Origin of the sequence: Cryobacterium glucosi (assembly GCF_004402235.1) — a bacterium.
GTDB lineage: Bacteria > Actinomycetota > Actinomycetes > Actinomycetales > Microbacteriaceae > Cryobacterium > Cryobacterium glucosi.
In genome coordinates, this window is the sequence record NZ_SOFS01000016.1 from 1 (window position 1) to 57,671 (window position 57,671).

At 68.5% G+C, this 57,671-nt stretch carries 51 protein-coding genes; 39 read left to right on the top strand and 12 right to left on the bottom strand.

The window, feature by feature from the left end; genetic code table 11:
• From crtI to idi, 4 genes are all read right to left on the bottom strand, one after another.
• Positions 1 to 1,700: phytoene desaturase family protein (gene crtI, locus E3O46_RS06620; RefSeq protein ID WP_134561382.1), on the bottom strand; the 1,700-nt coding region annotated here is incomplete at its 3' end.
• Positions 1,697 to 2,605, bottom strand: a complete 909-nt coding sequence (locus tag E3O46_RS06625) for a phytoene/squalene synthase family protein (protein WP_134446123.1) — start codon at positions 2,603 to 2,605, stop codon at positions 1,697 to 1,699. The genes crtI and E3O46_RS06625, both read right to left, overlap by 4 nt.
• Positions 2,602 to 3,648, bottom strand: a complete 1,047-nt coding sequence (locus tag E3O46_RS06630; protein WP_134446122.1) for a polyprenyl synthetase family protein — start codon at positions 3,646 to 3,648, stop codon at positions 2,602 to 2,604. Before E3O46_RS06630 ends, E3O46_RS06625 begins: the two co-directional genes overlap by 4 nt.
• Positions 3,641 to 4,177 carry an isopentenyl-diphosphate Delta-isomerase gene (gene idi, locus E3O46_RS06635; RefSeq protein ID WP_134446121.1) on the bottom strand — a complete coding sequence of 179 codons (537 nt, stop codon included), beginning with the start codon at positions 4,175 to 4,177 and terminating at the stop codon, positions 3,641 to 3,643. Before idi ends, E3O46_RS06630 begins: the two co-directional genes overlap by 8 nt.
• Positions 4,178 to 4,255: 78 nt before the next feature.
• Here idi and E3O46_RS06640 point away from each other — a divergent pair, with 78 nt between their 5' ends.
• The 3 genes from E3O46_RS06640 (at position 4,256) to E3O46_RS06650 (ending at position 6,004) form a co-directional block, all read left to right on the top strand.
• A complete protein-coding gene (locus E3O46_RS06640) occupies positions 4,256 to 4,873 on the top strand; it encodes a MarR family winged helix-turn-helix transcriptional regulator (protein ID WP_134446120.1) in 618 nt (205 codons plus the stop codon).
• A 9-nt stretch (positions 4,874 to 4,882) separates the two neighbouring features.
• Positions 4,883 to 5,410: an adenine phosphoribosyltransferase gene (locus tag E3O46_RS06645; RefSeq protein ID WP_134446119.1), complete on the top strand. Its 528-nt coding sequence runs from the start codon at positions 4,883 to 4,885 to the stop codon at positions 5,408 to 5,410.
• A gap of 90 nt (positions 5,411 to 5,500) precedes the next feature.
• On the top strand, positions 5,501 to 6,004 hold the full coding sequence (locus tag E3O46_RS06650) for an NUDIX domain-containing protein (protein WP_134446118.1): 504 nt from the start codon (positions 5,501 to 5,503) through the stop codon (positions 6,002 to 6,004).
• A gap of 10 nt (positions 6,005 to 6,014) precedes the next feature.
• Here E3O46_RS06650 and E3O46_RS06655 read toward each other — a convergent pair whose 3' ends face one another.
• On the bottom strand, positions 6,015 to 6,482 hold the full coding sequence (locus tag E3O46_RS06655; protein ID WP_198413697.1) for a nitroreductase/quinone reductase family protein: 468 nt from the start codon (positions 6,480 to 6,482) through the stop codon (positions 6,015 to 6,017).
• 230 nt (positions 6,483 to 6,712) lie between these two features.
• On the opposite strand from E3O46_RS06655, the gene E3O46_RS06660 reads away from it, so the two are divergent.
• On the top strand, positions 6,713 to 7,267 hold the full coding sequence (locus E3O46_RS06660; RefSeq protein ID WP_241987351.1) for a hypothetical protein: 555 nt from the start codon (positions 6,713 to 6,715) through the stop codon (positions 7,265 to 7,267).
• Positions 7,268 to 7,319: 52 nt separating this feature from the next.
• Here E3O46_RS06660 and E3O46_RS06665 read toward each other — a convergent pair whose 3' ends face one another.
• Positions 7,320 to 9,962 carry an ATP-dependent DNA ligase gene (locus tag E3O46_RS06665; protein ID WP_134561383.1) on the bottom strand — a complete coding sequence of 881 codons (2,643 nt, stop codon included), beginning with the start codon at positions 9,960 to 9,962 and terminating at the stop codon, positions 7,320 to 7,322.
• A gap of 114 nt (positions 9,963 to 10,076) precedes the next feature.
• Here E3O46_RS06665 and ku point away from each other — a divergent pair, with 114 nt between their 5' ends.
• The 5 genes from ku to E3O46_RS06690 all read left to right on the top strand — a co-directional run bounded on the left by ku (position 10,077) and on the right by E3O46_RS06690 (position 13,526).
• Positions 10,077 to 10,940 carry a non-homologous end joining protein Ku gene (ku, locus tag E3O46_RS06670; protein ID WP_134446116.1) on the top strand — a complete coding sequence of 288 codons (864 nt, stop codon included), beginning with the start codon at positions 10,077 to 10,079 and terminating at the stop codon, positions 10,938 to 10,940.
• A gap of 28 nt (positions 10,941 to 10,968) precedes the next feature.
• Complete coding sequence (locus tag E3O46_RS06675) at positions 10,969 to 11,586, top strand: CDP-alcohol phosphatidyltransferase family protein (protein WP_134446115.1); 618 nt, start codon at positions 10,969 to 10,971, stop codon at positions 11,584 to 11,586.
• Between the two features lie 86 nt (positions 11,587 to 11,672).
• Entirely contained in the window at positions 11,673 to 12,086 is a 414-nt protein-coding gene (locus E3O46_RS06680; protein WP_134446136.1) for an FHA domain-containing protein, read from the top strand.
• Positions 12,086 to 12,784 carry a transcriptional regulator FtsR gene (ftsR, locus tag E3O46_RS06685; RefSeq protein WP_134561384.1) on the top strand — a complete coding sequence of 233 codons (699 nt, stop codon included), beginning with the start codon at positions 12,086 to 12,088 and terminating at the stop codon, positions 12,782 to 12,784. The genes E3O46_RS06680 and ftsR overlap by 1 nt, the downstream gene beginning before the upstream one ends.
• 190 nt (positions 12,785 to 12,974) lie before the next feature.
• Complete coding sequence (locus E3O46_RS06690) at positions 12,975 to 13,526, top strand: MerR family transcriptional regulator (RefSeq protein WP_134446113.1); 552 nt, start codon at positions 12,975 to 12,977, stop codon at positions 13,524 to 13,526.
• 218 nt (positions 13,527 to 13,744) lie between these two features.
• Here the strand turns inward: E3O46_RS06690 and E3O46_RS06695 are convergent, their stop codons facing one another.
• Complete coding sequence (locus E3O46_RS06695) at positions 13,745 to 14,551, bottom strand: ParA family protein (protein WP_134446112.1); 807 nt, start codon at positions 14,549 to 14,551, stop codon at positions 13,745 to 13,747.
• A 77-nt stretch (positions 14,552 to 14,628) separates the two neighbouring features.
• Between E3O46_RS06695 and E3O46_RS06700 the strand changes: the two genes are divergently transcribed.
• The 3 genes from E3O46_RS06700 to def all read left to right on the top strand — a co-directional run bounded on the left by E3O46_RS06700 (position 14,629) and on the right by def (position 20,024).
• A complete protein-coding gene (locus tag E3O46_RS06700) occupies positions 14,629 to 18,033 on the top strand; it encodes a pyruvate carboxylase (protein WP_134561385.1) in 3,405 nt (1,134 codons plus the stop codon).
• A gap of 89 nt (positions 18,034 to 18,122) precedes the next feature.
• Positions 18,123 to 19,481, top strand: coding sequence for a MinD/ParA family ATP-binding protein (locus E3O46_RS06705; protein WP_241987352.1), 1,359 nt, complete (start codon positions 18,123 to 18,125; stop codon positions 19,479 to 19,481).
• 51 nt (positions 19,482 to 19,532) lie between these two features.
• Positions 19,533 to 20,024, top strand: coding sequence for a peptide deformylase (gene def, locus E3O46_RS06710; protein WP_134446110.1), 492 nt, complete (start codon positions 19,533 to 19,535; stop codon positions 20,022 to 20,024).
• 7 nt (positions 20,025 to 20,031) lie between these two features.
• On the opposite strand, the gene E3O46_RS06715 is transcribed toward def, so the two are convergent.
• On the bottom strand, positions 20,032 to 21,867 hold the full coding sequence (locus E3O46_RS06715; RefSeq protein WP_134446109.1) for an AMP-dependent synthetase/ligase: 1,836 nt from the start codon (positions 21,865 to 21,867) through the stop codon (positions 20,032 to 20,034).
• A gap of 168 nt (positions 21,868 to 22,035) precedes the next feature.
• Between E3O46_RS06715 and E3O46_RS06720 the strand changes: the two genes are divergently transcribed.
• From E3O46_RS06720 to E3O46_RS06730, 3 genes are all read left to right on the top strand, one after another.
• Positions 22,036 to 22,983, top strand: coding sequence for an ROK family glucokinase (locus tag E3O46_RS06720; protein WP_134446108.1), 948 nt, complete (start codon positions 22,036 to 22,038; stop codon positions 22,981 to 22,983).
• Positions 22,984 to 23,013: 30 nt separating this feature from the next.
• The gene (locus E3O46_RS06725; RefSeq protein WP_134558345.1) at positions 23,014 to 23,703 is read left to right on the top strand and encodes a lysophospholipid acyltransferase family protein; all 690 of its coding nucleotides are present in this window, start codon (positions 23,014 to 23,016) and stop codon (positions 23,701 to 23,703) included.
• Positions 23,704 to 23,787: 84 nt separating this feature from the next.
• Entirely contained in the window at positions 23,788 to 25,158 is a 1,371-nt protein-coding gene (locus E3O46_RS06730; protein WP_370295004.1) for a class II 3-deoxy-7-phosphoheptulonate synthase, read from the top strand.
• Between the two features lie 229 nt (positions 25,159 to 25,387).
• Here the strand turns inward: E3O46_RS06730 and pknB are convergent, their stop codons facing one another.
• Together pknB and E3O46_RS06740 are read right to left on the bottom strand one after the other, a co-directional pair.
• Complete coding sequence (pknB, locus tag E3O46_RS06735; protein WP_478213398.1) at positions 25,388 to 27,310, bottom strand: Stk1 family PASTA domain-containing Ser/Thr kinase; 1,923 nt, start codon at positions 27,308 to 27,310, stop codon at positions 25,388 to 25,390.
• Positions 27,311 to 27,394: 84 nt separating this feature from the next.
• On the bottom strand, positions 27,395 to 28,711 hold the full coding sequence (locus E3O46_RS06740) for a muramidase family protein (protein ID WP_241987353.1): 1,317 nt from the start codon (positions 28,709 to 28,711) through the stop codon (positions 27,395 to 27,397).
• Positions 28,712 to 28,948: 237 nt separating this feature from the next.
• On the opposite strand from E3O46_RS06740, the gene E3O46_RS06745 reads away from it, so the two are divergent.
• Positions 28,949 to 29,290: an Rv2175c family DNA-binding protein gene (locus tag E3O46_RS06745; RefSeq protein ID WP_134446104.1), complete on the top strand. Its 342-nt coding sequence runs from the start codon at positions 28,949 to 28,951 to the stop codon at positions 29,288 to 29,290.
• A gap of 90 nt (positions 29,291 to 29,380) precedes the next feature.
• Here E3O46_RS06745 and E3O46_RS06750 read toward each other — a convergent pair whose 3' ends face one another.
• Positions 29,381 to 30,469 carry a polyprenyl synthetase family protein gene (locus E3O46_RS06750; protein WP_134561387.1) on the bottom strand — a complete coding sequence of 363 codons (1,089 nt, stop codon included), beginning with the start codon at positions 30,467 to 30,469 and terminating at the stop codon, positions 29,381 to 29,383.
• A 70-nt stretch (positions 30,470 to 30,539) separates the two neighbouring features.
• Here E3O46_RS06750 and E3O46_RS06755 point away from each other — a divergent pair, with 70 nt between their 5' ends.
• The 22 genes from E3O46_RS06755 to E3O46_RS06860 all read left to right on the top strand — a co-directional run bounded on the left by E3O46_RS06755 (position 30,540) and on the right by E3O46_RS06860 (position 55,567).
• Positions 30,540 to 30,950, top strand: coding sequence for a DUF3040 domain-containing protein (locus E3O46_RS06755; RefSeq protein WP_134446102.1), 411 nt, complete (start codon positions 30,540 to 30,542; stop codon positions 30,948 to 30,950).
• Positions 30,951 to 31,208: 258 nt separating this feature from the next.
• Positions 31,209 to 31,640, top strand: a complete 432-nt coding sequence (gene mraZ, locus E3O46_RS06760) for a division/cell wall cluster transcriptional repressor MraZ (protein WP_134446101.1) — start codon at positions 31,209 to 31,211, stop codon at positions 31,638 to 31,640.
• Positions 31,641 to 31,738: 98 nt separating this feature from the next.
• Positions 31,739 to 32,692 (top strand): 16S rRNA (cytosine(1402)-N(4))-methyltransferase RsmH, encoded by a 954-nt coding sequence (rsmH, locus tag E3O46_RS06765; protein WP_134446133.1) that lies wholly within the window; start codon positions 31,739 to 31,741, stop codon positions 32,690 to 32,692.
• Positions 32,689 to 33,342, top strand: a complete 654-nt coding sequence (ftsL, locus tag E3O46_RS06770; RefSeq protein WP_134446100.1) for a cell division protein FtsL — start codon at positions 32,689 to 32,691, stop codon at positions 33,340 to 33,342. Before rsmH ends, ftsL begins: the two co-directional genes overlap by 4 nt.
• A gap of 65 nt (positions 33,343 to 33,407) precedes the next feature.
• Positions 33,408 to 35,195 (top strand): peptidoglycan D,D-transpeptidase FtsI family protein, encoded by a 1,788-nt coding sequence (locus E3O46_RS06775; RefSeq protein WP_241975250.1) that lies wholly within the window; start codon positions 33,408 to 33,410, stop codon positions 35,193 to 35,195.
• A gap of 13 nt (positions 35,196 to 35,208) precedes the next feature.
• Positions 35,209 to 36,753: a Mur ligase family protein gene (locus E3O46_RS06780; protein ID WP_134446099.1), complete on the top strand. Its 1,545-nt coding sequence runs from the start codon at positions 35,209 to 35,211 to the stop codon at positions 36,751 to 36,753.
• The gene (locus E3O46_RS06785; protein WP_134558348.1) at positions 36,754 to 38,217 is read left to right on the top strand and encodes a UDP-N-acetylmuramoyl-tripeptide--D-alanyl-D-alanine ligase; all 1,464 of its coding nucleotides are present in this window, start codon (positions 36,754 to 36,756) and stop codon (positions 38,215 to 38,217) included.
• Positions 38,214 to 39,305 carry a phospho-N-acetylmuramoyl-pentapeptide-transferase gene (mraY, locus tag E3O46_RS06790; RefSeq protein WP_134446097.1) on the top strand — a complete coding sequence of 364 codons (1,092 nt, stop codon included), beginning with the start codon at positions 38,214 to 38,216 and terminating at the stop codon, positions 39,303 to 39,305. Before E3O46_RS06785 ends, mraY begins: the two co-directional genes overlap by 4 nt.
• A gap of 2 nt (positions 39,306 to 39,307) precedes the next feature.
• Positions 39,308 to 40,852 carry a UDP-N-acetylmuramoyl-L-alanine--D-glutamate ligase gene (gene murD, locus E3O46_RS06795; protein WP_134558367.1) on the top strand — a complete coding sequence of 515 codons (1,545 nt, stop codon included), beginning with the start codon at positions 39,308 to 39,310 and terminating at the stop codon, positions 40,850 to 40,852.
• Positions 40,821 to 42,104, top strand: a complete 1,284-nt coding sequence (gene ftsW / locus E3O46_RS06800) for a putative lipid II flippase FtsW (RefSeq protein ID WP_134561388.1) — start codon at positions 40,821 to 40,823, stop codon at positions 42,102 to 42,104. Before murD ends, ftsW begins: the two co-directional genes overlap by 32 nt.
• Positions 42,101 to 43,216, top strand: a complete 1,116-nt coding sequence (locus E3O46_RS06805; RefSeq protein WP_134561389.1) for a UDP-N-acetylglucosamine--N-acetylmuramyl-(pentapeptide) pyrophosphoryl-undecaprenol N-acetylglucosamine transferase — start codon at positions 42,101 to 42,103, stop codon at positions 43,214 to 43,216. Before ftsW ends, E3O46_RS06805 begins: the two co-directional genes overlap by 4 nt.
• A 63-nt stretch (positions 43,217 to 43,279) precedes the next feature.
• The gene (murC, locus tag E3O46_RS06810; protein WP_134446094.1) at positions 43,280 to 44,686 is read left to right on the top strand and encodes a UDP-N-acetylmuramate--L-alanine ligase; all 1,407 of its coding nucleotides are present in this window, start codon (positions 43,280 to 43,282) and stop codon (positions 44,684 to 44,686) included.
• Positions 44,687 to 44,695: 9 nt separating this feature from the next.
• Positions 44,696 to 45,847: a cell division protein FtsQ/DivIB gene (locus E3O46_RS06815; RefSeq protein ID WP_134561390.1), complete on the top strand. Its 1,152-nt coding sequence runs from the start codon at positions 44,696 to 44,698 to the stop codon at positions 45,845 to 45,847.
• 202 nt (positions 45,848 to 46,049) lie between these two features.
• Entirely contained in the window at positions 46,050 to 47,231 is a 1,182-nt protein-coding gene (gene ftsZ, locus E3O46_RS06820; RefSeq protein WP_134446092.1) for a cell division protein FtsZ, read from the top strand.
• A gap of 7 nt (positions 47,232 to 47,238) precedes the next feature.
• Complete coding sequence (locus E3O46_RS06825) at positions 47,239 to 47,931, top strand: YggS family pyridoxal phosphate-dependent enzyme (protein ID WP_241987355.1); 693 nt, start codon at positions 47,239 to 47,241, stop codon at positions 47,929 to 47,931.
• Between the two features lie 35 nt (positions 47,932 to 47,966).
• Positions 47,967 to 48,503, top strand: a complete 537-nt coding sequence (locus tag E3O46_RS06830; RefSeq protein WP_134446091.1) for a cell division protein SepF — start codon at positions 47,967 to 47,969, stop codon at positions 48,501 to 48,503.
• A gap of 8 nt (positions 48,504 to 48,511) precedes the next feature.
• Positions 48,512 to 48,808, top strand: a complete 297-nt coding sequence (locus tag E3O46_RS06835) for a YggT family protein (protein ID WP_134561391.1) — start codon at positions 48,512 to 48,514, stop codon at positions 48,806 to 48,808.
• A 138-nt stretch (positions 48,809 to 48,946) separates the two neighbouring features.
• Positions 48,947 to 49,573: a DivIVA domain-containing protein gene (locus E3O46_RS06840; RefSeq protein WP_134446089.1), complete on the top strand. Its 627-nt coding sequence runs from the start codon at positions 48,947 to 48,949 to the stop codon at positions 49,571 to 49,573.
• Positions 49,563 to 50,189, top strand: coding sequence for a signal peptidase II (gene lspA, locus E3O46_RS06845; RefSeq protein WP_134561392.1), 627 nt, complete (start codon positions 49,563 to 49,565; stop codon positions 50,187 to 50,189). Before E3O46_RS06840 ends, lspA begins: the two co-directional genes overlap by 11 nt.
• An 8-nt stretch (positions 50,190 to 50,197) precedes the next feature.
• Positions 50,198 to 51,118 (top strand): RluA family pseudouridine synthase, encoded by a 921-nt coding sequence (locus tag E3O46_RS06850; RefSeq protein ID WP_134446087.1) that lies wholly within the window; start codon positions 50,198 to 50,200, stop codon positions 51,116 to 51,118.
• 107 nt (positions 51,119 to 51,225) lie between these two features.
• The gene (gene dnaE / locus E3O46_RS06855) at positions 51,226 to 54,693 is read left to right on the top strand and encodes a DNA polymerase III subunit alpha (protein WP_134558368.1); all 3,468 of its coding nucleotides are present in this window, start codon (positions 51,226 to 51,228) and stop codon (positions 54,691 to 54,693) included.
• A gap of 85 nt (positions 54,694 to 54,778) precedes the next feature.
• Complete coding sequence (locus tag E3O46_RS06860) at positions 54,779 to 55,567, top strand: lysophospholipid acyltransferase family protein (RefSeq protein WP_134446085.1); 789 nt, start codon at positions 54,779 to 54,781, stop codon at positions 55,565 to 55,567.
• 27 nt (positions 55,568 to 55,594) lie between these two features.
• Here E3O46_RS06860 and E3O46_RS06865 read toward each other — a convergent pair whose 3' ends face one another.
• The gene (locus E3O46_RS06865) at positions 55,595 to 56,149 is read right to left on the bottom strand and encodes a flavin reductase family protein (protein ID WP_134446084.1); all 555 of its coding nucleotides are present in this window, start codon (positions 56,147 to 56,149) and stop codon (positions 55,595 to 55,597) included.
• Positions 56,150 to 56,222: 73 nt separating this feature from the next.
• On the opposite strand from E3O46_RS06865, the gene hisD reads away from it, so the two are divergent.
• Positions 56,223 to 57,527 (top strand): histidinol dehydrogenase, encoded by a 1,305-nt coding sequence (hisD, locus tag E3O46_RS06870; RefSeq protein ID WP_134446083.1) that lies wholly within the window; start codon positions 56,223 to 56,225, stop codon positions 57,525 to 57,527.
• Positions 57,528 to 57,671: the final 144 nt, after the last annotated feature.

Sequence of the window (57,671 nt, forward strand, 5' to 3'; positions counted from 1 at the left end):
GCGGCGGCTTCCGCGGCGCCGGCGCCGGCGGTGCCGCCCGCTGCGCCGGGCTCCGGGCGCAACGGCACCGTGACCCGGACCGCCGCCGGAACCGGCACGCGCCGGGGCAGGGGCTCCGCGAGCGGTCCCGTACTCGTGTCCGAGCGCATCCTCTTTAGCAGGATTTCGGCGCTGATCAGGCACATCGGAAGCCCGATGCCCGGGATCGTCGTACCGCCCGCGTAGTAGAGGCCGTCGATCTTCGAGGAGGCGTTCGACCCGCGGAAGAACGCGCTCTGCTTGAGCGTGTGTGCGGGGCCGAGTGCCCCGCCGCGCCAGGAGTTGAGGTCGTCGGCGAAGTCGCCCGGCCCGATCGTGCGGCGTACGACGATCCGGTCGGCGAGGTCGGGGATGCCTGCCCAGTCGGCGAGCTGCCCGATGGCGTCGTCGGCGATCGCCTCGATGGCGGGGGAGCCCGCGCCGTCGATTCCGCCGTGGCCGAGGCCGGGGTCTGCCGGGATCGGCACGAGCAGGAACAGGTTCGAGGAGCCGTCCGGTGCGACGCCGGGGTCTGTCGCGCTCGGCATGCAGACGTAGAACGACGCCGGTGAGGCGACGCTCGGCGTCTTCCCGAAGATGCGGCCGAAGTTCTCACCCCAGTCCCGGGTGAACAGGAGGGTGTGATGCTGCAGTTTCGGCAGCTGGCCGCTCACGCCGAGCAGAACGAGCACGGCGCCGGGCCCGGATACCCGGCGCTGCCACCAGGACTCCGGGTAGCTTTGCAACGGCTCGGGAAGAAGCTCGGTCTCGGTGTGGTGCAGGTCGGCGGCCGAGACCACCCGGTCGGCGGCGAGCCGAACGGTGGTCCCTGCCCTGTCGACGTAGCTGACCCCGGTGACGGATGCCCGAAGTCGCTTCGACACGCCAGGCCGCGTTCCCGGTGTGGTGGTGATGGCGGTGACTCTCGCGCCCGTGATCACTTCGACGCCCTCTGCCCTGGCGAGGTCGGCGATGCTGTCGATCAGGCGGGTGAAGCCGCCCTGCGGGTAGAGCACGCCGTCGGCAAGGTCGAGATGACTCATCAGGTGGTACATCGACGGGGTCTGGTCGGGGGAGGAACCGAGGAAGACGGCCGGATAGCCGAGGACCTGGCGCAGTCGCGGGTCGCGGACGTAGCCGGCGACGAACGTGTCGAGCGGCTGCAGGAGCAGCCGGGCGAGCCGGGGGAGGCGGGTCAGGACGTCCCGAACGAGCAGCGGCCGGAACGACTGGAAGCTCGTGTAGAGGAACCTGGACACGGCCATCCGGTAGGTGTCCTCCGCTGAGTCCAGATAGCGGTCGAGCGCGGCACCCGCTCCTGGCTCGAGGCTGTCGAACAGGGCTATATTGTCGGCGCGTTCGGCGCGGATGTCGATCGGGTCCGGGTCGTCCTCGAAGAAGACCCGGTAGCCGGGGTCGAGACGGCGCAGCTCGAGCTGCTCGGCAGAGCTCGTGCCGAACAGGCGGAAGAAGTGGTCGAAGACGCCGGGCATCAGGTACCAGGACGGTCCGGTCTCGAACCGGAACCCCTGTTCCGTCCACGATCCTGCGCGGCCACCGAGGGTGTCGTTGGTTTCGAGCAGGGTCACCCGGTGCCCGTCACGGGCGAGCAGGGCCGCACTGGCGAGGCCGGCGATCCCGCCGCCGATCACGATCGTGCGGTTTCCATTCGAAGGGGTCATTTCTTCCACGCTCCAGGGCCGAGGGCTGCGCCGAGGGCGATCATCAGTTTTTCCGGGTCGGGTACCCGCACCCGGGTGTTCAGCAGGGATCGGGCGGGCGTTCCGCGGAGTTTGACCGCGAGGCTCGCGAAGAGGCCGTGCGCTGCGGCAACCGCACGCCGACTCCCGCGGGGGAGCAGGGGCAGCGCGCGCGCCGCGGCGTCGAGGTCCGCGTCCATGTCGTCGAGGAGGAAGTCCTTCTCCTCGTCGGTCATGGTGAGCAGGTTCACTCCCGGGAAGTAGTTGCGTCCGAGATCGTCCCGGTCGGCGGCGATGTCCCGCAGGAAGTTGACCTTCTGGAAGGCTGCTCCGAGGCTGCGGGCGCCGGCCGTGAGCGTCGCCAGTTCGGTCTCCGTGCGTTCGGACTCGTGCAGGAACGAGCGCAGGCACATCAGCCCGACGACCTCCGCCGAGCCGTAGATGTAGTCGGCGATGCCGGCGGCGTCGAAGGGGGCCGGGTCGAGGTCGCGTCGCATCGACGCGAAGAACGGCGCCGTGAGCCGGGCGTCGATGCCGGTCGCCCGCGCGGTGTCCGCGAAGGCGTGCACGATGAGGTTGGTGCTGAAGCCGGTCTCGATCGCCCTCAGGGTCTCGTCCTCGAGCCCGTCGAGAGCCGCACGCTGGGCCGCGTCCGGGAGACCGGCCTGGCTGGCCGCGCCGTCGACGATTTCGTCCGCGATCCGCACGAGGGCGTAGATCGAGCCGACCTGGCGGCGTTCCCGCGCGGCGAGGAGGCGGCAGGCCAGCCCGAACGATGTCGAGTAGACGCCGATGACCTGGGCTGAGCTCGCATGAGCAGCCCGGGTGTACGTCGCGATCTGGGTGGCCGTGCCGGTCGTGGGCGTCGGGCGTCGGGTGTCGGTCATCGGCTGCGATTCACTGAGGTGTCGGCGAGCTGGGTGAGGGTCGTGCGGAGGACCGCGGGGATCGCGGCGGTGTCGAGCGCGGCGACCGCCCTGCGGGCGTGGTCGATCGCGAGCTCGTCGGTGGACTGCAGTGCCCCGCAGCTGCGCAGGAGTACCCTGGCCTCCTCTGCCTCGTCCTGGGTGAGGTCGGCCTTGCCGACGAACGGTGCGATCGCCGGCCAGTCGCCCGTCGTACCGGCGTAGGCAACGAGCGCGGTCTGCTTGCCCTCGCGCAGGTCGGTCAGTGCGCTCTTCCCCGTGCGCGCGGGGTCTCCGAAGACGCCGAGGATATCGTCGGTGAGCTGGAAGGCGACGCCGACGAGCCTGCCGAACCGTCCGAGGGCGACGATCGCCTCCTCGCTCGCCCCCGCGAGCACGGCCCCGGCCATCAGGGGAGCCTCGAAGGAGTAGACGGCGGTCTTCTGCTCGAGGGTCACGGTCACTTCCTCGACAGAGAGGGGAGTCTTCGAAGCGGTGTTCGTGACGTCCGCGAGTTCACCGGCCGCCGACACGAAGACGGCCCGGTCCAGAAGGTCGAGGAGCCGGCCGCGCTGCTCGGCGCCGATCGGCAGCAGGGCGAGTGCGCGGTGCGCCTCGCTCAGGGCGAGGTCGCCGGCGAGGATCGCCGCCGTGGTCGCCCAGGCGCCGGTCTGCGTCCCGACGGCGCCATGGGCGAGGGCGCGCTCCGTGAACCTGCCGGCGACGTTCGCGACGCCGCGACGGTGCAGGTCGCGGTCGATCACGTCGTCGTGGATTACGAACGCGGTGTGCAGGAGTTCGAAGCTCACGGCGACCGGGATCGCCAGGCTCATCTCTGTTCCTCCGAGTCCGGCGAACGCGGCGAGCACGAGCGCGGGACGCACCCGCTTGCCGCCACTGCTGGCCTGCTCGAGCGAGTCCCAGAGAGCGACGTAGTGCGTTCCGTAGTCGCTCGCTCGCAGCCTGGCCGCCGCGAAGTATCGCTGGAGTTCGGTCTCTACTTCGATGTGGGCGATCTCAGGCATCGAATCTCAACTCCTTCAGTTGGAGCACCATCCATGGGCTGAAGGCCCACGGGCTGGAGAGCGCGCTCGCGCGCAGGGTTTCGGGGTCGGTCCACACGTATTCGGAAACCTCATCGGGATTCGGCACGGGGTCGGTGTGCACCGTCGCGCGGTACACCGGGCAGATCTCGTTTTCCACGATGCCGCTCGCATCCGTCGCCCGGTAGCGGAACAGGGGAAGCGCCACGGTCAGTTCGTCGAGGTCGAGGCCGAGCTCAAACCGGCCGCGCCGTGCGATGGCCCGCCGCTGCGACTCGTCCGGGAGGGGATGCCCGCAGAAGGAGTTCGTCCAGACTCCCGGCCAGGTCCGCTTGCCGAGGGCGCGCCGGGTGACGAGAACCTCCCCGCGTTCGTTGAAGACATAGACCGAGAAGGCGAGATGAAGGGCGGTATCGGCGTCGTGCATCGTGCTCTTGGGCGCCGAGCCGATCGGGCGCCCTGATTCGTCGAGCAGTACGACGAGTTCGACCGTCTGGTCCACAGCCTGCATGTGATTCCTCCCCTTCCCGCCACCATACCCGTAGATATTGCTAACCAAGTTAGCTAATCGTGAGGCTAGCATGGTGGAATGTCCGAACGAGCCACTTTCCCGCCCCGGTCTCCGTCGCCGGAGCCGAGCTTCTGGACCGGCCAGGGGAACAACGGGACGACCGGGACCACCGGTGCTCGCGACGTTCTCGCCGCGCTCCGGGCATTCCGGGCCGCGGATGCCGCGATGCGCGAGCGCGCCAGGGCCGAGCTCGCGGTGAACGAGACCGACCTCGTGGCCATCAGGCACCTGATCCAGCGCGAGGCCCGCCGGACCCCGGTCAGCCCGAAGGATCTCACCTCCCACCTCGGGATCTCCTCTGCCGCGACGTCGAAGCTGCTCGCGCGCCTGACCCGCACCGGGCACATCCGCCGCGAGGCGCACGCCGTGGACGGACGGGTCCAGCTCATCTTCGCGACGCCGGCGGCGCATCAGGAGGTGCGCCGGGCGCTCGGGGGCGTGCACGAGCGGATGTTCGCGGCCGCAGAGGACCTCGAACCGTCCGAACGAAACGCCGTTATCCGCTTCCTCACGGCCATCGCCGACGCCATGTCCGCAACGACGACGGACACCGCGTCGCACCACGGCGGCACTCCGACCGGGGTCACAGCCCCGAGCGGGGGGACCGAAGCGGTTCAGGGGCACTCGACCACCTAGGCTTGACCGGTGCCAACACCAGCAGCAGACCATGTGACCGCCCTCCTCGCGTCCTACCAGGACTTCCCGGAGACGGGCATCCTCTTCCGGGACCTCAACCCCGTTTTCGCGGACGCCGTGGCCTTCCGGGCGCTCATCGACGAACTCGCCGGGCGGTTCGCCGGGCAGTTCGACGCGGTCGCAGGAATCGAAGCGCGGGGTTTCCTGCTCGCGGCGGCCGTGGGATACGCGGCGGGGGCATCCGTGCTCGCCGTGCGCAAGGGCGGCAAGCTGCCCGGCTCCGTGCTGTCGGAGAACTACGACCTCGAATACGGTTCGGCGTGCCTCGAACTCGAGATCGGCCAGCTGCCGGAGGGATCCCGGGTGCTCGTCCTCGACGACGTGCTCGCGACGGGCGGAACGATCGCGGCCACCTCCCGGCTCGTCCGGCGTGCCGGCTATCGGCTGACGGGCGTCGGCGTCGTGCTCGAGCTCACCGAACTCCTCGGCCGCGACCGCCTCGGCACCACCCCGCTGCACACCATCGTCGCCCTGTAGAACCACCCCGCAGCGGGCAGGCACCGACCGCACTGTGCGAAAACCGCACGCTCTGGGCCGAATGGCGGCCGGATGCCGCATGCTTGGTTCATGACGGGAAACGGCGACGAGTGGGTCTTCGCGCCAGACGGCCGCAGGTTCTGGGGACGCTTCGGGGCCGCCGGGCTGCTTGTGCACCACGCCGACCTCGGGGTGCTGATGCAGCATCGCGCCGCGTGGAGCCACAACGGCGACACCTGGGGGCTTCCCGGCGGCGCCCGGCATGAACACGAGACTGCCCTCGAAGCCGCGCTCCGCGAGGCGAACGAGGAGGCCGGCGTGCCCGCCGAACTCGTGAGCGTGCAGTTCAGCTCGGTACTCGATCTCGGCTTCTGGTCGTATACGACGGTCGTCGTACGCGCCCTCGAACCCTTCGAGCCCGTGATCAGCGACCGTGAGAGCATCGCACTGCGCTGGGTGCCCGCCGAGCTCGTCGACGCACTGCCGTTGCACCCCGGCTTCGCCCTGAGCTGGCCGGCCCTGCGCGCCCGCCTGGACGGGGCGGATGCCGGCGGCCCGGCCACCGACGTCCGCTCGCCGGAGTCGCGCGCCTGACCCGGTGCAGTCAGACGGCGGTCAGCACCCGGAAGACGGGATGGTCCGCGGCGATCGCCTCGAATGCCGAAACGGGTTCGTGCCGTTCCACGGGAATGTGCGGGCGCCCGCCCGGGGCCTTCTCGACGAAGCGTTTCAGGATCGGCGCGCGGTCCTCCGCCGGCACCTCGACGAGCCAGACCGGGCGCGCCGTGCGCCTGCGGAGCGTCGCCCGGCCGCCAGCAGCGCGCACGTTCCGCACCCAGTTGCATTCGCCGAGCATCGAGACGAGGTGCCACTGGCCGTCAACGTCGGCCATCCCGATCGGGAACCGGGTCACCTGTCCGCTGCGTCGCCCGATGACCTCGAGGGAGACCCAGCGTCTCGGCAGCACTCCGAGGCGCAGCGCCCGGTTCCACAACCGTGCATAGCGCTTCGCCGTGGCGTTCCCCTGCCCGCCGGAATACATCGCGCGAAGCCGGTCTGCCTGGGCGCCCATTACCGCGCCCTCCTCACCGGACGGGACGCCGGCCGGGGGACCGCGTGCGCATCGCCCCGGGGAAGCCACGGCACGGTCGGGCTCGTCACGCGCTGGTATGCGGGATAGTCCGTGTCCATGCCCGAAGCGTACGCCGGGTTCGGCCGTCCGGCACCGTGCTTCCGGCACGCTCCACCCGATCCGTGACACCGGCCCCGTGCGACCCGCTACCGTTGACACCCGGAGGAATCATGAAACTGGAACCGTTGTTCCTCAGGCTCGACCGGGTCGCCGGTGGTCGGTCCGTCGAATACACCATCGCGCCCGAGATGCGCCGGCACCCCAGGACCAGGCGCACGTTCGTCGCGATCCTGTGGCTCCTCGCCGCGGAACTGGTCCTCGGCGCGGCCGCGGTCGTCATCGCTGTCGTCCTGTTCCTCGGCGGCACCGAGATCCCGACCTCGGTCTGGATGCGCACCTTCGTCGTGCTCGCGATGACGCTCACCCTGCTCTACTTCGCCTGGCGGGCGCAGAAGGGCTTCTACTGGGCCTACCTCCGGCTGCGCCTGTTCAGCAAGATCTTTCCGGTGATCACGCTCGTCCTCGCCGCCATCCCGGGCCTGTACCCGTTGTGGATGGTCAGCGAGCAGATCCTGTTCAGCCTCATCATGATCGGCGTCGGAGACTACCTCTCCTCCGACCACATGCGCGAGGCGTTCCCCAGGCCGCCGCGCACACCGAAGCCGCCGCGCACACCGAGGCCGCCGCGCACCCCGAAGCCGCCGCGCACCGCACCGCCGCGCTAGCCTGGCGCGTTACGGACCCCACCCGAATGTCGCAGGGCGCCGCGACGCAGGCTCAGGCCTCCCGCACGACCTCCTCCGCGGCCTTGTCCGGGCGCCAGCCCCGCCACGACGGATGCCGCAACCGGCCATCCGAGGTCCACTCGAGATAGTCGACCTCCCCGACCAGGACAGGCCGCACCCAGTGCGCGTCCCTCACATCGGCCGCCGGCACCGCAGCGAACGGGCTCTCCGCCTGCGCGAGCCGGTCGAGCCGGCCACGCAGCACGACCAGGTCCCTGTCGCGGAAACCGGTGCCGACCCTCCCGACGTACTCGAGCCCCGCCTCGGACGGAATCCCGAGGAGCAGCGAACCGAGCGACCGCGACCGGTTGCCGTTCCCGGTGCGCCAGCCGCCGATCACGACCTCCTGAGCCCGGTGGTGCTTGATCTTGATCCAGGACCGCGACCGCCGCCCGCCCTCGTATCCGCCGTCGGCGTCCTTCGCGACGATGCCCTCGAGGCCGAGCTCGCGACTCACCCGCACGGCATCCTGCGCGTCGCCGGGCAGGTCAGGCGACAGCTGCACCGCCCCGTCGCCCGTGACGAGCGACTCGAGGATCGCCCGTCGCTCCGAGTACGGCGTGCGGCTGAGGTCGACCCCGTCGCGTTCGAGCACGTCGAACACGAGGTACTGCACCGGGGTGGCGGCGGCCGCGGCGGCCACCGTGCGGCGGGTCAGGTGCATCCGGCTCTGCAGCAGGCCGAAGTTCGGCCTGCCGGAACGGTCGAGTGCGACGATCTCCCCGTCGAGCACCGCGCTGGCCGTGTCGACAGCGGTCGGAACCGCCGCGAGGAGCTCGGGGTAGGCATCCGTCACCTCGTTGCCCGCCCGGGTGAAGAGCCGCACCGGCCGTTCGGCGCCCACCGTCGACAGGTAGGCGAGCGCGCGAATGCCGTCCCACTTCGGTTCGAAGGCCCACCGGATGTCCGTGACCAGGTCCGCGGCCGATCCGAGCGTCGCAAGCATGGGCGTGTACCGCCCCCGCGGGCTCGCATCCGGCCGCCCGCCCGGCGCGACTCCGCCGGTCTCTGCGCCGGGGGCCGTTCCGGGAGTCCGTCCGGAGTCCGCACCGGTCTCGGGGCTCGGGTGACCCGATGTCGTCGCGGTGTCCGGTTCGGCAGCGGCTGATTCAGCAGCGGATGCGGCGGCCGGTGCCACCGCCCGCCGGACCCTGGCGCCGGCCTTCGGCTTCATCAGGTGGATGAGCCAGTTCTGGGCAGAGCGGTCGTGAGAACCCTGACCCTGCGCGTTCGTGCGGATGAGTGCGAACCTCCGCGTGCCCTCGAGGCCCCCGCCCGGCTCCCCGTGCAGGGTCGCGATGACCTCGTCCTCCCGCCATTTCTCGAGGTCGTAGCGGCCGCGATCCCAGATCGACACCGTGCCCGCCCCGTATTCCCCTGCCGGAATCTCACCCTCGAACCCGCCGTACTCGAGGGGATGGTCTTCGGTGCGCACGGCGAGGTGATTCTTCGCCGGATCCGTCGGCACCCCGCGCGGGAGCGCCCAGGAGGCGAGGACACCCTCGTGCTCGAGACGGAAGTCGTAGTGCAGGTTCCTGGCGTGGTGTTCCTGGATCACGAAGCCCTGCCGGTCGGGGCTCGCAGTCACGGCCGCGGTGCCTGCTTCCGGCACAGGCTCCGGGGTGCGCGCCGCCGAGCGTTTGCTGCGATACACGGCGAGCCGGTCCCCGGGGTCCGGCGCGGGGGCATCCGCCCCCGCATCGCGCGCGCCGTCGCGTGCCGGTTCGCGCGCCTCCGAACCGTGCGCTCCGAGCAGCGCGGCGAGCGGATCGCCGCCGTGTTCGACCCGGCTCAGCGCCTGCTTGTAGTCGAGCTGGGCGAGTCCGGGCTCGGCGAGCTCCCGCCAGGTGCGCGGCATCGCGACCATCGGCCGGAACGTGCCGCGCAGGGAATACGGGGTGATCGTGGTCTTCGCAGCGTTGTTCTGGCTCCAGTCCACGAGCACCTTGCCGCCCCTGATCGACTTCTTCATGTCGCTCACCACGAGGTCGGGGTGGTCGGCTTCGAGCGCCCGCGCGAGTTCGTGCGCAACCTGCGAGATCTCGTCGGAGGTATGGGTCAGGTCGAGCGCGGCATACAGGTGGATGCCCTTGCTCCCGCTGGTGACCGGGAGCGGGTCGAGTCCCATATCGCGCAGGATGGCGCGTGCGAGCCTGGCCACCTCTGCGCACTCCGGGAGGGTGACGCCCTCACCGGGGTCGAGGTCGAGCACGAGCCGGTCGGGGTTGCGCCGGCTGCCGTCCCGCCCGAACTGCCACTGCGGAACGTGGAGCTCGAGCGCCGACATCTGCCCGAGCCAGGTCAGGGTCGCGACGTCGTTCACGAGCGGGTACACGTTCGTGTGGTCGGTGTGCTCGATCGAGTGGCGCTGCACCCAGCTCGGCGCTGAGTCCTCGAGGTTCTTCTGGAAGAACATCTTCTCCGGCTTCTCCACCGTGCCGACCCCGTGCACCCAGCGCTTGCGGGTCGCCGCACGGTTCGCGGCGTGCGGCACGAGCACCTCGGCGATCGCGGCGTAGTACCCGAGGACATCCGCCTTTGTGGTGCCGGTCTCGGGGTAGAGCACCTTGTCGAGGTGCGTGAGAGTGATCCGGTGACCGTCGACGGACACGACCTGGCTCGTCGCCTCGTTCATCCGGCCTCCGTTCCGATCGATTCGCCCGGGTTCTCCCGATGCCGTTCCACCAGCATGCCCGCGCACTCCCCGTCCGGCTAGTACGGGCGGCGGATGCGGTGTCTACTGGTTCGCATGAGATCGATCTGGAAAGGCTCCATCACCTTCGGCCTCGTCAACGTGCCCGTCAAGGTCTACAGCGCGACAGAAGACCACGACACCGCGCTGCACCAGGTCCACGACGCCGACGGCGGGCGCATCCGCTACCAGCGGCGGTGCTCCCGCTGCGGCCGGATCGTCGACTACGCCCACATCGACAAGGCGTACGACGACGGCGAGAACACGGTCGTGCTCACGGAGGAGGAGCTCCGCAGGCTGCCGGCGGAGAAGAGCAGGGAGATCGACGTCGTCGAGTTCGTGCCGAGCGAGCAGCTCGACCCGATGCTGTTCGAGAAGAGCTACTTCCTGGAACCGGACGGCGCATCGCCCAAGGCGTATGTCCTGCTCCGGCGCGCGCTCGAGGCGAGCGATCGCACCGCGATCGTGCGTTTCGCACTCCGCCAGAAGACCCGGCTCGGCGCGCTCCGGGTGCGCGGTGACGTGCTGCTCCTGCAGGCGCTGCTCTGGAGTGACGAGGTGCGGGAGGCCGACTTCCCCGCCCTGGCCGAATCCACGAAGATCTCGCGGCAGGAGCTCGAACTCTCGGCGGCGCTCGTCGAGTCCTTCGCCTCCGACTTCACCCCCCAGGACTACCGCGACGACTACCAGGACCAGCTCAGGGAGCTGATCGAAGCCAAACTCGCGGCCGGAGAGACCGTCGAGGCGGCCGAGGCAGGGGAGGCGGGGGAGGCCACAGGAGAGGAGTCCGGCGGCGGCGAGGTCCTCGACCTGATGGAGGCGCTCCGGCGCAGCGTCGAGCGCAGCCGGGGAGGAGGGAAGGGCGGCACCGCAGCGGAGGGCGACGACACGGCGCGGCCCGCGAAACGGCGCATTCCGTAGAGCGTCGGCGCATCGGTAGACTCGCACAATGGCAGGGGCGGAAGTACCCATCATCAGTTCCAGGGTTCTGACCCTGCCCAACCTGCTGAGCGCCCTCCGGCTTACCCTCGTCCCGGTCTTCCTCGTCCTGCTCGTCCGCGGCGCGGATGCCTGGGCCCTCCTCGTGCTCCTCGTCGCGAGCCTCACCGACTACCTCGACGGCGTGATCGCGCGGCGCTTCAACCAGATCACCCGGCTCGGCCAGCTCCTCGACCCCGCGGCCGACCGCCTCTACATCTTCGCGGCGCTCCTCGGCCTGGCCTGGCGCGACCTCGTGCCCTGGTGGATCGTCCTCATCGTGATCGGCAGGGACGTCTTCCTGCTCGGCCTCGGGATCGTCCTTGCGAACCACGGCTACGGTCCGCTCCCGGTCAACCTGCTCGGCAAGGCCGCGACCTTCTGCCTCTTTTATGCGCTGCCGCTGATCATGCTCGGCCAGGCTTTCCCGATGCTCGGCTGGTGGTCCCTTCCGATCGGCTGGGCCTTCGGAATCTGGGGGGCATTCCTGTATTGGTGGGCCGGAATCATCTACGCTTTCGAGACGGCCAGGGTGATTCGGATTCCGCGGGCCATACCGCCCATTCGATCGGATACGATTGGGGGGTAGGAGGTGTACCGGTGATTGATTCCAAAAAGCCAGATGAGAGCCAGCGTAAGGCCGCGCCCGAAGAATATTCCGGCACCGACACGACGATGACGTTCAGCCAGGGCTTCGCAGCCCAGCTCGCGGCCGTCGACAACGACGTGACGGCAGAAGAACAGGAAGCGATCTCGGCCCTTCCCTCCGGGTCGGCTCTCCTCGTCGTTCGCCGCGGTCCGAACTCGGGCGCCCGGTTCCTGCTCGATGCCGATGTGACGACCGTCGGTCGGCACCCGCACGCGGACATCTTCCTCGACGACGTGACCGTGTCCCGTCGGCACGCCGAGTTCCTCCGCCACGGAACTTCGTTCGAGGTCAAGGACCTCGTCTCCCTGAACGGCACCTATTTCGAGGGAGTGCGCATCGAAACCGCAGCGCTCCACGACAGGGATGAAGTCCAGGTCGGCAAGTTCCGGCTCACGTTCTACGCCTCGCGACTCGATCTGGCGCCACAGGCGAGCGAGTAGTGGCAGCGTCCTCCGCCCAGGCCAGGCAGCCGGGTGCGACGTCGCTGTTGAGCATCGGACAGGTGCTCGCTCGCCTGACCCCGGATTTTCCAGACCTCACCCCGTCGAAGCTGCGCTTCCTCGAGGAGCAGCGCCTCGTCTCTCCCGCGCGCACCGAATCCGGCTACCGCAAGTTCTGCGCGAGCGACCTCGACCGGCTCCGCCTGATCCTGTCGATGCAGCGCGACCTGTACCTTCCGCTCAAGGTCATCCGGGGCTACCTCAACGACCTCGACGCCGGTAACTCGCCGACGCTGCCCGGGGGAGTGACTCCGGGGCCGTCGATGCTGTCGACCGAACGGCGCCTCAGCCGGGACGAGCTCATCCGCGAGGCCGGGGCATCCGCCGCCCTGCTGCACGACGCCGTGTCCGCCTCGATCATCCTTCCGGCGGAAGTGTACGGTGACGACGCTCTCGGAGTCCTGCGTGCCCTTGTCGAGCTCCAGCACAGCGGGATCGAACCGAGGCACCTGCGCGGCTTCCGCGGCGCGGCAGAACGGGAACTGGGGCTGATCGAGAGCGCCCTGGTGCCGCTGTCCCGACGCAGGGATGCGTCGAGCCGGGCGAAGGCCGCGGAAATGGCCGTCGAAATCGCCGGCAATTTCGAAGTCATCCGCGGCAGCCTGATCCGTTCGGCGCTCGGTCGCCTCACCAGTTAAGCTCGGCCGGATCGCCAGGAAGTCGTAGACTGCTGGAAGCGCCGCCGGACCGAATCCGATCCGGACGAACCCCACCGACGGCAGTCGCACGACACGCCGACGCGTTCGGGCGGATGTCCGGGCCTGGGTCCAGTACCTCGGTAGCGTTGCATCTGCGGCCGCGCCGCACCCCATTCCGAGAGGCCATCGTATGAGCGAGCTCAGCAAGCGTGACGACGCCTCCCGCTACGGTGACGGACTCCTGTTCACAGACGGCATGCCGGACCTCGATGAGAATTCCGGGTACCGGGGCGCCGTCGCGGCCCGTGCCGCCGGCATCACCTACCGCCAGCTGGACTACTGGGCCCGTACCGAACTCGTCGAACCGACGGTGCGCGGTGCGACCGGCTCCGGCACGCAGCGGCTCTACGGCTTCCGCGACATTCTCGTCCTCAAGCTCGTCAAACGCCTCCTCGACACCGGCATCTCACTCCAGCAGATCCGCACGGCCGTCAACCAGCTCCGCGAGTCCGGGGTCAGCGACCTCGCCCAGACGACGCTCATGAGCGACGGCGCGAGCGTCTATCTCTGCACGTCCAACGACGAGGTCATCGATCTCGTCAGCCGCGGCCAGGGCGTCTTCGGAATCGCCGTCGGCAAGGTCCTGCGCGAGGTCGAGACGACCCTCGTCGAGCTCGACTCCCAGCCGTCCGACCCTTCCGACGAACTCGCCGTCCGCCGCCTCGCCCGCAAGGTCTCCTAACCCACCAGCAGGTCGAGCTCGCCATCAGGACTGGCTCGGTGGCAGGACTCGCTCGGTGGCAAGACGCGCTCGCTGGCAGGACTCGCTCGCCGCAAGGACACCCGCTTTCTCGCGGCCCCCGCGATCGAGGTGCGGAAAAGGCACCTTCGTCCCGCCTGGGAAGGTCTTTCGTCCGCAACCCAGCGCGGGAATGTGACCCGGTTTGGGGGCGGATCCGCCTAGCGCTGCTCCGCGTATTCGCCGATGCGTGCGGTGCGGAGGATACGGTCGAGCAGCTGGTCGAAGTAGCGGGCCATCTCCTGCGCGCTGTCGCCGGGCCAGGTGTGCAGCGGCTTCGCGGCGCCCTGCGCCTGCTGCAGCGACGTGCGCTCCGGCAGCTGGGGGCTGAGCACGAGCGGGCCGAACATGTCCCGCAGTTCCTTGATCCGGAACTGGTGTTCGAGGGACGCGATCCTGGCACGATTCACGATGATGCCGAGCGGCTGCAGCCGCGGGCTGAGTCCGCGGCGGATCTCCTCGATCGCGCGCAGTGCGCGGTCGGCGGCGGCGACGGAGAACAGCCCGGGCTCTGTCACGACGGCGACGCGGTCGCTCGCCGCCCACGCGGTCCGGGTCAGGGCGTTGAGGGAGGGCGCGCAGTCGATCAGCACCAGGTCGTAGTCCTTCTCGACCGTGGAGAGGGCTTCTTCGAGCTTCCAGATGTCGCGGATGCTCGGGTGCGGCCCGTCGAAGTTGATGGCGGACGGGCTGCCGATCATGACGTCGATCGTGCCCTGCTGGCCGCGGGTCCAGCCGCTCGGCACGATGGCGGCACGGACGATCTTTTCCTTGGGGGAGGCAAGGACGTCGGCGATGTTCAGGTGGCCGGCGACCTCGATGTCCATGCCGGTCGACACGTCCGATTGCGGGTCGATGTCGACGACCAGGGTCCGTACGCCGCGGGCGAAGGCAGCAGACGCCAGACCCAGGGTCACTGTGGTCTTGCCTACTCCTCCCTTGAGGGAGCTAACGCTTAGTACGTGCACAAGTAGATACGTTACCTTCACTAGTCTTAGAGAACCTAACCGCCAGCTGTGTGCCCGTCGCCTCCTGAAAGGTCTGTATGTTCACGAAGATTCTTGTTGCCAACCGCGGAGAAATCGCGATTCGCGCGTTTCGTGCAGCGTATGAACTCGGCGCGAAAACCGTCGCCGTTTATCCGTTCGAAGACCGGAATTCCCTCCATCGCCTGAAGGCGGACGAGGCGTACCAGATCGGCGAACCCGGGCACCCGGTCAGGGCATACCTGACCGTGAGCGAGATCATCCGGGTGGCCGTCGAGAGCGGCGCCGACGCCATTTACCCCGGCTACGGCTTCCTTTCCGAGAACCCCGAGCTCGCACTCGCCGCCCGCGAGGCCGGCATCACCTTCATCGGCCCCGGCGAGCACGTGCTCGAAATGGCCGGAAACAAGGTCACCGCCAAGGAGCACGCGATCGCTGCTGGCGTTCCCGTGCTCAAGTCGAGCGCGCCATCGAAGGACCTCGACGAGCTCATCGCCGCAGCTGCTGACATCGGCTTCCCGATCTTCGCCAAGGCCGTCGCCGGCGGCGGCGGCCGCGGCATGCGCCGCGTCGCGAGCATGGAGGACCTGCGCGGTTCCCTCGAGGAGGCCATGCGCGAGGCCAACAGCGCCTTCGGCGACTCGACCATGTTCCTCGAGCAGGCCGTGCTCCGCCCCCGGCACATCGAAGTGCAGATCCTCGCGGACTCGACCGGCGAAACCGTGCACCTCTTCGAGCGGGACTGCTCCGTGCAGCGCCGCCACCAGAAGGTCATCGAGATCGCGCCGGCCCCGAACCTCAGCGACGAGATCCGTACCCGTCTCTACGCGGATGCCGTGGCTTTCGCCCGCTCCATCGGTTACGTCAACGCGGGCACCGTCGAGTTCCTGCTCGACACCGTCGGGGAGCGCGCAGGCCAGCACGTCTTCATCGAGATGAACCCGCGGATCCAGGTCGAGCACACCGTGACGGAAGAGGTCACAGACGTCGACCTCGTCGTCGCCCAGATCCGCATCGCCGCGGGGGAGACCCTCGCCGAACTCGGGCTCCTCCAGGACCAGATCCACCTGCGCGGCGCCGCGCTCCAGTGCCGCATCACCACCGAGGACCCCACGATGGGGTTCCGGCCGGACACCGGGAAGATCACGACGTATCGCTCACCCGGCGGGGCAGGCATCCGCCTCGACGGTGGAACCATCAACCCGGGCGCGCAGATCAGCCCGCACTTCGACTCGATGCTCGCGAAGCTCACCTGCCGCGGTCGCGACTTCACCGCAGCCGTCACGCGCTCCAAGCGGGCACTCGCCGAGTTCCGCATCCGCGGCGTCTCCACGAACGTCGCCTTCCTCCAGGCCGTCCTGGAAGACCCGGGCTTCGCGGCCGGCGACCTCAGCACCTCCTTCATCGACGAACGGCCAGACCTGCTCCGCGCCCGCGTCTCGAAGGACCGTGGAACGAAGATCCTGAACTGGCTCGCCGACGTCACCGTCAACAAGCCGAACGGGGTCCCGATCACCCTGCTGAACCCGGCAGAGAAGCTTCCGAAGCTCGACCTCAGCGTCCCGGCCCCCGCGGGCTCCCGCCAGCGGCTGCAGCTGCTCGGCCCGGCCGGTTTCGCCGCGGAACTCCGCGCCCAGACCGCACTCGCCGTGACGGACACCACGTTCCGCGACGCCCACCAGTCGCTCCTGGCGACCCGCGTGCGCACGAGGGACCTCGTCGCCGTCGCGCCGTACGTCGCCCGGATGACGCCGGAGCTCCTCTCGATCGAGGCCTGGGGCGGCGCGACCTACGACGTCGCGCTCCGCTTCCTCGGCGAGGACCCGTGGGAACGGCTCGCCGCCCTGCGGGCCGCGCTCCCGAACATCAACGTGCAGATGCTGCTCCGCGGCCGGAACACGGTCGGATACACGCCGTACCCGACGGAGGTCACCGACGCCTTCGTGCGGGAAGCGTCCGACACGGGCGTCGACATCTTCCGGATCTTCGACGCCCTCAACGACGTCTCGCAGATGCGCCCGGCGATCGAGGCCGTCCTCGGCACCGGAACGAGCATCGCCGAGGTCGCACTCTGCTACACGGGCGACCTGCTCGACCCCGCGGAGGACCTCTACACGCTCGACTACTACCTGCGCCTCGCGGAGCAGATCGTCGACACCGGCGCGCACATCATTGCGATCAAGGACATGGCCGGGCTGCTTCGCCCGGCGGCCGCGGAGAAGCTCGTCGGAGCGCTTCGCGAACGCTTCGCGCTCCCGGTGCACGTCCACACCCACGACACTCCCGGCGGCCAGCTCGCGACCCTGCTCGCCGCCGCGCGCGCGGGCGCCGACGCTGTCGACGTCGCGAGCGCACCGATGGCCGGCACCACGAGCCAGCCTTCTGCGTCCTCGCTCGTCGCCGCGCTCGCGCACACCGAACGCGACACCGGCATCTCGCTCAAGGCCGTCTGCGACCTCGAACCATACTGGGAAGACGTGCGCCGCGTCTACCACCCCTTCGAATCGGGACTCCGGGCCCCGACCGGGCGGGTCTACAGCCACGAGATCCCCGGTGGCCAGCTCTCCAACCTCCGCACCCAGGCCGTCGCACTCGGCCTCGCCGACGACTTCGAGCTCATCGAGGACATGTACGCCGCCGCGAACCAGATCCTCGGCCGCGTTCCCAAGGTCACGCCCTCGTCCAAGGTCGTCGGCGACCTCGCCCTCTACCTCGCCGCCGTCCGCGCCGATCCGGAGGACTTCGCCGCGAACCCGGGCAACTACGACGTGCCAGACTCGGTGATCGGCTTCATGGCCGGCGAACTGGGCGACCTGCCCGGCGGCTGGCCGGAGCCCTTCCGCAGCAAGGTGCTCGCCGGTCGCAGCATCCACATCGGCGTCACCGAGCTGACAGCACCCGAGCGCGAGGCGCTCGACGGCGACAGCCTGACCCGTCGCTCGATGCTCAACCAGCTGCTCTTCCCCGGACCGACCCGCCAGTTCGAGCAGATCCGCGAGCTGTTCGGCGACCTCTCCGTCGTCGACACCGTCGACTACCTCAACGGGCTGCAGCAGGGTATCGAACACTCGGTCGAGATCGACAAGGGCGTTCGCCTCTACGTCGGACTCGAGGCGATCGGCGAGGCGGACGACAAGGGCATGCGCACCGTCATGACCACGCTCAACGGCCAGCTGCGCCCCGTGTTCGTGCGCGACCGCGGCATCACCGTGAGCACCAAGGCCGCCGAGAAAGCGGATGCGAACCGGCCGGGCCAGGTCGCGGCTCCCTTCTCCGGGGTGGTCACCCTGCAGGTCGAGGAAGGCGCGATCGTCGAGGCCGGCCAGACCGTCGCATCCATCGAAGCCATGAAAATGGAGGCGGCCATCACCTCCCCGATCGCCGGTGTCGTCGAGCGGGTGGCGATCCCGAAGACGCAGCAGGTGGACGCCGGCGACCTCCTCGTGGTGGTGCGCCCGCGCTAGGCTGAAGGTCGATCGGCCGTCGCCCACCGTGGCGCCGGCCGGCCGGGGGCCCAGGCCGGGCCGATATTTTCACGACGAAGGGACGGACTGTGGTGCCGGAAAAGCGCACGGATACCGGAATCTCTTCGACGGGCGGCGGAGACGCGCAGCCCGGTGACGAGTACAACAGCGAGCTGCCGCCGCACACGATCGACAACCTCGCCGCTGCGCTGCCGGCAGGGCTCGCAGCCGCACCCCTCGCGTCGCCGGCGCTCGGGAGTACCGGGCCCGGGGGCGATGCTGGCCGCCCCGCGACGCACACCATCGAGATCAACACCGGGCCGGGCATCCGCGTCCCGGCCGGCGACCGCGTGACCCGGAACGACCGCGCCGACCGGGGTGAGCGCCTCGGCGCCGCCGCAGCAGGGGCCGTGCAGTCCCTCTCCGGCCCTGCGCAGACCGGTCCGGCGGATGCCGGGGCGCAGTCCCGCAGGGAGCGCCTGCGGCCCGATGGCGGCACCGTCCCGGAATCGGCGGCCATGCTCACGTCGGAACGCCTGCTCGCGGTCAATCGCCGCACCCAGCCGCCGCCCCACGGAGGCTGGAACGCCTTCGTCTACGCCGCGACGCTGCACCTCGTGAACCTCGGCGACTCGGCGAAGGTCCGCGCCCACAAGGACATGGACGCCCTGATCCGCAAGGAGTTCGATGGCGGCACCCGGTTCGTGCCGATCCTCACCCGCAAGGGCGGTGTCGGCAAGACCACGGTCACGGCCCTGCTCGGCATGGCCCTCGCCGACGCACGCGAAGACCGCATCATCGCCGTCGACGCCAACCCCGACCGCGGCACCCTCTCCGAACGGGTCAGCAAGCAGACGAGGTCGACCGTGCGCGACGTCGTCACGAAGGCCGCGTCCATCGGTGGCTTCACCGACTTCTCCACCCTCGTGTCCCGCGACGCGACCCGGCTCGACATCCTCGCCTCCGACACAGACCCGCTCCTGTCCGAAGCCTTCGACGAGGACGACTACAACGTGGTGGCCGACCTCGCGGCCCGGTACTACTCGATCATGCTCACCGATTGCGGCACCGGGATCGTGCACTCCGTGATGCGGGCGACCCTGCAGCGTGCTGACTCGATCGTGGTCGTCTCCGGAGGCAGCGTCGACGAAGCCAGGCTCGCCTCTGAGACCCTGACCTGGCTCGACGCCAACGGCTACGGCGACCTCGTCCGCAACTCGATCGTCGCGCTCAACACCGCGACCCAGGGCACCAACCTCGTGAAACTCGAGGAGATCGAGTCGCACTTCCGGTCGAGGGTCCGCGAGATCGTGCGTATCCCCTACGACCCGCAACTGGCGGCGGGGAGCGTGATCTCGTGGGAGAACCTGAAACCGATCACCCGGCTTGCCGCCCGCACCCTTGCTGCTCTCGTGGTCGAGGGCCTTCCCGCCCACCGCGGCGCGTGAAGCGCACCCGGTCAACCGACGTGCCCGTATCAACTGACTTGGAGTATTCCTGTGCCTGAGCGCCAGATCCGTCTCTTCGGAGATCCCGTTTTGAAGACCGTGTCCGCGCCGATCGAGATCATCGACGACCGGGTCACCCGGCTCGTCGTCGATCTCCTCGACAGCGTGCGCCTGCCCGGCCGCGCCGGCGTCGCCGCTGCCCAGATCGGCGTCAACCTGCGCGCGTTCAGTTACAACGTCGATGGCGTGATCGGGTACATCCTGAACCCCGTCGTCGTCGAGGTATCCGGCGAGCCCGCCCTCGTCGAAGAGGGCTGCCTGTCCGTTCCCGGCCTGTGGTACCCCACCAAGCGGTACCCGTTCGCGAGGGTCACCGGAACCGACCTCGCCGGCGAGCCCGTCGAACTCGCCGGCGACGGGCTGATGGCCCAGGCCCTGCAGCACGAGACCGACCACCTCGACGGTTTCCTCTACATCGACAAGCTCGACAAGGAGAACCGCCGGGCGGCCATGAAGGAGATCCGCGAGTCGGACTGGTTCTGACCGACGGTCAGCGCACGACCGGGTTCTGCTCGGTGACGACGGGCACGCCCTGGTACATGCCCTCGATGGTCGCGGAGAAGTCCCGCATGATCACGTCGCGCTTGATGCTGAGCTTCGGCGTGAGATAGCCGTTGTCCTCGGTGAGCTCGACGGTGAGGATCACGAACTTGCGGATCGACTCCGCACGCGACACGTGGGAGTTGGCGTGGTCGATGGCACGCTGCACCTCGGCGAGCACCGCAGGATTGACGGCCGCCTCGGCAAGTGACATCGAGGCATCCTCGCCGTTGTTGTGCAGCCAGACCGCGAGCATGTCGGGGTCGAGTGTGACGAGCGCAGCGATGAAGGGCTTGCGGTCCCCGACGACGATGACCTGGCCGACGAGGGGGTTGGAGCGGATCGGGTCCTCGAGCGCGGCAGGGGCGACGTTCTTGCCGCCCGCCGTGACGATGATCTCCTTCTTGCGTGCCGTGATGGTGACGAAGCCGTCCGCGTCGAAGTCGCCGATGTCGCCCGTGCGGAACCAGCCGTCGTCGAAGGCGGCCTGGGTCGCCTCCGGGTTGTGCCAGTACTCCTTGAAGACGTTGACGCCCTTCACCTCGATCTCGCCGTCGTCCATGATGCGGATCGAGACGCCGGGGATGGGAGGGCCGACGGTACCGACCTTGAACTGGTCTGTGCGGCCGACCGTCGCAGGGGCCGTGGTCTCGGTGAGCCCGTAGCCCTCGAGGATCTTGATGCCGAGGCTGTGGTAGAAGTGGCCGAGGAACTCGCCGAGGGGAGCGGAGCCGGAGACGGCGTAGCGCACCTTCCCGCCCATGGCCGTGCGGAGCTTGCTGTAGACGAGACGGTCGAAGATCGCGAACCGGATCTTCATCGAGAGGCTCACCGGGGTTCCCTCGGCGAGTGCCTTGGAGTGCTTGACGGCGAGGTGCGCGGCCGCCTCGAAGATCTTGCCGCGACCGGCGGCCTCTGCCTTCTGCTCCGCCGAGTTGTAGACCTTCTCGAACACCCGCGGAACCGCGAGAAGGAACGTCGGCTTGAAGGTCGCGAGCGCAGGCAGCAACTGCCGGGTGTCCGGCTGGTGGCCGACCCGCACGTTCCCGTGCACGCACAGCACGGCGATGAACCGGGCGAAGACGTGCGCGGTCGTGATGAACAGCAGGGTGGATGCGCCGTCCTCGTGGGTGAGGACGTCCGAGAGGGCGACGCCCGCGTTCCGGGAGGTCTCGACGAAGTTGGAGTGCGTGAGCACGCACCCCTTCGGCCGTCCGGTGGTTCCTGCGGTGTAGATCAGGGTCGCGATGTCTGCGCCGGTCGCGAGGTGGCGGCGGCGCTCGATCTCGGCATCCGGAACGTTGACGCCTCCGGCGACGATCTTCGCGAGGTCGCCGAGGTCGATCTGCCAGACGGTTCCGATGTTCGGAAGGTCGGGGTGCACCTCGTCGAACTTGGCGAAGTGGTCGGCGGTCTCGAGGATCACGGCGGCGGCGCCGGAGTCGCCGAGGATCCACTGCATCTGGGTGGGAGAGCTGGTCTCGTAGACCGGGACCAGGACGGCGCCGGCGTACCAGGTCGCGAAGTCGATCAGGGTCCACTCGTAGCGCGTCTTGCACATCAGGCCGATTTTGTCGCCGGGTTCGATGCCTGCTGCGACGAGCCCCTTGGCGAGGCCAACGACCTGACGGTGGAATTCGGATGTGGTCACGGGAGCCCAGCCGGCACCGCGGGGAACCGAGAAAAGCACGGAATCCGGGGTCGCGGCGAGGCGATCTGCGAGGAGGTCGGTGATGTTCGCCCCTGGATCGGCAGGGACGACTGCGGGCATATCGAACTGTTTCACGGCAACTCCTCTGGTACCGGGCGGATGTGCACACTCTAGCCGGGCGGAATGCGGAGCAGTCGTTTCGACTCGCAGCGCCGCGGCTCAGTACACTCTAGAGGGACGCCTCAGCATAAGTGTGTGCTGAGCTGGGCGGATGCCCGAGACTATCTACGAAAGAGGCCGGCTGTGCACGCCATTGGAATCGACATCGGCGGCACGAAGATAGCTGGAGCCCTGGTCGACGAGTTCGGCACCATTCTCCGTTCCGAGCGCACGCCCACAACGGCGGGGGACCCGCGCGCCATCGAAGACGCCGTCGTCGAGATGATCCAGAAACTCGCCGTCGGAGAGGACGTCATCGCGGCCGGCGTGGCAGCTGCCGGCTTCATCGACTCCGCGCAGTCCACGGTGTACTACGCCCCCAACATCAACTGGCGCAACGAACCGCTCCGGGCGACCCTCGAGGAGCGGCTCAACCTCCCGATCCTGATCGAGAACGACGCGAACGCGGCCGGTTGGGCCGAATTCTGTTTCGGTGCCGGCCAGGTCTACAGCGACATGGTCACGCTGACCATCGGCACCGGTGTCGGCGGCGCGATCGTTTCCAACGACCGCCTGTTCCGCGGCGGCTTCGGCTGCGGCGCAGAGCTCGGCCACGTGCGCATCGTCCCGGACGGCCTGCCGTGCGGCTGCGGTGCCCAGGGCTGCATCGAGCAGTACGGCTCTGGCAGGGCCCTGCTCCGCATCGCCAACTCCCTTGCGGATGCCGGCGGTATCGGCCTCGGCCTCGCATCCGCCCGTGACCGCAAGGGCAAGCTCAGCGGCAAGGACGTCGGCCGCCTGATCCAGGACGGCGACCCGGGGGCACTCGCGGCCCTCCGCCAGCTCGGCGACGCGCTCGGCCAGGCCTGCGCCTCGCTCGCGGCCGTGCTCGACCCGCAGATCTTCGTCTTCGGCGGGGGAGTCGCCGACGCCGGCGAGCTGCTCCTCGAACCGATTCGCACCGCGTACCTCGAAAACCTTCCGGCACGGGGCTACCATCCCGAAGCGGAATTCGCGATTGCCCAACTCGTCAACGATGCCGGAGTTGTCGGCGCTGCAGACCTGGCGCGGAAGCACGTCTTCCCGATCTAGGCTGTGCCCGACCCAAGAAGAGAGCGACCGATGTTCTACTGGATCATGAAAAACATTGTCGTCGGACCCCTCCTACTTGGGCTCTTCCGGCCGTGGGTGGTGGGCCTCGAGAACATTCCCAGGACAGGGGGAGTCATCCTCGCGAGCAATCACCTCTCGTTCATCGACTCGGTGTTCCTGCCGCTCGTGGTGCCGCGCCGGGTGATCTTCCTCGCCAAGAGCGAATACTTCACCGGAACCGGGCTCAAGGGCTGGGCGACGAAGCAGTTCTTCAAGGCGACCGGTCAGCTCCCCATCGACCGCTCGGGCGGCAAGGCCTCCGAGGACTCGCTCAACACGGGCCTGCGGGTCCTCTCCGGCGGCGGCGTGCTCGGCATCTACCCGGAGGGCACCCGCAGCCCCGACGCGAAGATGTACCGCGGCCGCACCGGGGTGGCCCGGATGCTCCTCGAGGCCGGGGTGCCCGTCGTTCCCGTCGCGATGATCGACACCGAGAAGGCCATGCCGACCGGCACGAGGATCCCGAAGATCCGCCGGATCGGGATCGTGATCGGAAAACCCCTCGACTTCAGCCGCTTCGAGGGGCTGGAGGGGGACAGGTTCGTGCTCCGCAGCGTGACCGACGAGCTGATGTACGAGCTCCAGGCCCTCAGCAAGCAGGAGTACGTCGACGTGTACGCCACGAGCGTGAAAGAAAAGCGCGCCAGTCTTTCGCGATAAGATCGCGTATCCCTTCCCGGCTCTTCCAGCCAGTCCCCTGGCGCGCACTCCGCGCGCCAACCAAGAGAAAACAGAGATAGTCCTGTGGTAGACACTACCGAACCCGTCGTTGTGGCCGATGAAGCTGTGATCGCCGGTCTGGACTATTGGCGCACTCTTCCCATCAAGCAGCAGCCGACGTGGCCGGACGCAGGCGCCGTCGCAGCGGCATCCGCCGAACTGTCGACGCAGCCGCCCCTGGTCTTCGCCGGCGAGGTCGACATCCTGCGCGACCGGCTCGCCCAGGCCGCCGCAGGGCACGCGTTCCTGCTCCAGGGCGGCGACTGCGCGGAGACCTTCAGCGGTGCGACCGCCGAGCAGATCCGGAACCGGGTCAAGACCGTGCTGCAGATGGCCGTCGTGCTCACCTACGGCGCCTCGATGCCCGTGATCAAGATGGGCCGGATGGCCGGCCAGTTCGCGAAGCCGCGCTCGAGCGACTTCGAGACCCGCGGCGGCGTCACCCTGCCTGCCTACCGCGGCGACATCGTCAACGGCTACGACTTCACCCCCGAATCCCGCGAGGCAGACCCTGCCCGACTGGTCAAGGGGTACCACACGGCCGCGTCGACGCTCAACCTGATCCGTGCGTTCACCCAGGGCGGTTTCGCCGACCTGCGCCAGGTGCACAGCTGGAACCAGGGCTTCGCCGCGAACCCCGCGAACCAGCGCTACGAGAAGGTGGCCAAGGAGATCGACCGGGCCATCAAGTTCATGATCGCGTGCGGTGCTGACTTCGAGGCGATGCGTCGCACCGAGTTCTACACGAGCCACGAGGGCCTGCTAATGGACTACGAGCGCCCGATGACGCGGATCGACTCCCGCACCGGAACCCCGTACAACACCTCAGCGCACTTCATCTGGATCGGTGAGCGCACCCGCGACCTCGACGGCGCCCACGTCGACTTCCTGTCCCGGGTGCGGAACCCGATCGGGGTCAAGCTCGGCCCGAGCACCTCGGCAGACGACATGCTGCGCCTCGTCGACAAGCTCGACCCGAACCGCGAGCCCGGCCGCCTCACCTTCATCACCCGGATGGGAGCAGGCAAGGTGCGCGACGCGCTCCCGCCGCTCCTCGAGGCGATCAAGGCGAGCGAGGCCAAGCCGCTCTGGATCACGGACCCGATGCACGGCAACGGCGTGACCACGCCGACCGGGTACAAGACGCGTCGTTTCGACGACGTCGTCGACGAGGTCCGCGGCTTCTTCGAGGCCCACCGCGCGGTCGGAACCCACCCGGGCGGCGTGCACGTCGAGCTCACCGGCGACGACGTCACCGAGTGCCTCGGCGGCTCGGAGCACATCGACGAGGCCGACCTCGCGACCCGCTACGAATCGCTCTGCGACCCGCGGCTCAACCACATGCAGTCCCTCGAGCTCGCCTTCCTCGTCGCCGAGGAGCTCGCAGCCCGCTGACCCGCAGGCATCCCGCCAGAGTGCCGCCGTACCCGCCGAGATCACCCGGCAGGGCGGCGGCACTCGGCGCATCCGGCGCCTCTCGAGGTCTGAGCGGATGCCGCGCACCCGGAACAGGGACGCGCGCCCGCCGCGCCGCTGCGCGCCAGGCATGCCGGCAGCGGAACAGCGCATCTGGCGCGACGGTTGCATCGAGCGGACGCATGGTGATGGACACACGGCGCGCGAATCAGGCGGAGAAGCTGATCTTGACCTTTGACTTTGGCGGAACGAGCGTTCCCGCAGCTGGGTCCGTCTTCGTCACGATGAAGAAGGAGCCGGCCCCCGGCGTATCCGCAAAGAGGTTGTAGTCGAGCGTGAGGCCCGCTGCCTCGAGTATCTTCTTGGCGTCGGTCCAGTTCTTGCCGACGACATCCGGAATCGGGATCGGCGCGGGGCCCTTCGACGTCGTGAGCACGTAGGTGTCTCCGGCGCGGACCGGGCCGTCCTTCTGGGGAGCGGCGCTGACCACGTCTCCCTCGTCGATCGTGTCGCTGTAGACGGAGTCGCCGGTGGTGGCGAGCAGGCCCTTGTCCTTCAACAGCGACGTCGCCGTGTTCACCGACTTGCCGGAGACGTTCGGCACCGAGCCGAGCGAGGCGACGAGGTTGACCTTCATGCCTTCGAAGTACGGGCCGCCCTGGGAGACCTCGGTGCCATCGCTCTCCCGGGTCGCCGACATGACGATGCCGGCGGCGACCTCGCCGGAGAAGACCTGGTCCACCGTGCCGATCGCGGCGTTCAGCCCCGTGACAGCGGAGGACGCGGCATCCGTGGTGAGGCCGGCGAGCGGGGGAAGCGTGATCGGCTGCGGCCCCTGCGATACGTAGAGCGTGACCGCGTTGCCCTTCTTCACGTGGCCGCCTTCGCCGGGGTCGGTGCTCGCGACCAGTCCTGCCGCAATGGTTCCGCTGTATTGCTGCGCGAGAGCGGACTGGAGTCCGAGTTCGGCGAGCTGGGCGGCGGCGGCGTCCGGGGCGACGGAGACGAGTGACGGCACCTCGACCTGTGACCCGGGGCCGCTGCCGAAGTACCAGCCGGTGCCCGTGCCGAGGCCGGCGAGCAGGAGAACGAGCGCGAAGAGCCAGTACCCGCGTACCTTGCGGCGTCGGGTCTTCGTGCTGAGGAGTTCCGCGTCCTTCGGCGGCTTCACGACGGGCGCGGGCAGCACGGTCGTCGCACCGGGGGCCTGCGCCGCGGCGCCGAAGATCATGGTGTCGGCATCGGCCTGGGCGGCCGCCGCACCGCTCGGCATCAGCAGGGTCTGCTGCACTCCGGTTTCGCCGTCGAAGGGGCGCATCTGCTTCTCGACGTCGAGGAGCTGGTCGAGCATGACCTTCGCGTCCCGGGGGCGCTGCTCGGGGTCCCTGGCGGTCGCCCAGCTCACGAGCTCGTCGAGTTCGTGCGGGACGGTCGTGACGCGCAGGCTCGGCATCGGCACCGTGTCATTGGCGTGCTGGTAGGCGATCTGCATCGGAGCCTCGCCGACGTACGGCTGTTCGCCGGTGAGCATCTCGTAGGTCATGATCCCGAGGGCGTAGATGTCGCTGCGCGCATCGGCGATACCGCGCGTGACGAGCTCGGGGGAGAGGTAGGCGATCGTGCCGAGCAGCGCCTGCCCGGTTGCGGTGTTGTTGTTGGCGGCGCGGGCGAGCCCGAAGTCGCCGATCTTGATCCGCCCGTCATCGGCGAGCAGCACGTTCTCGGGTTTCAGGTCGCGGTGCACGATGCCGGCCTTGTGCGCTGCGGCGAGGCCGGACAGCACCGCCTCGAGGATGTCGATGGTCTGTTCGCTCGTGAGGCGCCCGTAGTCCTTGAGCAGGTCGCGCAGCGTGATGCCCGGCAGGTACTCCATCACGAGGTACGCCATGTCGGCGTCCTGGCCCTGGTCGTAGACGTTGACGACGTTCGGGTGGGCGAGGCGCGCAGCCGAACGGGCCTCCTGGACGAACCGCGCCTTGAAGGCATTGTCGTCGGCAAGGTGGCCGTGCATCACCTTGAGCGCCACCCGGCGCTCGAGGCGCAGGTCGGTGGCGAGGTAAACGGTCGCCATTCCGCCCCGGGCGATGCGAGAGCGCACCTGATATCGGCCGTCTATCAGACGGCCGATCATCGGATCGGCAGGACTATCGCTCACCAGTCGAGTCTAGGGAGAAGCGGGCAGATCCGCTGCTGGACACTCGCACGGCACGGCTGATCAGCCGAGTTCGGAGAGCCAAAAACGGGCAGAGGTCTCCCACTTCGCGTAGTAGTCGGGGAAGGCGGAGAGTTGTACGGCCTGCGCCGCCTGGGTGACGGAGAGTCCGTCCCAGCCGGGAATGTCGAGCAGCCCCCTGGTGACCCCGGGGTTCGGGTTTCCGGCGCCGCCGAAGAACGCCTGGCTCGCCCGGACCGGGTCCATCACCTGGTCCGGCGACCCCCACCCCTTGCCTGGGCGCTGCTGGAAGAGTCCGAGTGAGTCCCGGTCGCCGTAGTGGACGTTCCGCAGTCCCGATTCCTGGGCGGCGGCGACGAGGGCGATGACGAGGCCCTGGTCGTTCACGCCGGCCGCACGGCCGGTCGCCACGATGATCCGGGCGTTGGCGCGCATTTCGTCGGAGAGCGGCGTGACCTGGCCGAGGACGGCAGTGGGAGCCGGCCCGGGTTCGGGCGCCGGCAACGGGGTGACGGACGCCGTGGCGACCGATTCCGCCGCGGGCGCGGGGATCGAGAGCTGCTGGCCGGGGTAGATGATGCTCGACCAGCCGAGGTTGTTCGCCTGCAGGATCGCGCGGATGGACACTCCGGCGGCTGCCGCGATCGTCGAGACGGTTTCTCCCGTTGCGATCGTGTGACTCGCGCCGGGCGCGGCGGTCGTCGCGCTGACGAGCGCAACAGCCGGGGCCGCTGCTGCCGGGGCCGAACCGGTGGGAATGACGAGGGCCTGGCCCGGAAAGATGATACTCGCCCTGTCGAGGCCGTTGGCGCTCAGCACGGCCGCGACCGCGATGCCGTGCGCGGCCGCTATCCCGCTGATGGTGTCGCCCGTCACGATCGTGTAGCGCGTGAGTTCACTGGCAACCGGCGTGGGGGCAGGGGCCGCTGCCGGGGCGGCACCCTCGGCGAGGGTGAGTTGCTGGCCGGGGAAGATCTTCGTCGACCAGCTCAGCCCGTTGCTCGCGAGGACGGCAGCGGTCGAGAGCCCGAACCTGCTCGCGATGCCGCTCACGGTGTCGCCGGCGACGACCGTGTACTGGTTCGGTGCAGCCTCGGCCTGCACGCGTTGCGCAGGGGCGCTGGTCCCAGCGGATGCCGGCAGCTGCGCCGGGTTCTTGAGCGGCTTCCGGCTCAGGGAGGCTGCCTCGGCGGGCGACGCAAGATTGAGACCGATGGCGACCGTGCACGCCACGGCGAGCGGCAGGGCCGCGAACATGCCGAGCGCGCGGGAACGGATGGCCGAGGACTTGCGGGGCCTGGCGGGGACGAGCTCGCCACTGGCCGGCGGTCGAACGATCCTGTTGGACTGTGCTGACATGACGCTCCATTCAGATTGGTCTGACACTCAGATGCTGTCGAGCCGAAAACCGCCGCCCGAGCTTGAGACTGGCTACAACCTTCACCGTGTCCACGAGCGTTAACTTGTCCACGACCTTCAACGTTTTCACACATGACTGCCGGAGTCAATCGGTATGACCCCCATCCGGGCCGCACGGAGCGCGCACCGGGGCATCCGGTGTTTGAAGTGGCCCGGGAATCATGGGAGGCTTGGAGGGTGACCGATTCGTTTTCAGATCAACCCTGGCTGACCATCCCCGACCTCGTTTCCCTGCTCGGGACCAGTCAAAGCCGGGTTCGCCAACTCATCGATGACAAGCAGCTCCTCGCGATCCGCCGGAACGGTGTGATCTCGGTGCCGGCCGCATTCGTCAAGGACGGTTCCCCGCTCCCTGAACTCCGCGGCACCCTGATCGTGCTCGCCGATGACGGCTTCACCGACGAGCAGGCCATGCAGTGGCTGCTCGAGGTCGACGACAGCCTCGGTGTCCCGCCGATCCAGGCACTTCTCGCCGGTCGTAAGGCCGAGGTCCGCCGCGTCGCCCAGGCGCTCGCCTAGCCACAGGTTCGACCCCGGGCCCAGTTCACACGGCGAGCCCCTTCACACGGCGAGCCCCTCGGCTCGCCCCGCTCCCGGCTCGCCCCGGTCTCAGAACGACCGGCGTGTCACGGTTTCGGCGAGCCTCTCGAGCTGGTCCCGCATGTCGGGGGCGATCGGAGAGGCGTGGAGCGCGCCGCGCGCATCCGCGACCTGGTCCGTGATGAGCGTCTCGACGCTCTCGACGGCTCCGCTGGCCCTGATGAGTTCCTGCAGCGACAGGATCTGGGCCGCGTCGAGCCCCGGGTCTCCGAGGAGTCCGTCGAGGTACTCCCGCGCGGCCGGTTCGAGCGCGCGCCTGGCGAGTGCGATGAGCACGGTGCGCTTGCCCTCCCGCAGGTCGTCACCGCTCGGTTTGCCCGTCACGGCCGCGTCGCCGAACACTCCGAGCAGGTCGTCGCGGAGCTGGTATGCGATGCCGAGCGGAAGCCCGAAGGCGCGCAACGCGTCGAGGTGGTCCGTGTCGGCGCCCGCGAGTGCCGCCCCGATGACGAGGGGAGCCTGGACGCTGTACTTCGCGGACTTGAAGACGATGACCCGCATGGCGCGTTCGAGCAACTCTTCCTCCTGCTGCACGAGCCAGGCCCTTTCCTCGAGGATGTCGAGGTACTGACCGGCTGTCACCTCCGTGCGCATCTGGTTGAATTCGTGGCGACCGAGCCTGGCCGCCACAGGATCTGCGGAGGCCTGGAGGCCCTCGTCGAGGAGCTCGTCGCTCCACCCGAGGAGCAGGTCCCCGAGAAGGATGGCGGAGGCCCGACCGAACTCGACAGGAGCGCCGGCCCAGCCGCCCGTGGCATGCAGGGATTCGAAGAGTTTATGGGCGGATGCCGAACCCCTGCGGGTGTCCGAATTGTCGATGATGTCGTCGTGGACGAGGGCGGCGGCATGGAAGATTTCGAGGGCGGCGGCCGCCGCGATGACCGGCGCGGAATCGAGTGCGTCCGAACCGGGGACGCTCTGCCAGCCCTGGTGGCAGAACTGGGCCCGGAAGCGCTTACCACCGCTGAGAAACTGCCGTGAGAAGTTCACCAGCGCGCTAAGATCCGGGCTGACAGTAGTCACAATTAGTTGACGGGTTTTCAGGAATTTGTCGATGCGAGTTTGAACCAGATCGACCAGTTGATTGCTTTCAGCCACCCGCCTAGCCTAGCTATCGCGGCGGGGCTAGAATTGGGATTCACCGGTGATCCTACAGAGGAGGAATAAGATGCCGCTTTCGGAACAAGAGCAGCGACTCCTTGAAGAGATGGAGCGCGGGCTCTACCACAACGACTCCGACTTCGTCGCGACCGTTGGCGGTTCATCGCTTCGCCCGAACTACCGCTCGATCGCCCTCGGCGTTCTCGCGGTCGTCGCCGGTATCGGGGGACTGATCGCCGGAGTCGCAGTGCAGCAGCTGTGGCTCGGAATCCTCGGCTTCGTCGTCATGTTCGCAGGGGTATTGCTCGCCACGTCACCGGGCAAGGCCGCCCGCAGGCTGTCGTCCTCCGGCTTCTCATCCTCCGGCACGTCACCGTCCGGGACGAGCGGGTCACGCCCGTCGGGTTCCGGCAAGTCCGGCCGCGGGTTCATGGACCGTCTCAATGACCGTTGGGATCGACGCCAGGACGGCAACTAGCCCTTCGGCTCCCATCCTCCACAGCACGACCGAAACTTCACAAAAGCAGGGCCGATCACAGATCGGCCCTTTTTTTGTGCCCAAAATCGACTCTCGACCCCGCTCGCCCTTGGATTTCCCTCCACCCATCACTTAGCCTGTTCATCTGGTATTTTTCTAGAAATTTACTCGTTGATCGTGGCATTTCCCGTTTTCGTGGTCCAAAGTGGAGTAAAGTGGAGTAACACCTGAACTTGGCCGGAAGAGAAGGGGTGATGAATGTTCCTCGGGACCTATGCCCCCAAGCTCGACGACAAGGGACGCGTCATCCTCCCCGCGAAGTTCCGTGAGCAGTTGTCCACCGGCATCGTGATGACCCGCGGCCAGGAGCACTGCCTCTACGTCTTCACGACCCGGGCGTTCGAGGAACTGCACGAAAAGATCAAGCAGGCCCCGATCACGAGCAAGCAGGGCCGTGACTTCCTCCGGGTCTTCACCTCCGGAGCCAGTGCGGAAACTCCCGACAGCCAGAACCGCGTCACCATCCCCGCCAACCTCCGCAGCTATGCCGGCCTCGACCGCGAACTCACGGTGATCGGTGCGGGCGACCGTGTCGAGATCTGGGACACCGAGGCCTGGGACCTGTACCTCGCCGAACAGGAAACCTCGTTCGCCAACACCACGGAGGAGGTGATTCCGGGACTCTTCTAGAACCTGGCGCCTGACTCCCAGCCGTACGCCCTGACACACTTCCCCGGTGCCAGGACTGCCGGATGGGGATCAGGATCCAGGAACTACTCCCCGGGACCATGAACATCGACGAAATCCATACCCCCGTACTGCTCGAACGCTGTGTCGAGCTCCTCGCGCCGGCCCTGAACCAGCCCGGCGCCGTGCTCGTCGACGCGACCCTCGGCATGGCCGGGCACTCCGAGGCCTTCCTGACCCGCTTCCCAGGACTCACCCTCGTCGGCCTCGACCGTGACCTCGAGGCGCTCTCGATCGCCGAGGAGCGCCTCAAGCCGTTCCGCGACCGGATCCACCTCGTGCACACCGTCTACGACGGCATCCAGGACGCCCTCGACTCCCTCGGCATCGAAGAGGTCCAGGGCGTGTTCTTCGACCTCGGAGTCTCCTCGCTCCAGCTCGACCGGGTCGAACGCGGCTTCTCGTACTCCAAGGACGCTCCGCTCGACATGCGGATGGACAACACGAGCGACCTGACGGCGGAGCACATCCTCGCGACGTACAGCGAGTCCGAACTGCGCCGGATCTTCCACGAGTACGGCGAAGAGAAACTCGCGGCACGCTACGCCAAGGCCATCGTCGAGGCTCGGTCCACCGCCCCTCTCGTCCGCTCGGCCGAGCTCGTCGCGATCCTCACGAAGGTCACCCCCGTCGTCGTCCAGCGCACCGGACACCCGGCGAAGCGGGTCTTCCAGGCCCTGCGCATCGAGGTCAACCAGGAACTCTCCGTTCTCGAACGCGCGATCCCCGCCGCCCTCGATGCCGTCGCCGTGCACGGCCGGATCGTCGTGGAGGCCTACCAGTCGCTCGAGGACCGGATCGTCAAGAAGGCGCTCGCCCGGGCATCCACCTCGAGCGCCCCCGCCGGCCTGCCCATCGAGCTGCCGGAACACAAGCCACTGTTCACACAGTTGATCCGGGGCGCCGAACTCGCCTCGGAAGAAGAAAAGGCGAGAAACCCCCGTGCGACGTCGGTCAGACTTCGCGCCGCCGAGCGACTGAGGAGAGCCGGATGAGCGACAATCTCGCACGCGTGCTGCGACCGAACTGGGAAAGTGCCCCCCGGCACGACACCCCCGACCAGAAACCGCTGGACGCTCCGGCAGGCCAGCCAGGCTCGCGGCTTCGCCACATCGAGATCGTCGCAACGCGCAGCCAGCGCCGGGCACGACCCAAGATCGCCTTCGCCCTGTCCGCCGTCGCCGGGGTCGCGGTGATCATTGTCGCGCAGCTCCTGCTGAGCGTCGGAATCTCGCAGGGCGCGTACGAGGTGTCCCGCCTGCAGGCCAGCCAGACGGAACTCAGCCGCACCGCCGACAGCGTCACGGAGGACCTCGTCCGGGTCTCCTCCCCGCAGAGCCTCGCGGCCAACGCCGAGGCCATCGGCATGATCAGCAACTCCAACCCGGTCTACCTGCGCCTCTCCGACTCCGCAGTGCTCGGCGCCCCGAGTTCCGCAACGGGCAGTCAGGCCGGTGCGGCGAGTCTCGTGCCGAACGCGCTGCTCACCGGCGTACCTTTGGTGACACAGCCAGCCCAGGCCACCGGGCAGGGCGCGAGCGTCGCCGGCGCCGCGACGTCACCAGCCACCACGACCGCCCCGACAACCTCAACCGCCGCCGTGCCAGCCCCTGGCGCCGGACTCCCGACGCCCACGACTCGCTAGAACGCATTCCCGCACGAGCCGGGGTGCCACAACCGCGGCCCCGTCCGCAGTAAGGAACCGAAACTGTGGGTGTCAGTGCCAGGTCGACGCGCAGCGGCAAGCGCCGCATCGCGATCACGGTCGTTCTCCTCTTCGCGATCGTCGCACTCTTCGTGGTCAGGCTCGTCGACATCCAGGTCGTCCGTGCCGACACCCTCAGCGCCGATTCACTCGGCAACCGATCGGTCGAGCAGCCCATCTACGGCTCACGCGGTGACATTGTCGACGCCAACGGCGTCGTACTCGCCGGGACGGTGATGCGCTACAACATCACGCTGTCTCCCCGCAATGCCGTCGAGTTCACCCGCACAACGGCGGCGGGAGACCAGACGGTCACCGTCGCCCAGGCCGCTGCGGAGGTCGGCGCCATCACCGGTCAGACCGGAGACGCGATCCTCGCGATCATCTCTTCGTCGCTCGCCGCCAATCCCGCCTCGGATTACGCCATGGTGACCAAGGCAGTGGATGTCTCGGTGTTCCGGGCGGTCGACGCGCTCGAGATCCCGTGGATCTACTTCGAGAAGAAGCCCGGCCGGGTGTACCCGGACGGTGCGGTCGCAGGCAACCTCGTCGGATTCGTGTCGTCAGAGGGTGAAGCCCAGGCCGGCCTTGAAATCGGCCAGGACTCCTGCCTCGCGAGCACCGACGGAACGGAGACCTACGAGAAGGGCGCAGACGGCGTCCGGCTGCCGCAGAGCACCGTCACGGAGAAGGCGGCCGTCGATGGCGGAGATGTCGTGACGACGATCGACTCCGACCTGCAGTGGTTCGTCCAGCAGGCCCTGGCCAAGCAGGCCCAGGCCACCGGCGCGGCGTGGGGAACGGTCGTGGTGCAGGAGGTCAAGACCGGGAAGCTCGTCGCGGTCGCCGACTATCCCAGTGTCGACCCGAACAACGTCAACGGAACGACCAACCCCGATGACCGCGGCTCGCGCGCTTTCACGGCCTCCTTCGAACCGGGGTCGACCTTCAAGGCGCTCACCGCGGCATCCGTGCTCGATGCGGGAAAGGCCACGGTGAATACCCAGGTCGTCGCGCCCTATCGATACCTGCCGGGCAACGGCGCGAACATCAACGACAGTTCCGGTCACGCCGACCTGCACCTCACCCTCACCGGCGTGCTGATCGAATCCTCGAACACCGGCATGTCCAAGTTCGGCGAACTGCTGACCGACAAGCAGCGCTATGACTACATGACCAAGTTCGGCCTCGGCACTGCGACGGAGGCGGGGTTCCCCGCCGAAGACTCCGGAATCCTGCATCCCTACGACGAATGGGACCCCCAGACCAAGTACGCCACCATGTTCGGCCAGGGCCTGACCACGACGGCGCTCCAGATCGCGAGCATCTACCAGACCATTGCGAACAAGGGCGTCCGGTTGCCCGTCCAGCTCGTCGCCGGCTGCCGCCAGGCGGACGGCACCATGACGAATGTGCCGGCAGCAGCGGGAACCCAGGTCGTCTCGGCATCGGCCGCGCACGACACCTCGGACATGCTTGAGATGGTGTACCAGAAGGCCTGGCTGTCCAAGGTCTGGAACATTCCCGGCTACCGGGTCGCCTCGAAGACCGGAACGGCCCAGATGCCGGACGGCCACGGCGGGTACACCCACGGGTACCTTGTGTCGGTTTCCGGGTTCGCTCCCGCAGACGATCCGGAGTACGTCGTTTCGGTCAGTCTCGCCGATCCTGTTAAACTGAATTCGTCTGCAGCGCCCGCTCCGATCTTCCAGGAGGTCATGAGCCAGGTGCTGAAGAAGTACCGGGCAGTTCCATCGGGCGCTCCAGCGCCTGCCCTTCCCGGTACCTGGTAAGAAAGCGAGCCCCGTGACCGAGTTGGCACCATCGGCTCTCCGTCCTCAGCACCCGGTTGCGCGGTCGTTGTCGGGCATGGTTGATGAATTCGAACTTTTCCTGCGCGGCGACATCGAGGGTCTCGAAGTCTCCGGCGTGAGTATCTCCTCCCGTTCCGTCCAGCCGGGCGACCTGTACGTCGGCGTTCCCGGGCGAGCCTTCCACGGCGCGAGCTTCGCCGACGACGCCAGGGAGGCCGGAGCCGTCGCCATCCTGACCGATGAGGCCGGTGCGCTCGTCGCCGCCGGAAGCGGCCTGCCGATCCTCGTCACCCCGGACGCGCGCGCCGCTCTCGGCGCGGTCGCCGCCTGGATCTACCGGACCGACGAGAACCCGGCAACGCTCTTCGCAGTGACCGGAACGAATGGCAAGACGAGCGTCGTCTACCTCCTCGTCGCCATCCTGAACCAGCTCGGCGTCGTCACAGGCCTCACCTCGACCGCGGAACGCCGCATCGGCGACCTCGCCGTCGTGAGCTCGCTCACCACCCCGGAGGCCACCGAACTGCATGCCCTTCTCGCCAGGATGCGCGAAGCCGAAGTGCGCGCCGTCGCGATCGAGGTCTCCGCGCAGGCCCTCAGCAGGCACCGCGTCGACGGGCTCGTCTTCGATGTCGCAGGGTTCACCAACCTCAGCCACGACCACCTCGACGACTACGCCAGCCTCGACGAGTACTTCCAGGCCAAACTCGAACTCTTCCAGCCCGACCGGTCCCGGCGCGGCGTCATCACCGTGGACTCCGAATGGGGCCAGCGGATCGTCGCAGAGTGCCGCATCCCGGTGACGACCCTCAGCATCCATCCAGAGGTCGACGCCGACTGGCACCTCTCGATCGTGTCGGAGGACGCCCTCTACACGGAGTTCCTGCTCGAGGGGCCGGAGGGCCGCCGTCTGCAGACCCGTGTTCCGCTGATCGGCTGGTTCATGGCCGCGAACGCCGCACTGGCCATCCTGATGCTCGTCGAATCCGGCTACGACCTCGATGCCATCAATCACACCCTCGCCCGCGACGGCGGCATCGACGTCTACATCCCGGGGCGCACCGAGCGCATCTCCGGCGACCGCGGACCGCTCGTCTACATCGACTACGGTCACAGCCCGGACGCCTTCCTCAACACCCTCGCGGCCATCCGCACCTTCACGCCGGGGCGACTGTTCATGGTCTTCGGCGCCGACGGCGACCGCGACACCACCAAGCGCGCGGCCATGGGTGCCATCGCAGCCAGGGGCGCAGACGTCGTCGTCATCACCGACTTCCACCCCCGCTACGAGGACCCGGCCTCGATCAGGGCCGCCCTGATCGCCGGCGCCCGAGAGGCCGTCCCCGACGTGGAGCTCTACGAGGTCGCCGACCCGCGCACCGCCTTCCGCACCGCGCTCGGCCTCGCGGTCGAGGGCGACTCGATCCTCTACGCGGGCCCCGGCCACGAGAACTATCACGAAGTGAACGGCGTCAAGATCCCCTATTCCGCCCGCGACGATTCCCGGCTCGCGCTGCGCGAAGCGGGGTGGCAGTAGATGATCGCCCTCTCCCTCTCCGAGATCGCCGGCGCCGTCAACGGCGCCCTGCACCTCGACGGAGCCCTGAACGCCGACGGCTCGCCGACGACGCCGGCGACCGTCGTCTCCGGTGCCGTCGACACCGACTCGCGTGAGATCCGCCCCGGCGGCATCTTCGTCGCGAAGCCGGGGGAGACCACCGATGGTCACCTCTTCGCTCCTGCCGCGATCGACAACGGCGCCGCGCTCCTCATCGTCGAGCGCGCGCTCGACCTCCCCGTCGCCCAGATCATCGTCGCAGACGCGGTGGTCGCCCTCGGCGACCTCGCCACCTTCGTCGTGGCCCGCGTCCGCGCGGAGGGTCGGCTCCGGGTGATCGGCGTGACCGGGTCCAACGGCAAGACGACCACCAAGAACCTGCTGCGCGCCATCCTCGAACGCGTCGGCCCGACCGTCGCCGCCCGCGCCTCCTTCAACAACGAGGTGGGCGCGCCGATCACGATGCTCGCCGTCGACTTCGACACCCGGTTCCTCGTCGCCGAAATGGGCGCGAGCGGCATCGGCGAGATCGCCAGGCTGATCCGGATGGTCCGTCCGGACGTGGGGATCGTGCTCAAGGTCGGCCTCGCCCACGCCGGCGAATTCGGCGGAATCGAAGCGACCCTGGCCGCCAAGACCGAAATGGTCACCGACCTCCTCGCAACGGATGTCGCCGTGCTGAACGCCGACGACCCCCGCGTCGCCGGAATGCGGGCACACACCCGCGCCAGGGTGGTCTGGTTCGGCCAGGACGCCACCGGCACCTCGCGCGCACCGGACGGAACGGACTTTTCCGGCGTGCACGCGACCGGGATCGAGGTCTCGAGCAGCGGAACGACGTTCACCCTGCACCTCGCGGGCGGCGACACCCGCCCGGTGACCTTCCAGGTACTCGGAGAGCACCACGTGATGAACGCCCTCGCCGCTGCGGCCACAGCAGAGGTGCTCGGGGTCGGCATCGACGACATCGTCGCGGCACTCGAATCCGTCGTCACGGCCGAACGCTGGCGGATGCAGGTGCTCGGCGGGCGTGACGGGGTCACGGTCATCAACGATGCGTACAACGCGAGCCCCGATTCGATGACGGCGGCCCTCAAGACCCTCGCCCAGATCCGGCGGCCGGGAGAACGCACCGTCGCCGTCCTCGGCGAAATGAGCGAACTCGGCGAATTCTCCGGGGACGAGCACGACCGCATCGGACTGCTCGCCGTGCGACTCAACATCTCCCAGCTCGTCGTGGTGGGACCCGCCGCCCGCCGGATGCACATCAGCACGATCAACGAGGGGTCCTGGGACGGGGAGTCGCTCTTCGTCGACGACCAGGACGACGCCTTCGCCCTCCTCACCGCGACCATCCGCCCCGGTGACACGGTGCTCGTGAAGTCGTCGAACTCCGCGGGCCTCAGGTTCCTCGGCGACCGCCTCGGGGAGTTCTTCTCATGAGAGCCCTGCTGATGTCCGGCGCGATGTCGCTCGTCTTCACGTTGTCCCTGACCCCGCTGTTCATCCGGCTCTTCCACAAGCTCGGCTGGGGACAGTTCATCCGCGATGACGGCCCGAAGAGCCACCACGCCAAGCGCGGCACCGCGACCATGGGCGGCATCGTCATCATCCTCGGCACCCTGATCAGCTACTTCCTTGCGATGTGGCTCACGGGCACCCCGATCACGGCGTCCCCGTTGCTCGTGCTGTTCATGATGGTCGGACTCGGGCTCGTCGGATTCCTCGACGACTTCATCAAGACCCGGAACCAGCGCAGCCTCGGCCTCGGCGGCTGGCAGAAGATCAGCGGGCAGGTGCTCGTCGCCGGCGTCTTCGCCGTTCTCGCGCTGCAGTTCCCGAACAGGCACGGCCTCACCCCGGCATCCACCAAGATCTCACTGTTGCGCGACCTGCCCCTCGACTTCATGAAGCTCGGGACCATCGTCGGGATCGCCCTGTTCATCGTCTGGATCTGCTTCCTCGTCGCGGCGACCTCCAACGGAGTGAACGTGACGGACGGCCTCGACGGGCTCGCGACCGGGTCATCGATCCTCGCCATCGGGGCGTACATCGTGATCGGCTTCTGGCAGTCCAACCAGGCCAGGTACGGGGGAGCGGATATCGGCGACCTCTACCGTTCCTACAACGTGCGCGACCCCCTCGACCTCGCCATCGTCGCCGCAGCGATCGTCGGCGGCCTGATCGGCTTCCTGTGGTGGAACACCTCACCCGCCAAGATCTTCCTCGGCGACACCGGGTCCCTCGCCATCGGCGGGGCGCTGGCCGCACTCGCGATCCTCAGCCGCACCGAGCTCCTGCTCGTGCTCCTCGGCGGCCTGTTCGTGATCGAAGCCGGCTCCGTGATCGTCCAGAGGGCGTACTTCAAGGTCACCCGGGGCAAACGGATCTTCCTGATGAGCCCGATCCACCACCACTTCGAGCTCAAGGGCTGGGCAGAGGTCACCGTCGTCGTCAGGTTCTGGATCGTCGGCGGACTCCTCGTCGCGGCGGGCGTCGGCTCGTTCTACCTCGAATGGCTGACCGCATGATGATGAGCAACAACCCATACGACACTCACTCTGGCCATCGCCGCCTCGACGGCCTCATCAGCTGGCACGCCGACTGGACCGGGCTCCGGGTCGCCGTCCTCGGCCTCGGCGTGACCGGCTTCGCCGCGGCGGACACCCTCGCCGAACTCGGCGCGGACGTCCTCGTCGTCGCCGGTAACGCCCCGGACGACCGGGCCAGGCTCCTCGGCGTGATCGGCGCCGGGCTCGTCCAGGCCGACCTGAGCGAAGTCCCCGCTGAACTCGCCGCCCACCGTCCGGAACTCCTCGTCGTCAGCCCCGGCTTCCACCCCGACCACCCGCTGCTGCTCTGGGCCGCCGCAGCCGGAATCCCCGTCTGGGGCGACATCGAACTGGCCTGGCGCCTGCGCGACAAGGTCGGCGCCCCGGCAGAGTGGATCCTCGTCACGGGCACCAACGGCAAGACCACGACCGTGCAGCTGACCGCGACGATCCTCGCCGCAGCAGGCCACCGGGTCGCCCCCTGCGGCAACATCGGCGTGCCCGTCCTCGACGCCGTCCGCGACCCGCTCGGCTGGGACGTGCTCGTCGTCGAACTCTCGAGCTACCAGCTGCACCACCTGCCACGCACAGGGCCGGGCGCCCTCGTGCCGTGGGCGAGCGTCTGCCTGAACATCGCGGACGACCACCTCGACTGGCACGGCTCCGCTGCCGCCTACCGCGAGGCAAAGGCCACCGTCTACGCCAACACCAAGATCGCGTGCGTCTACAACAAGGACGACGAGGCCACCCGCACGATGGTCGAGGACGCCGAAGTCCGCGAGGGCGCCCGCGCCATCGGCTTCGGCCTCGGCGTCCCCGGTCCGAGCGACCTCGGCGTCGTCGACGGCATCCTCTGCGACCGCGCCTTCCTCGAGGAACGCTTCGACACCGCGATCGAACTGACCACCGTGCCCGAGCTCCGCGCCCGCGGCCTCGGCGCCGCCCACCTCGTGGCCGACATCCTCGCCGCGAGTGCCCTCGCGCGGTCCTTCGACGTCGACGCACCGATCATCCATGACGTGCTCGAGACCTTCCAGCTCGACGAACACCGCATCGAGATCGTGGCAGACGCAGCGGGCATCCGCTGGATCGACGACTCGAAGGCCACGAACCCGCACGCAGCTGATGCGTCGCTCGCCGCGTTCGACTCCGTGGTCTGGCTCGTCGGCGGCCTGCTCAAGGGCGTCGACATCGACCACCTCGTCAGCACCCACGTGCCCCGGCTCCGGGGCGCCGTGATCATCGGCGTCGATCGGGACGCCCTGCGCGCGGCATTCCTGCGACACGCCCCCGGGTTGCCCGTATTCGAGATCGATGCCGCTGACACTGGACAGGTGATGCCGAACGCCGTCGCTGCCGCGGCAGGCATCGCCGAGTCAGGTGACGTCGTGCTGCTCGCACCGGCGGCGGCATCGATGGACCAGTTCTCCGACTACGCAGCACGCGGCCGCCTCTTCGCGGAAGCCGTTCACGATTATCTGGGAGGTGAGGCGGATGGCGAGACTGCCCCAGGCTCGAACGCCTAGGACCGCAGCCCCCCACCAGCCCGCGCCCGAGGCGCACAACCCCGCCACCCGCATCCATCTCGGACGCGTGTTCAAGGCGGAATCGACGAGCTACTTCCTGCTGCTCGGAACGACCCTCTTCCTCGTCGCCTTCGGCCTCGTGATGGTGTTGTCCTCATCGTCGGTCGACTCCTACCTCGAGAACGCCGGCTTCTTCGGCACCGTGCTCCGCCAGGGCGGCTTCGCGGCCGTGGGCGTCCCGCTGATGCTCTTCGTCAGTCGGATGCCGATCAAGTTCTGGCAGAGGGTGGCCTGGCCGACCCTGATCATCGCGTGCCTGCTGCAGTGCCTCGTCGTCTTCACCCCGCTCGGCATCACCGTGGCAGGGAACACGAACTGGCTGTCCCTCGGCGGGGTCCAGTTCCAGCCGTCCGAGGCGATCAAGCTCGCGCTCGTCATCTGGCTCGGCATGATCCTCTCCCAGAAGCAGGACCTGCTCGACGACTGGCGCCACGTCTACATTCCCGTGTTCGGCGTCGGCGGCGGATCGATCATGCTCGTACTGATCGGCGGCGACCTCGGAACCGTCATCATCATGGCCGGAATCCTCTTCGGCGCGCTCTTCTTCGCGGGCGTCCGGCTGCGGATGCTCGCGCTCCCGCTCCTGGTCGGCACGGTCGCGGGCGTGCTCGTCGCCGTCTCGAGCTCCAACCGGATGACCCGCATCCTCTCCTTCCTGAACACCGGCTGCGACGACCACACCGGAACGATCTCCGCGGCGTGCTGGCAGCCGCTGCACGGCACCTGGGCACTCGCCAACGGCGGGATCTTCGGCGTCGGACTCGGCAACTCCAAGGCCAAATGGTCCTGGCTGCCCGCTGCGGACAACGACTACATCTTCGCGATCATCGGCGAGGAGCTCGGCCTGATCGGCGCCATCGTCGTGCTCGGCATGTTCATCCTGCTCGCGTTCGCCTTCCTGCGGATCATGCGCTCGAGCACGAGCGTGCAGGCGCGCGTGTCGACGGCCGCCGTGATGGTCTGGGTCATCGGCCAGGCGCTCGTCAACATCGGTGTCGTCCTCGGCGTCTTCCCCGTCCTCGGCGTCCCGCTTCCGCTCGTCTCCGCGGGCGGCACAGCCCTGCTCTCGACCCTGATCGCGATCGGCATCGTGCTGTCCTTCGCCCGCGCGCACCCCGATCCGGCCGGGCGCACCCCCGGCGGAACCGAGCACCCGGCGGCACGGCCCGGACCGAGACGGGTGTCCGAGTGACCACGTACCTCATGGCCGGCGGCGGGACCGCCGGCCATGTCAACCCCCTGCTCGCGGTCGCCGATGCGATCCGCGCGCGCGAACCCGACGCGGTCATGATCGTGCTCGGCACCAGGGAAGGCCTCGAGGCCCGCCTGGTACCCGCACGCGGCTACGAGCTGATCTTCGTGCCACGGCTGCCGTTCCCGCGCCGCCCGAACCGCGCCGCCGTGCTCTTCCTGCCCCGGTTCAACCGCGCCGTCAGCGACCTCGCCGCCGTGCTCCGCGCCAGGAAGGTCGACGTCGTCGTGGGCTTCGGTGGCTACGTCTCGACGCCGGCCTACCTCGCGGCCCGCCGGGCGGGCATCCCGATCGCCATCCACGAGGCGAACTTCCGCGCGGGACTCGCGAACCGCCTCGGGGCCTGGCTGACCACGCGCGTCGGCGTCGTGTTCCCCGGAACCCGGATCCGCCACGGCCGGGTCGTGGGAATGCCGCTGCGGCCGGAGATCCAGAACCTCGACCGCCCCGGCGTCCGGGCGGAGGCGCTGCGCTTCTTCGACCTCGACCCCGGCCGGCCGACCCTCCTCGTCACGGGCGGGTCCCTCGGCGCGCGGCGCCTCAACGGCACGGCCGTGCAGTCAGCATCGGCGCTGGTCGAGGCCGGCTGGCAGGTGCTGCACATCACCGGGCAGAAGTCCGAGGTCTCCGACCCGGCCATCGACCACTACCGGATGATCGAGTACTGCGACCGGATGGACCTCGCCCTCGCGAGCGCGGACTTCGCCGTCTCCCGGGCAGGGGCCGGGACGGTCTGCGAGCTCAGCGCGCTCGGCATCCCCGCCGTCTACGTGCCCTACCCGGTCGGAAACGGGGAACAGCGCTTCAACGCGGCCTCCGTCGTCGCCGCGGGTGGCGGGATCATCGTCGACGACGCGGCCTTCCTGCCCGCCTGGGTCGCTGACGAGCTCGTGCCGCTCCTCACCGACCGGCCGCGCGTGCGCAGGATGGGGGAGCTCGCGGCATCCGTCGGAGGCCGCGACGGCGCCGAGCGGATGGCGGACCTCGTCAGCGATGCCCTCGGCCACCCACACGGCGGCGTCAATCCGGCAATCCCTGGCGCCGACGCGTAACGTAGAGGCCGCACCACACCCGATTTCGACACTGAGATTCGACACTGAGAAGAGCGGCACCACGTGATCAAGCCCGACCTGAACCTCGTCATTCCTGCGGACCTGGGAACGGTACATTTCGTCGGCATCGGCGGTTCCGGAATGAGCGGCATCGCGCGGCTCTTCCTTGCGGCCGGCCACACCGTGACCGGCTCCGACGTGCGCGAGTCCGCGAACGTGCTCGCCCTGCGCGAGCTCGGAGCGCGGATCAGCATCGGCCACGCCGCGGAAAATGTCGGGGATGCCGATTCCCTCGTCGTCACCGGGGCGCTCTGGCAGGACAACCCCGAGTACGTCCTCGCCCTCGAGCGCGGCCTCCCGGTGCTGCACCGGGCCCAGGCGCTCGCCTGGCTGATCCAGAAGCACCGCCTCGTCTCCGTCGCCGGCGCACACGGCAAGACCACGTCGACCGGGATGATCGTCACGGGCCTGCTCGGCATCGGCAAGCACCCGAGCTTCGTCAACGGCGGAGTGATCGAGTCCCTCGGCGTCTCGGCGGGCGCGGGAACCGATGACCTGTTCGTTGTCGAGGCCGACGAATCCGACGGGTCCTTCCTGCTGTACAACACGGCCATCGCGCTCGTGACGAACGTCGATCCGGACCACCTCGACCACTACGGGTCCCTCGAAGCGTTCGAGGCCGCCTTCGTGCAGTTCTCCCACGCAGCCACCGAGCTCGTCGTGATCTCCGCAGACGACCCCGGCGCGGTCCGGGTCACCCGGAGCCTCACCGGCCAGAAGGTCGTCACCTTCGGCGAGGCCGCCGACGCGACCGTGCGCGTGCACTCCGTCGTGACGGATGGTCCCGTGAGCTTCTCCGTCTCGTATGCGGGCCAGGACTACTCAGCGACCCTGCGGATCCCCGGCAGGCACAACGCGATCAACGCGGCAGGCGCCTTCGCCGTGCTCGTCGGACTCGGCTGCGACCCCGCAGCGTCGCTCGCGGCCATTGCCACCTTCGGAGGCACCCAGCGCCGCTTCGAACTGCACGGCACCGTGAACGGCGTCAGTGTCTATGACGACTACGCCCACCACCCGACGGAGGTCGCGGCCGCGCTCACCGCGGCACGGACCGTCGTCGGGACCGGGCGCATCATCGCCGTGCACCAGCCGCACCTGTACAGCCGCACCCGCCTCTTCGCGCAGGAGTTCGCGGACACCCTCGAACGCACCGCTGACCAGACGGTCGTGCTCGGCGTCTACGGCGCCCGCGAGGATCCCGAGCCCGGCGTGACCGGCGCTCTGGTCTCCGGAAAGTTCCACGACGCATCCAAGGTCGCCTACGTGCCCGACTGGCAGGAGGCCGCCGACTACGTTGCGCGCATCGCCAGACCCGGCGACTTCGTCGTCACACTCGGCTGCGGTGACGTCTACCGGATCGTCCCCCAGCTGCTCGAATCGCTCGGCGACCGCGTCCAGGCCCAGGGATAGCACGGGGGAATGAGGCGACCAGAGGGCTTCGACCGGCCGGAGCAGCCGCCCACCAGGGACGGCGCCGCGCCCAGCGCTGCCACACCCGGCGGCCGGGGCACGAAGCGTTCGTCGCGCCGCCCCGCGGACACCGCGACTCCCGCCGGCGGCCGGGGAACGACCGACGGCACCAGCACCGAACCCATCACGGTCCCGAAACGCCAGCCAGAGCAGCCGCACCTCGCCTCCGTCTCGCCTCTGCACTCGTCAGGAGCGCAGCAGGCCGAACCCGTTACCGAGCCGATCACGACGGTGCCGGCGCGGTCACCGGGTGCACGGCCGCCGAAGGGGCGGGCGTCTGACGCAAAGACGGAGACCGCCGGTACGGCAGGGGAGGACGCAGAGCCCGCGCTGACCCCCGCAACGGCCCGGCGCAAGTTCCGCGCCGCCCGACGCGCGCGCAAGCGTTACGAACGCGAGGAGGTGCGCCGCTTCACCTGGCGCTCGCGCCGCCGCCGCACGGCCTGGCTCGTCGCGCTCGGTACCGTGGCCGCTCTCCTCGGGTTCGTTCTCATCGGGACGTACTCGCCGCTGATGGCGCTCCGCACGATCGAGGTCGTCGGGACCAGCCGGATCTCCGCCGACCAGGTCACCGCCGCGCTCGGCGACCAGCTCGGCACCCCGCTGCCCCTCGTGGACTTCGCGCGGATTCGCGAGGACCTCGGTACGTTCCCATTGATCCAGAGCTACGTGACCGAGAGCAGGCCACCGGACACCCTCGTGGTGCGGATCGTCGAACGGACGCCCGTCGGCACGGTCGTCGTCCCCGGCGGGTTCAACCTCGTCGATGCCGCGGGCGTCGTGATCCAGAACGGCCCTGCACGCCTGGCCGGCTATCCCGTGATCGACGCGCGGGCCGGCGTCGGCAGCGCCGGGTTCCAGGCCGCGACGGCCGTCATCGCTGCCGTCCCGGATGCCGTCCGCCAGCAGCTCGACACGGTCACGGCGGCGACCACCGACGACGTGACCCTGGTCCTGACCGGTGGGGCCCGGGTGGTGTGGGGGAGTGCGGAGCGATCGGAGTACAAGGCCGTCGTGCTCGCCGCGCTCATCGTGAGCCACCCCGTCGGCACCGTCAAGGAATACGACGTCTCTTCTCCGGACAGCGCCGTCCTCCGCTGATCCGCGGGCCATCCGCCGGCCGGGGAACCGAGTCGTCCCGCCACGCGTAATCCGCACGGTGATTTTTCCGGGGTTGTTCGCGACACGCGGGCGCGCCTCCCCGGAGGGGGATGCGTGGCGCTTACCTTCGAAATCAGGAATTGCATACTCAGCATAACTTTAAACTTCGACCAGAGGTTTAGGGTTCCACCGGAGGCCGGACGTGTCAACAACAAACCAGAACTACCTCGCTGTCATCAAGGTTGTTGGAATCGGCGGCGGCGGCGTCAACGCTGTCAACCGCATGATCGAACTCGGCCTCCGTGGCGTCGAGTTCATCGCCATCAACACCGATGCCCAGGCGCTGCTGATGAGCGACGCCGACGTCAAGCTCGACGTCGGTCGCGACCTCACCCGTGGCCTCGGCGCCGGCGCGGACCCCGAGGTCGGCCGTCGTGCCGCCGAGGACCACGCCGAAGAAATCGAAGAAGCCCTCGCGGGAGCCGACATGGTCTTCGTGACCGCCGGCGAAGGCGGCGGCACCGGCACCGGCGGAGCACCCGTCGTCGCCCGCATCGCGAAGTCCATCGGCGCGCTCACCATCGGCGTCGTCACGAAGCCGTTCGGCTTCGAGGGCAAGCGCCGCCAGGCCCAGGCCGAGGCGGGTGTCGCCTCCCTCAAGAACGAGGTCGACACGCTCATCGTCGTGCCGAACGACCGCCTGCTGGAAATCAGCGACCGCGGCATCAGCATGCTCGAGGCCTTCGCAACGGCCGACCAGGTCCTCCTCGCCGGCGTGCAGGGCATCACCGACCTGATCACGACCCCCGGTCTGATCAACCTCGACTTCGCCGACGTGAAGTCCGTCATGCAGGGCGCGGGTTCCGCGCTCATGGGCATCGGCTCCTCACGCGGTGCAGACCGCGCCATCAAGGCGGCAGAACTCGCCGTCGCCTCCCCCCTGCTCGAGGCGTCCATCGACGGCGCACACGGAGTGCTCCTCTCGATCCAGGGCGGCTCGAACCTCGGCATCTTCGAGATCAACGATGCGGCCCGCCTCGTCCAGGAGGCCGTGCACCCCGAAGCCAACATCATCTTCGGTGCCGTCATCGACGACACCCTCGGTGACGAGGTCCGGGTGACGGTCATCGCAGCAGGCTTCGACGGCGGAGAACCCGGTGTCAAGGCCGTCGAGGTGCGCCACGCGGACCTCGTGGCCGCGGGTGTCGCCGCCGGCGCCGTCTCCGCTACGGCGGATGCTGCATCGGGCGGCGCTGCGAGCGTCTTCGGCACCGAAGAGGCAAGCGTCGCGACCTGGTCCGCCGGAGAAGCAGGGACGGCCGTCGCTGACCCGGCCTTCGAAGAAGACCCCGACGACCTGGACATCCCCGACTTCCTCAAGTAAACCCATCGTGACCGAATTGCGTCCTGAGCCGTCCGGCCTCGCCGGGCGGCTCGACGTCGTGCGCGAACGGGTCGCCTCGGCCGCCAGGGACGCGGGCAGGGACCCGGCGGACGTGACGACGATCGTCGTGACCAAGTTCCATCCCGTCACGATGATCGAGGAACTCCTCCGGCTCGGTGTGCACGATTTCGGCGAGAATCGCCACCAGGAGGCCCAGGAAAAGGCCGGCGCCCTGGCCGGCCGCGACCTCACCTGGCATTTCGTCGGCCAGGTCCAGGGCAAGAAGGCCCGGCAGGTGCGCTCATACGCTCACGTCGTGCATTCCGTCGACCGGGCGTCCCTCGCGACGGCCCTCGGCTCTGCCGACTCGTCCATCGACTGCTTCATCCAGGTGAACCTCACGGACGACCCCGCTCGCGGGGGCGTCGATCCCTCCGGGCTCGATGCGCTCGTCGAGCACGTGCTCGGCACGCCGGGATTGCGCTTGCTCGGGCTCATGGCCGTCGCCCCGCTCGGGGCGGAACCGGCAGCGGAGTTCGCCAGGGTCCGGTCACTCGGGGAGGGCATCCGCAGGTCCGCGCCCGAGGCGCGATTCCTGTCGATGGGCATGTCGCAGGACTATCCGGAGGCCATCCGCGAAGGGGCGACACACCTTCGAATTGGCACCGCAATCACCGGGAATCGCCCGACTCTCGGTTAATCTGAGTACGAAGAATCACCAACACGGAGGTCGAGATGTCCAACCCGCTCAAGAAAACCATGGTTTACCTGGGGCTGGCAGACGAAGAGCTGGAGTACGAGGCGCCCGTCGCCCCACCCGCGGCCGATCAGAATGCCGTCTCGAATTCCGCCCAGCCGAAGACCGCCGCGCCGCACCAGGCCGGCCCGTCCGCGACGCGCGTCGAGGGCTCTCACGGCACCAATGGCCGCGCCCCGGTGACCCCGCTGCGCAAGACCTCCACTCCCAAGAATGTGGCTGCCTCAGAAATGAATGAAATCCTCACCGTCCACCCGCGCCAGTACCGCGATGCCCAGCTGATCGCGGAATCCTTCCGCGAGGGCATTCCGGTCATCATCAACCTCTCCCAGATGAGTGACGCCGACGCGCGCAGGCTCATCGACTTCGCAAGCGGCCTCTCCCAGGGCCTCTACGGCAAGATCGAACGGGTCACCGCCAAGGTGTTCCTGCTCTCGCCGTCCCACATCGTCGTCTCGGGCGACAACGCCGCCGAGGAGTCCGACACGGAGTCGTCCTTCTTCGCGCAGTCATAGTCTCGGCCGTGTTCGTCGTCACACTGCTCGCCTGGATCATCTATTTCGCCCTGCTGTTGTATTTCTTCGTCATGTGGGGACGCTTCATCGTCGACCTCGTCCGCAGCGTCAACCGCTCGTGGCGCCCGCAGGAAATCACGCTCGTTCTGGTCGAATTCATCTACGTGGTCACCGATCCACCGGTCAAATTCTTCCGGCGCATCCTGCCGCCACTGCGGGTCGGCCCGATCGCATTCGACTTCGGCTGGAGCCTGACCATGCTCTGCACGATCATCGGCATGGGCGTCGTCGGCGCTCTCCGGTAGTTCTCGCGTCCGTTCCGGAGTGCGGCATGTATTCTTGATCGAGGCGTCCCGGGTTCGCGTGTGCAACACGCTCCGTCCGGTAGCGTCAATTATTCGTTCGACAAAAAGTTCTCAACTGAGTTTTAAGGGTGGAAAGCCATGGCGCTAACTCCGGAAGATGTAGTCAACAAGCGGTTCCAGTCGACCAAGTTCCGTGAAGGATACGATCAGGACGAGGTGGATGACTTCCTCGACGAGGTCGTCGTGGAGCTTCGCCGCCTGACTGCCGAAAACGAGGAGCTCCGCGCCGGTGTCAGCACCGAAGCCGGAAGCACTCCCGTCGTCGCCCCCGTCGAAGCCGTCAAGGCTCCCGAGGTCGTTCCCGCGCCCGTCGTCGTTCCCGCGGTCGTCGCCGCAGCGGCTCCCGTGGCCGAGCCGATCGACGAGACCGCCGGCACCACGAACCTGCTGCAGCTGGCCCGCCGCCTGCACGAGGAACACGTCAAGGAAGGCGCCGAGAAGCGCGACGCCCTCATCGCCGAGGGTCACGCAACTGCGGCCCGCCTCGTTGCGGAGGCCGAAGCCAAGCAGCGCGCGCAGAACACGATCCTGGACAAGGAACGCTCCGTCCTCGAGAACAAGATCGACGGGCTCCGCACCTTCGAGCGCGAATACCGCCAGAAGCTGAAGAGCTACATCGAGGGCCAGCTGCACGACCTCGACGCTGCCTCACCGGTCGGCGCCGAGAGCGCGCAGAAGCCGAGCTACCAGGGCTTTGGCTCCTAAGGTCCGAACGAAAGGGCGATCCAGCGCGCTCATCGTTCTGGGCCTCGCCGCGCTGGGCGTCTATGCGCTCGACCAGACGGCCAAGTTCCTCGTCGTCAGTTCGCTGACCGAAGGAAGTACCGTCCGGGTTCTGGGGGATGTGCTGCAATGGCACTACGTCCGGAACCCGGGCGCGGCGTTCAGCCTCGCCACCGGCATGACGTGGATCTTCACGATCATCGCCGCGGCGGTCGTCGTGTTCATCGTGATCTTCGCCGGGCGCATCCGCTCCCTGGCGTGGGCGCTCGTCTTCGGCCTGCTCCTCGGCGGCGTGCTCGGAAACCTCACCGACCGGCTTTTCCGGGAGCCGTCCTTCGGCCTGGGCCACGTCGTCGACTTCATCACGACACCCTGGCTGATCCCCGCCATTTACAACGTCGCGGACGCGTCGATCGTCACGAGCATGGTGATCTTCATGATCCTCACCATCCGCGGCATCGGCCTCGACGGACGCAGGGCCGTGCGCGAGCCGGTCGGCACCGCCCATGATGCCGATCCGGCCGACCCCGGCTCGACCCCGGCACCGCCCCTGCCCGCCGAAGGCACCCCGGCAACACCCACCCAGTTAGCACCCTGATTCCCCCCATGGAAACCCGCTCCCTCCCCCTTCCGGACGGCCTCGCCGGCGTTCGCGTCGACGCCGGCATCGCCAAACTCCTCGGTTTCTCCCGCAGCTTCGCCGCAGAGGTCGCCGAGGCAGGCGGTGTCGCGATCGACGGCGTCGTGGTCGGCAAGTCCGACCGCCTGCACGCGGGAAGCTGGCTCGAGGTGAACTGGCAACCGAAGGACGCTCTCGAAATCGTTCCGATCGAGGTCCCCGACCTCACGATCGTCTACGACGACGAGAGCATCGTCGTCGTGAACAAGCCCTCCGGTGTCGCGGCCCACCCGAGCGTCGGCTGGACGGGCCCGACGGTTCTCGGCGCGCTCTCCGCCGGCGGCTACCGGATCGCGACCTCTGGGGCCTCGGAGCGCGCGGGCATCGTGCATCGCCTCGACGTGGGCACGAGCGGACTCATGGTCGTCGCGAAGTCGGAGACGGCGTACGTCGCCCTCAAGAAGGCCTTCCACGACCGCGAGGTCGAGAAGATCTACCATGCCGTCGTGCAGGGCCATCCCGACCCGAGTGCAGGCACGATCGACGCGCCCATCGGCAGGCACCCGCGCTCCGACTGGAAATTCGCGGTCATCGCCGGCGGCAAAGACTCGGTCACCCACTACGAGACCCTCGAGGCCTTCCCCTCGGCGTCCCTGCTCGAAGTGCACCTGGAGACGGGACGCACCCACCAGATCCGGGTACACATGGCCGCCCAGCGGCATCCGTGCGTCGGCGACGCTATGTACGGTGCAGACCCCTCGATCACGGCCAGGCTGGGACTCACCCGGCAGTGGCTGATCGCCAAACAGCTTGCGTTCTTCCACCCGGAATCCCGGGAATGGGTCACCTTCTCCGCCGAATACCCCGCGGACCTCGAGCATGCCCTGACCGTGCTCAGGGATGTCTAGGCCAGGAACACCACACACCATCTACCGGAGCATCCGTGTCGAATACCACTAGCGCGAACGGATCGAATGATTCTTTCGTGCACCTGCATGTGCACAGCGAATACTCCATGCTCGACGGAGCCGCGCGGGTCAAACCGCTGATCAAAGAGGCCGTCGAACAGGGAATGCCCGCGGTCGCCATCACAGACCACGGCAACATGTTCGGCGCGTTCGACTTCTGGAAGTCCGCGACGGACGCCGGCATCAAGCCCATCATCGGTACTGAGGCCTACATCACCCCCGGCACCGACCGGCGGGACAAGACCAGGGTCAAATGGGGCACGAGCGGCCAGAACCGCGACGATGTCGGCGGCAGCGGCGCGTACACGCACATGACGCTGCTCGCCGAGAACACCGCGGGCATGCACAACCTCTTCCGGCTCTCGACGAAGGCCTCACTCGAGGGCTACTACTTCAAGCCCCGCATGGACCGCGAGCTGCTGAGCGAGTTCTCGAACGGCCTGATCGGCACGACCGGCTGCGTCGGCGGCGAAGTGCAGACCCGCCTCCGTCTCGGCCAGTACGACGAGGCGAAGAAGGCTGCGGGGGAGCTGAGGGACATCTTCGGACCGGAGAACTACTTCTGCGAGATCATGGACCACGGCATCGACATCGAGCGCCGCACCATGAGCGAGCTGCTCCGCCTCGCCAAGGAGCTCAACCTCCCGCTCGTCGCCACGAACGACCTGCACTACACGCACGCCCACGATGCGACGGCGCACGCCGCCCTGCTGTGCGTGCAGTCGGCGTCGACCCTCGACGACCCGAACCGGTTCAAGTTCGACTCAGACGAGTTCTACCTCAAGACCGCGGCCCAGATGCGGCACCTCTTCCGCGACAACCCGGAAGCCTGCGACAACACGCTCCTGATCGCCGAGCGCTGCGAGGTGAAGTTCGACACCCAGGCCAACTACATGCCGCGCTTCCCGACCCCGGAGGGCGAGAACGAGGAAAGCTGGTTCGTCAAGGAGACCGAGCTCGGCCTGGCCCGCCGGTACCCGAACGGCATTCCCGCCGAGGTGCGCACCCGGGCAGACTACGAGGTCGGCATCATCGCCCAGATGGGCTTCCCCGGCTACTTCCTCGTCGTCGCGGACTTCATCATGTGGTCCAAGACGAACGGCATCCGGGTCGGCCCAGGGCGCGGATCGGGAGCCGGGTCGATGGTCGCGTACGCGATGGGCATCACCGACCTCGACCCGCTCGTGCACGGCCTGATCTTCGAGCGGTTCCTCAACCCGGACCGCGTCTCCATGCCTGACTTCGACGTCGACTTCGACGATCGTCGCCGCGGCGAGGTCATCCACTACGTCACCGAGAAGTACGGCTCCGAGCGCGTCGCCCAGATCGTCACCTACGGCACCATCAAGGCCAAGCAGGCCCTGAAAGACTCCAGCCGGGTACTCGGCTTCCCGTTCGGGATGGGCGACAAGCTCACCAAGGCCATGCCGCAGCCGATCATGGGCAAGGACATGCCGCTCACCGGCATGTTCGACAAGGACCACCCGCGCTACCGCGAGGCCGTCGACTTCCGCGCGATCATCGAGACGGATGCCGAGGCCCGCACGGTCTTCGACACCGCGCTCGGCCTCGAGAACCTGAAACGCCAGTGGGGCGTGCACGCGGCCGGCGTGATCATGTCGTCAGACCCGCTGATCGACATCGTGCCCGTGATGAAGCGCGAGGCCGACGGCCAGATCGTCACCCAGTTCGACTACCCGGCGTGCGAGTCCCTCGGACTGATCAAGATGGACTTCCTCGGGCTCCGCAACCTCACGATCATCGACGACGCCCTCGACAACATCGCCGTCAACCGCGGCCACCGGCCCGTGCTCGAGGACCTCGGCCTCGATGACCCCATCGCATACGAGCTGCTCGCCCGCGGTGACACCCTCGGCGTCTTCCAGCTCGACGGTGGCCCGATGCGCGCACTGCTCCGCCTGATGAAACCCGACAACTTCGAGGACATCTCCGCCGTCATCGCGCTCTACCGGCCGGGGCCCATGGGCGCGAACTCGCACACCAACTACGCGCTGCGGAAGACCGGGCAGCAGGAGATCGTGCCGATCCACCCCGAACTCGAGGAAGCCCTCAAGGACGTCATCGGCACCACATACGGCCTGATCGTGTACCAGGAACAGGTCATGTCGATCGCGCAGAAGCTCGCCGGCTTCTCGCTCGGCCAGGCCGACCTGCTGCGCCGGGCCATGGGCAAGAAGAAGAAATCGGAGCTCGACAAGCAATTCGCCGGGTTCTCCGCCGGGATGAAGACCAACGGGTACTCCATGGAGGCGGTGAAGACCGTCTGGGACATCCTGTTGCCGTTCTCCGACTACGCCTTCAACAAGGCGCACTCCGCGGCGTACGGCGTGGTCAGCTACTGGACCGCCTACCTCAAGGCGCACTACCCGGCCGAGTACATGGCGGCCCTGCTGACGAGCGTCGGCGACTCCCGCGACAAGCTCGCGCTCTATCTCAACGAGTGCCGCCGGATGGGCATCCAGGTGCTCCCGCCGGACGTCAACGAGTCCATCGGCTACTTCGCGGCCGTCGGTCCGGACATCCGCTTCGGGCTCGGCGCCGTGCGCAACGTCGGCTTCAACGTCGTCGACGCGATCCGCGCCTCGCGCGACGAGAAGGGCCGTTTCGAGTCCTTCCACGATTTCCTCCGCAAGGTGCCGATCCAGGTCGCCAACAAGCGCACGGTCGAATCCCTCGTCAAGGCCGGCGCCTTCGACTCCCTCGGAGCGACCCGCCGGGCCATGGTCGAGATCCACGAGGGCGCCGTCGAGTCCGCCGTGAAGATCAAGCGCGACGAGGAACACGGCATGGTCGGCTTCGACTTCGACAGCCTCTTCGACGACCCGCAGGAGACCGAACAGGTCCCGGACCGTCCGGAATGGAGCAAGAAGGAGAAACTCGCCTTCGAACGCGACATGCTCGGCCTCTACGTCTCCGACCATCCGCTCGCCGGCCTGGAGATCCCGCTCGCGAAACACGCCTCGACCTCCATCGCCGACCTGCTCGCCTCCGAACAGACCCAGGACGCTGACACCGTCACGATCGCCGGCCTCATCACGAGCGTCCAGCACCGGATCGCCAAGAAGAGCGGCAACCAGTACGGCATCATCCAGGTCGAGGACTTCGGCGGCGACATCGACGTGATGTTCATGGGCAAGGCGTACCAGGAGTTCGCGCCCGCGCTCATCAACGACTCGATCGTCGTGGTGCGCGGTCGGGTGAGCCTCCGGGACGACGGCATGAACATCCACGCATACAGTCTCTTCGCGCCGGACCTCGGACAGACCGGCGACTCTGGCACCCTCGCGATCACCCTCACAGAGGCGCGCGCGACGACCGACACCGTCACCGCGCTCGGCGACGTGCTGATCCGGCACCGTGGCTCCTCCGAGGTGCGGCTCAAGCTGATCAAGAACGATTCGGCCCGCGTCTTCGAACTGCCGTACCAGGTCACGATCAGCGCAGACCTGTTCGGCGAGCTCAAGAGCCTGCTCGGCCCGTTCTGCCTCAGCTAGAGGTCGCCGTCCCAGCCGAGCCGGCCGCGTCCGCCGCGCCGGGCGCATAGCCCGTCGGCTATGCGCCCGGGAATAGCCTTGGACCATGACACGTCGCACGAGCGAACCGTTCTACACCCCGGCCATCGTGGCCGGCCGGGCCATCTTCGGGGTCTTCCGGCTCAAGGCTGCGGCGACCGGCTTCGAGAACCTCCCCGATACCGGGGGAGCCGTCCTGGCGATCACGCACTTCGGCTATGCCGACTTCGCCCTCGTCGAATGGCAGGCCTGGCTGCACAACCGCAGGCACATCCGCTTCATGGCCAAGAAGGGCGCCTTCGACAAGCCCGTCGTCGGCTGGCTGCTGCGCGGTATGCACCACATCAGCGTCGACATGCAGGCGGGGGCCGCAGCATACGGCGAGGCCGTCGCCGCCCTGCGCGCGGGTGAACTCCTCGGGGTGTTCCCGGAAGGCGGGGTCAACGCCTCCTTCACCGTGCGCGAGCTCAAGTCCGGCGCGGTCCGGATGGCGAGGGAGGCCGGCGTCCCGGTGATCCCTGTCGCGGTCTGGGGCGGCCACCGGCTGCTGACGAAGAACCACAAGCCCACCCTGCGGGAGGCGTACCGGGTGCCGATCCGCTTCTCCGTGGGAGCGCCGTTCGAGCTCGACCCCGCCGTCGACGCCCAGGAGCTCACCGCGCAGCTCCACGACACCCTCCAGGCCATGGTCGACGAACTCCAGGCCGGGTATCCCGTCGACGGTTCCGGCCAGTGGTGGCAGCCGCGCCATCTCGGCGGCGCGGCTCCGACCCCGGAGGAGGCTGCGGTCGTCGAGGCAGAACGCCAGCGGCTCCGCGCGCTCAAGCGCACTGCCGCGACACGCGACGACGCCTGACCCGGCCAACGGGTCGTTCGCCTCGGCTCAGAGCGCCGCTTCCGGCCCGGGCACCCGGTACATCCGCTCGTGGTAGAGCAACGCCTCGTCTTCGTCGCCGAGGCCGCCCTCCTCGATCTGGACGACGATCACGGCGCCGTTGTGCACAGAGACCCGCTCGATGATGTGGCCGACCATCCAGCTCGTCACGTCGTTCAGCACCGGCAGGCCGTGCGGACCCTCATGCCAGTGGTCACCGGCGAAGCGCAGGGCGTTCGGCCCGCTCATCCGCTCGGCGAGGGCGCGATTGCGTGCGCCGAGGGTGTGGATGACGACGCGCTCCGTCTCGGCGATCGCCGGCCAGGAGCTTGCCGTCCTGGCCATGTTGAAGGTCGCGAGCGGCGGCACGGACGACAGCGAGGCAAGTGAGGTCGCCGTGAAGCCGACGGGGGTTCCGTCGGTCTGGCGCGCCGTCACGCACGCGACACCGGCGGCGTGGCGCCGGAACGCCTGCTTGAACGCGGCGAGGTCGAGAGGGGCGTTCGGATCTCCCTCGAGCCGGGGAACGGTCGGTGTTTCGCGGATGTCGTTCAGTTCGTTCATGTCACTTGCCCCAAGGTCTGTGAAGGCCACCCTATTCCCGTGTGATGGATGTTGGTGGCTAGGCTGGTCAGACATGATCCAGAGACTTGACCTACGAGGCACCCGGCCGACGCCGGCCGAACTGCTCGCCACCATTCCGCGCGCCGTCACCGATGTGACCGCCGCGAGCGCCGTGGCCGCCGAGCTCATCTCCGACGTCCGCGCGCGCGGCGAGGCGGCGCTCTACGACCAGGCCGAACGGCTCGACCGGGTGCGCCCTGACGCGCTCCGGGTCCCGGCCGGCGACATCGCCGATGCCCTGGCCGGGCTCTCGCCCGAGGTGCGCATCGCCATCGAGGAGACCATCCGGCGGGTCAGGCTCGCGAGCGAGGCCCAGGTGCCGCCGCACGTGACCACGACCATCGCCGAGGGAGCCGTGATCACCCAGCGGTGGCAGCCGATCCGTCGCGTGGGCCTCTACGTGCCGGGCGGCAAGGCCGTCTACCCCTCGAGCGTCGTGATGAACGTCGTGCCAGCGCAGGTCGCCGGGGTCAGCTCGATCGCGCTCGCCTCACCGCCGCAGCAGGCGTTCGGCGGACGCGTGCACCCGACCATCCTCGCCGTCGCCGGGCTACTCGGCGTCACCGAGATCTACGCCATGGGCGGCGCCGGCGCTGTCGGCGCGTTCGCATACGGGGTGCCGAGCCTCGGCCTCGACCCCGTCCAGCTCGTCACCGGCCCCGGCAACGTCTACGTCGCCGCCGCCAAGCGGCTCGTCCGCGGCGTCACCGGCATCGACGCGGAAGCCGGCCCCACCGACATCCTCGTGATCGCAGACTCCGACGCAGACCCGCTCCTCGTCGCGGCCGACCTGGTCAGCCAGGCCGAGCACGACGAACTCGCGGCCGCCGTGCTCGTCACCGATTCGGTCGAGCTCGCGGATGCCGTCACCGCGCGACTCGCCGTGCTCGCGGTGACAACCCCTCACGGTGAGCGGGTGACCGCCTCGCTCTCCGGAACCCAGTCCGCGATCGTGCTCGTCGACGACCTCGCCGCCGCCGCCGCATTCAGCAACGCCTTCGGGCCGGAGCACCTCGAGATCCAGACCAGGGACCCGCACGTCGAACTCGCGCTCATCGAGAACGCCGGGGCCATCTTCCTCGGCCCGAACTCACCGGTGAGCCTCGGCGACTACTCAGCGGGCTCCAACCACGTGTTGCCGACCGGCGGCCAGGCCCGGTTCTCGTCCGGCCTCGGGGCGTACACGTTCCTCCGCCCGCAGCAGGTCGTCGAGTACAGCAGGGACGCACTCCGCGGTGTCGCCGCCAATATCGCGGCGCTGTCGGACGCCGAGGATCTCCCCGCGCACGGCGCGGCCGTGACCGCCCGCTTCGCCTGACCCGAACCGATTCGACGGAGATTGTGTCCGGAAGCCACGGGGGAGTGCCGTTCCGGGGTGTTTCAGACCGAGCGCCCGTCGAATCGGTCAGGGCGTCGGGGCGAGGGTGTGGCGCGACGCGCCCGGGCGACGGCGAATCCCCCG

What these genes read in the sequence shown, in the direction of transcription:
- E3O46_RS06640 (WP_134446120.1), top strand. Translation starts at nt 4,256, where the DNA reads ATGTCCGAACGAGCCACTTTCCCGCCCCGGTCTCCGTCGCCGGAGCCG.
- E3O46_RS06785 (WP_134558348.1), top strand. Translation starts at nt 36,754, where the DNA reads ATGATCGCCCTCTCCCTCTCCGAGATCGCCGGCGCCGTCAACGGCGCC.
- E3O46_RS06700 (WP_134561385.1), top strand. Translation starts at nt 14,629, where the DNA reads ATGTTCACGAAGATTCTTGTTGCCAACCGCGGAGAAATCGCGATTCGC.
- rsmH (WP_134446133.1), top strand. Translation starts at nt 31,739, where the DNA reads ATGAACATCGACGAAATCCATACCCCCGTACTGCTCGAACGCTGTGTC.
- E3O46_RS06680 (WP_134446136.1), top strand. Translation starts at nt 11,673, where the DNA reads ATGACGTTCAGCCAGGGCTTCGCAGCCCAGCTCGCGGCCGTCGACAAC.
- E3O46_RS06660 (WP_241987351.1), top strand. Translation starts at nt 6,713, where the DNA reads ATGAAACTGGAACCGTTGTTCCTCAGGCTCGACCGGGTCGCCGGTGGT.
- E3O46_RS06630 (WP_134446122.1), bottom strand. Translation starts at nt 3,648, where the DNA reads ATGCCTGAGATCGCCCACATCGAAGTAGAGACCGAACTCCAGCGATAC.
- murD (WP_134558367.1), top strand. Translation starts at nt 39,308, where the DNA reads ATGAGCAACAACCCATACGACACTCACTCTGGCCATCGCCGCCTCGAC.
- dnaE (WP_134558368.1), top strand. Translation starts at nt 51,226, where the DNA reads ATGCTCGACGGAGCCGCGCGGGTCAAACCGCTGATCAAAGAGGCCGTC.
- E3O46_RS06860 (WP_134446085.1), top strand. Translation starts at nt 54,779, where the DNA reads ATGACACGTCGCACGAGCGAACCGTTCTACACCCCGGCCATCGTGGCC.
- ftsW (WP_134561388.1), top strand. Translation starts at nt 40,821, where the DNA reads ATGGCGAGACTGCCCCAGGCTCGAACGCCTAGGACCGCAGCCCCCCAC.
- E3O46_RS06840 (WP_134446089.1), top strand. Translation starts at nt 48,947, where the DNA reads ATGGCGCTAACTCCGGAAGATGTAGTCAACAAGCGGTTCCAGTCGACC.
- E3O46_RS06655 (WP_198413697.1), bottom strand. Translation starts at nt 6,482, where the DNA reads ATGGGCGCCCAGGCAGACCGGCTTCGCGCGATGTATTCCGGCGGGCAG.
- E3O46_RS06650 (WP_134446118.1), top strand. Translation starts at nt 5,501, where the DNA reads ATGACGGGAAACGGCGACGAGTGGGTCTTCGCGCCAGACGGCCGCAGG.
- E3O46_RS06675 (WP_134446115.1), top strand. Translation starts at nt 10,969, where the DNA reads ATGGCAGGGGCGGAAGTACCCATCATCAGTTCCAGGGTTCTGACCCTG.
- E3O46_RS06690 (WP_134446113.1), top strand. Translation starts at nt 12,975, where the DNA reads ATGAGCGAGCTCAGCAAGCGTGACGACGCCTCCCGCTACGGTGACGGA.
- E3O46_RS06755 (WP_134446102.1), top strand. Translation starts at nt 30,540, where the DNA reads ATGCCGCTTTCGGAACAAGAGCAGCGACTCCTTGAAGAGATGGAGCGC.
- E3O46_RS06625 (WP_134446123.1), bottom strand. Translation starts at nt 2,605, where the DNA reads ATGACCGACACCCGACGCCCGACGCCCACGACCGGCACGGCCACCCAG.
- E3O46_RS06830 (WP_134446091.1), top strand. Translation starts at nt 47,967, where the DNA reads ATGTCCAACCCGCTCAAGAAAACCATGGTTTACCTGGGGCTGGCAGAC.
- mraZ (WP_134446101.1), top strand. Translation starts at nt 31,209, where the DNA reads ATGTTCCTCGGGACCTATGCCCCCAAGCTCGACGACAAGGGACGCGTC.
- ku (WP_134446116.1), top strand. Translation starts at nt 10,077, where the DNA reads ATGAGATCGATCTGGAAAGGCTCCATCACCTTCGGCCTCGTCAACGTG.
- E3O46_RS06850 (WP_134446087.1), top strand. Translation starts at nt 50,198, where the DNA reads ATGGAAACCCGCTCCCTCCCCCTTCCGGACGGCCTCGCCGGCGTTCGC.
- ftsL (WP_134446100.1), top strand. Translation starts at nt 32,689, where the DNA reads ATGAGCGACAATCTCGCACGCGTGCTGCGACCGAACTGGGAAAGTGCC.
- E3O46_RS06815 (WP_134561390.1), top strand. Translation starts at nt 44,696, where the DNA reads ATGAGGCGACCAGAGGGCTTCGACCGGCCGGAGCAGCCGCCCACCAGG.
- E3O46_RS06865 (WP_134446084.1), bottom strand. Translation starts at nt 56,149, where the DNA reads ATGAACGAACTGAACGACATCCGCGAAACACCGACCGTTCCCCGGCTC.
- mraY (WP_134446097.1), top strand. Translation starts at nt 38,214, where the DNA reads ATGAGAGCCCTGCTGATGTCCGGCGCGATGTCGCTCGTCTTCACGTTG.
- pknB (WP_478213398.1), bottom strand. Translation starts at nt 27,310, where the DNA reads ATGATCGGCCGTCTGATAGACGGCCGATATCAGGTGCGCTCTCGCATC.
- idi (WP_134446121.1), bottom strand. Translation starts at nt 4,177, where the DNA reads ATGCAGGCTGTGGACCAGACGGTCGAACTCGTCGTACTGCTCGACGAA.
- E3O46_RS06740 (WP_241987353.1), bottom strand. Translation starts at nt 28,711, where the DNA reads ATGTCAGCACAGTCCAACAGGATCGTTCGACCGCCGGCCAGTGGCGAG.
- E3O46_RS06665 (WP_134561383.1), bottom strand. Translation starts at nt 9,962, where the DNA reads ATGAACGAGGCGACGAGCCAGGTCGTGTCCGTCGACGGTCACCGGATC.
- hisD (WP_134446083.1), top strand. Translation starts at nt 56,223, where the DNA reads ATGATCCAGAGACTTGACCTACGAGGCACCCGGCCGACGCCGGCCGAA.
- E3O46_RS06725 (WP_134558345.1), top strand. Translation starts at nt 23,014, where the DNA reads ATGTTCTACTGGATCATGAAAAACATTGTCGTCGGACCCCTCCTACTT.